The organism is Calidithermus roseus, assembly GCF_003574095.1.
GTDB classification, from domain to species: domain Bacteria; phylum Deinococcota; class Deinococci; order Deinococcales; family Thermaceae; genus Calidithermus; species Calidithermus roseus.
Genome location: NZ_QWLA01000002.1, coordinates 110,463 through 150,904, shown reverse-complemented (window position 1 = coordinate 150,904; position 40,442 = coordinate 110,463). Strand labels below are relative to the sequence as shown.

The following is a 40,442-nucleotide window of genomic DNA, read 5'->3' as shown; positions in this document are numbered from 1 at the left end:
GCTGAATAGTCTGGGCTGAGATATTCCCGGCGCTGCCCACGTAGAAGGAGGGTGTCCACAAATGACCGCCGCCCTTGCCCCGCCGTAGCCTTGGGAACTCTTGCAGGATGCGCCGGGCCGACACGCCCTTCAGTATCTTCGCCACGGCCGAGGGTGCCCACTTGGGCGGTACAGAAAGGAAAAGGTGCACGTGGTCGGGCATGACCTCCATGCCTAGCACTGCCCAGTCCCTCATCAAGCAGGCCTCCCGGAATACCTGCATCAGCCTTTCGCGCACCTAAGCGACCCCAAGCTCTACCTCCACCTTGCGCAGCAAGGGCAAAGGGTTTGGCAATGGGGGTTCGAGGTATAGTTCCAGGGCCTCCCGCAGATTTTGTAGGGCCTCTTCCTCGTTGGTTCCCTGGCTGGCCACGTCCACCTCGAGGCACTGGGCTACCCACAGGTTATCCTCACGCCACAGATGAGCCGTGAACTGCTGTTTCATGACTTTATCGTATCACCCATCAGTTACTGCGTTGGTCCCGATCTTTACCAATTCTTTACCCCAGGCCCCCATACTGGTTTCAAAGGCGATGGAGCTCGCCATAACCGCCCCCAGGGCTGATAGCTCCTACTCCAAAAGGGGTAGGGGTTTCTCTTACCTGCCCCGACCACAGGGAGGACAGGCATGGAGAATATCTGGTTTTCGGCGGCGCTCTGGTTGGGGCTGGCCCTTCTGGCTACCCTGCTTTCCATCTGGTTAGGTTTGTCGGTGGCCCTGACCGAGATTGTGGTAGGGGTGGCGGCGCAGCTCGGGGTGGGGGCAGCCCTGGGGCCCAAGGTGCTGGGGGCTGAGCAGGGCTGGATTGTTTTTCTGGCCGGGGTGGGGAGCATCGTGCTGACCTTTCTGGCCGGGGCCGAGCTCGAGCCCGAAGCCTTCCGCAAAAGCTGGAAGGAGGCCACCGTGCTGGGTCTGGCCGCTTTTCTGGCCCCCTTCCTGGGGGTGGCGGCCATTGCCCACTACCTCCTGGGGTGGGCCGCACAGCCGGCCTGGCTGGCCGGGGTGGCCCTCTCCACTACCAGCGTGGCGGTGGTGTATGCGGTCATGCTCGAGCTGGGCCTCAACAAAACCGCCTACGGCAAACTCATCCTGGCGGCCTGCTTTGTGAACGACCTAGCAACGGTGGTGGCCCTGGGGCTGCTCTTTGCGCCGTTTGGCCTGCGTACCCTGCTTTTTGCCCTGGGCCTGGCGGGGGGGCTGTTTGTACTTTTGAAGGTTACCGGGCCCTTCTTCCAAAAGTATGGGGGGCGTACCAGCGAGCTCGAGGCCAAGTTTCTGCTCTTTGCCCTGTTTGCGCTGGGGGGGCTGGCGGTCTGGAGTGGCTCCGAGGCGGTGCTACCGGCCTATCTGGTGGGCATGGTGCTGGCCGGCACGGTGGGCAAGGATCACGCCCTGGTGCGCCGCTTGCGCACCCTCACCTTCGGTTTCCTGACCCCCTTCTATTTCATCCGGGCTGGCTCGCTGGTGCAGATGCCGGTGCTGGTGAGCGGCTTTGGGGTTTTTGCGGCGCTGCTGTTGGGCAAGATGCTCACCAAGTTCGTGGGCGTTTTTCCGGTGACCCACCGCTACCGCTACCCGCAGGGGGAGTCCATGTACACCACCCTCTTGATGAGCACCGGGCTGACCTTCGGCACCATCAGCGCCCTGTATGGCCTGAGCCACGGCATCATCAGCGCGGCGCAGTACTCCTACCTGGTCGCGGCGGTAATCGCCAGCGCGGTGGTGCCTACCTGGCTGGCCAACCGCTTCTTCCTGCCGAGGCGGCACCTGGAGCAGGTGCCCAAATCCACCCAGGAGGTGGCGGCGTGAGGCTGACCGAGAACCACCGCCGGGTACTCTCGCTGGCCCTGGCCGAGTTGGAGGAGTACCTGCTCTTGCTCGAGCGTGCCCTGACCGAGGAGCCCCTGGTGGGGCACCTGTACCAGGAGACCAACGCCCTGCAAAGCCACGAGCGGGCGGAGAGCATCGTGAAGGTGGCGGAGGGGCTGCGGGGGCAGGTGGGCGAAGTGGCCCGCTTGCTGGCCCTGGAGCCGGTTCGGCACGACCGGTTTGATTTGATCTGGGCGGGTCTTTCGGCCCACTGGGCCAACCTGGAGGAGCTACGCCCGGCCCATCTGAGCAGTTACGGGCCGCTCAAACCGGAGGTGGCGGGCTTTTTGGAGGTTCGGTTGTCGTTGCTCGAGCGGGGTCTAGAGCGAATCGAGAACATTTTGACGGAGGTGGAGGATGTTCAGGCGAATCGTGGTGGGGTTTGACGGCTCGGAATCCTCGCGCAAGGCCCTGCTGGAGGCCCTCGAGCTGGCCCGGGCCTTTCAAGGGGAAGTGCATGCGGTGGCGGTGGTGCGGCCTCCGGAGTTTGCCGAGCTCGAGGGCGAGGTGGAAGGAGCCCTGAACCAGGCCCAGGCCGCCCTCAGCGAGGCCTTTAGCTGGGCCCGGGCCGCCGCCCACAAACATGGGGTGGCGCTACACCTGCACCGCCGGGTGGGGCATCCGGCTGAGGTGCTGATGCGCTACGCCGAGGAGCAAGGGGCCGATTTGATGGTGCTGGGACGGCGCGGGCTCACGCCGGTGCAGCGCTGGATGCTGGGCTCGGTCTCGGAACGGGTGCTGCGCTATGCGCCCTGCCCGGTGATGGTGGTGCAGTGAGGGCTGGGATGAGCTTCTGGCAGAGTTTTTTCTCCAACCGCTATCTGCTCATCTTTCTGGGGGGTGCGGTGGGCTCGGTGCTCCGCTATGGTCTGGGCAGCCTGATCCAGAGTGGCCTGGGCAGCGGTTTTCCCTGGAGCACCCTGACCGTCAACCTGCTCGGCAGCTTTTTGATTGGCCTGGTGCTGCGGCTCTCTGCCGAGGGCGCGGTTTCGCAGGAGGGCCGTTTTCTCCTGGCGATGGGCTTTTGTGGGGGCTTCACCACCTTTTCCACCCTGAGCTGGGAAGCCTTGGGGTTGTTGCAGGACCGACAGTGGGTTTCCTGGATGCTCTATACCCAACTGAGCCTGCTGCTGGGCCTCTTGCTGACCTGGTTGGGCTACAGCCTGGGAGGACGGATGGTGGCCTAGAGGGAGGTCTGCATGAAACTGCAAGGTGAAGCCAAGCTACTCCGAATATTCATCGGTGAGGCCGACCACTGGCACGGCAAGCCGCTGCACGAGGCGATTGTGATCGAAGCCCGGCGCTTCGGGCTGGCGGGGGTGAGCGTGTTCAAAGGTTTTGAAGGGTATGGGGCCCACTCGCGCATCCACAGCAGCAAAATTCTTCAGCTCGCTGAAGACCTGCCGGTGCTGGTGGAAATTGTAGACGCCGAGGAGAAAATCCGCGAGTTCCTGCTGGTGCTGGATCAGATGGTGCAGGAGGGGCTCATCACCATGGAAAAGGTAGAGGTAATCCGCTACCTGCCCAAGGAGCGGTCATGAGGCTCTTGTTGCTGAGCGATATCCACGCCAACCCCTGGGCCCTGGAGGCCATAGAGCGGAGGGTGGGGCCGGTGGACGCGGTACTGGTGGCCGGCGATGTGGTGAACTACGGGCCCGAGCCCGGCGCGGTGCTGGACTGGCTGACCAGCCGACGCGCGGTGGCGGTGCGGGGCAACCACGACCAGGCAGTGGCCTTTCGGCAAGACCCCAAAGCCGCCCCGGCCAAAGCCAGGCTGGCCCGGACGCTTGCCGAATGGACCCGCCAGCGACTCACCGCTTCCCAGATGGCCCTCCTGCGCAGTCTGCCGGTGCAGCTCACCTGGGAGCTGTCGGGCGTTCGGGTGGCCATGGTGCACGCCACCCCAAGCGACCCCCTCTACGATTATCGCCTGCGCCCCGACGCAGACAGGCCCTTGCTGGCCGCGCTTTGCGCCGGGGTGAAGGCCGATCTCTTGCTGGTCGGTCACACCCACCTGCCCCTGGTGCGCCGGGTAGGAGAGCTGGTGGTGATCAACCCTGGTTCGGTGGGGCAGCCCCTGGACGGCGATCCCCGTACTGCCTTTGCCCTCTGGGAGGACGGCGAGGTGCGCCTGTGTCGCCTGGAGTATGACCGCACCCCGTTGCTGGCCGCGCTGGAACGCCTGCCGCTGGAGGAGCATGTGTGCCACGAGCTGCGCCGGCTCTACCTCGAGGCCCGGCTCTAGGAGGAGAGGTATGCAAGCACAACTCAGGTTTCTGGCAGGTCCTGCCGACCTCTACCAGGTGGTGGCGTGGCTCTGCGAGGTGCGCGAGGCCCCGCTGGAGGAGGCCGCCCCGGTCTTGCGGGCGACCGTAGACCAGCCCCTGGAGACCCTCGAGCTGGCCGAGCGGCTGGGCCTGGTGGTCCAAAGCGGACTGGCCTTGATGCCCACCCCCTTGGGCTGCGCCTGGGCGGCGCGGCCCGAGGTGCGACCTCCGACCTTCGATGGTGTGCTGGGTGGGCTTCCCCTTGAAACGGTGCGGGCCCGCCTGCGGCGGGCCGGTGGGCGGCTCTCACTCGTGGCCCTGGCCGACTGGGGGGAGTGGCTTGGCTACTGGCAGCAGGATGCAGGCTGGCTATGGCTCCGGGAGGCTGCATGAAAACCAATACCCAGACAGCCTGGCGGCTGGTGGTGGGCCTGGGGCTGGTGAGCCTCTTTGCCGACTTCACCTACGAGGGCGGGCGCAGCATCAGTGGGCCCTTTCTGGCGGTGCTGGGGGCCGGGCCTTTGCTGGTGGGGGCGGTAGCTGGGGTGGGCGAGTTCCTGGGCTACCTGGTACGCCTGTTTGCCGGGCGCTGGGTGGATCAGAGCGGCCAGCCCTGGCGGCTTATGTACCTGGGCTATGCCCTGAACCTGCTCTCCATCCCGGCCCTGGCCCTGGCACCCTCCGCCTGGGGTGCGGCCCTGCTCTTGTTTCTCGAGCGCCTGGGCAAGGGCCTGCGCACCCCGGCGCGCGATGCGCTGCTCTCCCATGCGGGCGATCGTCTGGGCCAGGGCAAGGTCTTTGGCCTGCATGAGCTACTCGATCAATCGGGGGCGTTTCTAGGGCCCCTGCTGGTGGCCTTGCTGGTGAGCCTGGGGGGTTACCGCCTGGGGTTTGCCGGACTCCTCGTGCCGGCGCTGCTGGCCCTGGTCTTCCTGCTATCGGCCCGGCGGCTCGATGGGGTGGCCAGGCCGTCCGCGCAGCAGGACTGGGAAAGCCTTCCCCGTGCTTACTACGCCTATTTGCTCTTTGCCATGCTTACGGTGGCAGGGTTTGCGCACTTTCAGTTGGTGGCCTACCACCTGGAGGCAACCCGGGCCGTCCCGGCGGCCACCATCCCGCTCCTGTTCGCCCTGGCCATGGGGGTCGACGCCCTGGTGGCCTACGGGGTGGGGCACCTCTTTGACCGCCTGGGGCTCCGGCTGCTCTGGGGGGTGCCGGCGCTGAGTCTGGCGGCGGCCCCGTTGTTCGTCCTGGGGCAAGGCCTGGGTGTGCTGGTGCTGGCGGCGCTCCTCTGGGGCAGTGCGCTGGGCCTGCAAGAAAGCCTGATGCGTACGGCGGTGGCCGTCCTGAGCCCGCAGGCCCGCCGGGGCAGCGCCTACGGCCTCTTCGATACCGCGTTTGGGGGGGCCTGGATGCTGGGCAGCCTGGCCATGGGTTTCTTTTACAGTCTGGCCCCCCGGCATCTGGTAGCCTTTGCGGTGCTGCTGCAAATAGCTGCTGCGCTGTTTCTGTGGCGTTTTTACGCCACCTTGAAGGAGGTACGGGCGTGAAGCTCTTCCAAAGGCCGCCCCCACCCGACCTGGCCCGCCTGCAAAGTGAAAAAGCAGCCCTGGAGGCGCGGGTGGCCCAGCTCGAGCAGGACCTGGCCTTCTGCGAAAAACAAAACCACCGCCTGGCACAAGACGCGGGCCCGGCGCTTCGGGAGAACGCCGTGCTGCGTTACCAGCTTTACAAGTGCGAAAGCGACCGGCAGGTGCTGGAGTTTCATGTGCAGGGCAGCCGGGCCGAGGCGGGTGCGGCCCTCAACCTGCTCCACCGGCTGGCCCCTCCGGGCGCTGCCGAGCAGATGGAGCCGCTCGAGGCCACGCTGTTGTTCTTGTACCAGGCCCGCACGCTGGGGGTCTGGCGCGAGGCGCTGGAGCCGCTGGAAGAGCAGGCCCAAAGCCTGTGGCAGGCCGAGCACGGCGAACCCTGGCGCTTCGAGGGCGAACGTTGGCTGGCTCTGAGTGTGGCCGCCCTCCTGCGGCGGCTCGAGCAGGCCCGCAGCCAGAGTCTGGAAGGGGCCGCCCGCCCGGCCGATGGCCTCAGGGCCTTCGACCCGAACCTGGCCGCCCTGGCCGGCGGGCTCCAGCAGGCCCTGGTTGCCCTCGCCTCAGAGGAGGTCCCATGACGCCCAGCCTGCTCTGGCCCGAAGCCCCTGCTTCGCTGGTGATGGAGCCACCACCCTACTTCTTCGACCTAAACCTCGACCGGGTGGTGGAAAAGGCCGTGGGGGGCCTCGAGTTCGACCTGCGCCCACTCTACTACACCCCCCTGCGCGATCCGGAAGCCATCCGCTACCGCCAGGCGGTCTTTGCCGATCTGGCAGACCCCCTGCTCAGGGAGGCCCTACGAGCCTTTGTCCAGGCCCAGCAAGAGCTCAGGCGGCTGTTGAAACTGGCCCGGACCCTTAGCAACCCCTACCAGCAACAGGGCTATTTTCTGCAGGCGGCCCTGCTCTACGTGCGCTCGACGCAGGCGCTGGGCCAAGCCTTGGACAGCTCGAGCCTGGCCTCGGAGGGGCTGAAGCGGGTGCGGGCTTTCCTCGCGCAGTACCGGGCCTCGGCGGGTTTTGCGGCTCTGGCTCAGGAGGCCCAGGGTTTGCAGGCGGCCCTGGCGGCCATCCGCTATACGCTGCACATCCAGGGTGACCGGGTCACGGTGCGCGCCTGGGCCGGCGAGCCCGACTACCAGACCGAGCTCGAGGCCGCTTTCGCCCGCTTCCGCCAGGGCCACTCGAAGGACTACCGGGTAAGCTTTTCGGACTGGAACCAGCTCAACCACATCGAGGAGCGCATTCTGGAGGGGGTGGTGGGGCTCTTTCCCCAGGTCTTCGCCGAGCTGGCCGCCTTCACCCTGCGCCACCCAGGCTTTCCCGATCCTGTGCTCGCCACGCTTGATTGGGAGGTACAGTTCTTCCTGAGCTATCTGGACTACCTTCAGCCCTTGCAGACGGCGGGGCTCTCTTTTTGCCTTCCGGAGATTGCCCAAGACAAGTGGGAATCGCTTCGAGAGGGTTTTGAGCTGGCCCTGGCCCGCCAGCAGCTAGAAGCTGGCGGCAAGGTGGTACCTAACAGTTTTTACCTAGAGGATCCGGAGCGCATTCTGGTGGTGACCGGCCCCAACCAGGGCGGCAAGACCACCTTTGCCCGCATGGTCGGTCAGGTGCATCACCTGGCCCGGCTGGGCCTGCCGGTGCCCGGAACCGAGGCCCGCCTATTCCTCTGCGACCAGATTTTTACCCATTTTGAACGAGTCGAGGCCGCTGAAGCATTGCGCGGCAAGCTACAGGATGAGCTGCTGCGGGTGCGGCAGGCGCTCCTGCAGGCCACTTCTGAAAGCCTTTTCGTGTTTAACGAGATGTTCGCTTCAACCTCGCTCGAGGACGCGCGGTTTTTGAGCCGTGAGGTTTTGGAAAGCGTCCGGAGGCTCCAGGCTTTAGCGGTGGTGGTGACCTTTCTGGATGAGCTGGCCTCGCTAGGCCGGGACACCGTGAGCCTGGTGGCGGAGGTCAGCCCCGACGACCCCACCCTGCGTACCTTCCGGATCTTGCGCCGACCTGCCGATGGCAAGGCCTATGCCCTGGCCATTGCGTCGAAGTATGGGCTCACTTACGAGCGGCTGATGGCCCGCCTGGCCCGAACCGCCCCCACCCCCCTTGCCGGCGGAGGATCACCATGAAAGTGCACTTGCTCTATCCCGACCGGGACTTTACACCAACGCCTCTTTGGGCCGAACAGCAGGCCGACCTGACCCAGGACCTGGATCTGGATGTGCTCTGGTCGGCTATGGCCGAGGGGGACGTGGCGGTGCGCGAGGCGGTCGAGCGGGTCATGCTCGCCAGCCTGAGCGTGGCCCCAGAGGTGGTGGCCTACCGCCAGGCCGTTCTTCGGGACGCGCTCCAGAACCCCCCTGCCCTCGAGGCCCTCTACAAGCTGGTCGGCGAAGCCCTGCTGAGCGAGAAAAAAACTCGGCACTGGGCCTTTGGCCGGTCGCCTGGCTCGGTGCTACAGCGGGCCCTGGAGCTTTTGGGTCTCCTGCTCGAGCGGCTCCACCAACTGCGGGCCTGGGCAGCCTCAGCGGAGGGGCGCTTTCAGTCGGCGGCCTTCCGGCGGCTCATAGCCAGCGTGCAAGAAGACCTGCCCGAAGATTACCTGAAACAGGTGCAGGGCTATCTGCAAGACCTGCGCTTCCGTGAGGGTTTGCACCTGGGGGCGAGGCTGGGGCCGGGCAACAAAGGCGAGGACTACCGGCTGCTGAAAACCCCCACCTCCACCGAGCCCTGGTACAGGCGGCTTCTGGCCCGAAAACCCCCTGCCTTTACCTTTACCCTGCACCCCCGCGACGAGAGCGGGGCCCAGATTTTGCGCGAACTCCAGGACCGGGGCCTCAACACCACCGCCAACGCCCTGGCCCAGTCGGTGGACCACATCCTGGGCTTCTTCGCCCAGCTCCGCACCGAGCTGGCCTTCTACCTGGGAGCCCTGAACCTCCACCAGAAGCTACAGACCCTGGGCGTACCCCTTTGCTTCCCTGTGGTGGACCCCAGGCCAACCTGTGCCTTCGAAGGGCTTGGCGATGTCGCGTTGGCCCTGCGCTCAGGAGGGCCTGTGGTAGGCAACAACCTGCCAATGGGCTCCGGTTTGCTGGTCATCACCGGGGCCAACCAGGGCGGCAAGACCACCTTTTTGCGCAGCCTGGGTCAGGCCCAGCTAATGCTCCAGTCGGGGCTATTCGTGGGCGCCCGGGCCTTTACTTCGGGGCTTTGTGCGGGGGTTTTCACCCATTTCAAGCGCGAGGAGGATCCCACCCTCAAAAGCGGCAAGTTCGACGAGGAGTTATCGCGTATGAGCCGGATTGTGGATCATCTGCGTCCCGGCGGTTTGGTGCTTCTCAACGAGCCGTTTGCGGCAACCCACGAGCTCGAGGGGGCCGAAGTGGCCTACCAGGTGGTGCGGGCGCTGCGGGCCCAGGGGGTGCGGGTGTACCTGGTAAGCCACATGTACAGCCTTACGCGCAGGCTATTGGAGGAAGGCTTTCCCGATGCGGTGTTCCTGCGGGCCGAGCGAAAGCCCGATGGCAGCCGGAGCTACCGTATGCTGCCCGGCGAACCCCTGAGCACCAGCTTTGGCCCCGATGTCTATCAGCAGGTTTTCGAACCTGCGTCCGTCTAGCGACCTCCTGATCCCACGCCCTCAAGACAACGCATAAACCTGGGGTCAAAGCAATAACCCCCTCGAGGTTTCTCGAGGGGGGCGAGGAGGGCAAGATACAACGGGGAGGGCAAGATGCAATCAGGGCTTAGTTGCTGGCCAGGAGCTGCGGTGTGGCGGTGACGGTCAGGCTCTGGCCCTCGCGCCAGATTTTGAGCGTGACCGGCTGGCCTGCGGCACCTTCCAGCACCCCCCGCAGGTCGTTGATGTCCTGGATGGGGGTACCGTTTACCTCCTGGATAACGTCCCCGTTCAGGCCCAGCTGCTGTACCGTGCCATCCGGGGCCTGCACCTGAAGGAACTTGGTGGGTGCTTTCAACCCGGCCTTCTCGGCGGGAGAGCCTTTTTCAACGCTCTGCACCATCAGACCATCCTCGGGCAGGTTATTGGCCTTCAGGGTCTGGGGATTGTAGGCGGCCAGGGGTACCACCGATACCCCAAGGCGTGGGCGGGAGGCCAGAATCTCCTTGTCGCTGATGTTTTTGCCCTGCTCGAGCTGCTTGAGGTACTGTTTGGCCAGGTTGATGGGAATGGCAAAGCCCACCCCAGCGTTCTGGGCGTTGCCAAATTGCCCGGACGGCGAGATGATGGCGGTGTTGATGCCGATGACCTGGGCCCTCGAGTTGAGCAATGGCCCACCAGAGTTCCCTGGGTTGATGGCGGCGTCGGTCTGGATCAGGGTGGGCACCAGGGCATCCACTGCGCCGGGGTTGCGGCGCACTGCCGAGACGATACCGGTCGAAACGCTGTAGTCGAGGCCAAAGGGATTCCCGATGGCGATGGTTTTCTCGCCTACCCGTACCTGATCGGAGTCGCCCAGCGCTAGGGGCTTGAGCAGCTCTGCAGGGGCCTGTACCTGGATAACCGCCAGGTCGAGTGGCTGGGCCGTGCCTAGTACCTTAGCGGTGTAGCTCTTGGGGCTGTCCTTGAATCGCACGGTGATCTGACTGGCCCCCTGCACCACGTGGTAGTTGGTCAAGATGTGGCCTTGCTTGTCGAGCACAAACCCCGAGCCAGTGCCCTGCTGGGGCTGGGGTTGCAGGAAGGGGGCAAAGGGCTGGAGGTTATCGGGCAGGCTGGCTGCCGGGTTGCTGCGCACCGAGATGTAGACCACCCCTTCGCTGGCGGTCTGGGCGATCTCCACAGTGTTTCGTTCATCGGACAGCAGACCCTGGAGGCTGCTCGGGACTGGACTGGGGGCCGTGCTGGACTGACCATGGCTAAACGCGAACCACAAGGCCGACCCCGAAAGCACCGCCACCGCCAGCAGGCTGGAGGTTTTGAGTACTGTGCTCTTCATGGCTGTTTCTCCTTGGCTTGCCTGGCAAGCACAGTCTGAAGGGTAGTCGGTCGTGGTTTAAGTTCGGTAAAGGTCGGCCAAGTTGGAAGCGAAGCCTGAGGGGTAGCCTTCCAGTTCAACTCACCCGACGGGTGGCTTTTCTGGATTGCTTTGTCGGCTCTCGTTGGTCGGGTTGATTCGTTTTCGTTTGGCGATGAACCAACCCCAATCTGCTATTGGGAACTCCAGATCCGCTGCCGTCACCGCCAGATCAACACCTGCACCCAGCATCTGACCTTTGGCCTTCTGATCTACCTCTACCTGAAAAAGCTGAAACTGCAGACCTGTTCTGGTGTGTTTGTGCTCCGTCGCAATTTCTCGCAAGTTGACCCTGGACAGGAGTGACCTGTACACCTTCCTGGACACGGCTGTTTAAGTCTTGCGTAAGTTTGAGTAGGAAGGGCGGGTTGAGATACCAAGCCCAGCTTGCTCACCAGGTGAAACTGCTTTGCATGAAGGTGGCCTCGAGGTGCACCGGCCAAATCCGATCCAGGAACAGGGTGTGGTTGGTAACGGTTTCGCTGGAGATGGGCTTGGCCGCGAGAAGGGCGCTCAGGGCTTGGCTTCCGGCAAAGGCCGTGGCGTACAGCTGAACCCCCTGGCCTGACGCAGGCACCACCCCGGAGAAACCCGGGGCATTCTCCAGATCCACGTAGTAGGTGGAACTGCTCCCCAGGGCTCCCGGGCTCAAGTAGTGCCGCCAGTTGCGCACCCCCGGCTCTTCCAGGGAGAGGGCATAGCCCAGGAAGGAAAGGCCGGGGCTGAAACCTCCGGCGCTAAGATTGCTGAAGGTGGGAAGAGCCGTGGCGGTGTGGGTCTGGTTGCCCGAGAGGCTCAGGGGGGGCACGCCGAGGTTCAGCGTGGCCCCAGCGGCCACCGCCGGGTCCATGGCATTCATCCGCCAGAAGGCGTAACTAAACCCATGGTAGGTCCAGAACTGGAAAAAGTCTTTGGCCGAAAGGCTGGGGCGGCCCACCCCCTGGGTTCCTCCGGGCCAAGCAGCCAGGGGGAGCTGGACGGAGGTGGTGAGGATCAGGCCAGCCTCGGAGAGGAAACCGGGAGGGGCGGTGACGGTTAGGGTTGGGGTGACGGCCAGGGAGATGGGCCCTACCAGGGTTGTGCCCGGCCCTACGGAAATGGGGCCGGTGCGACCAAAGTACGGAGTTCCCCCGCTGTCTACCCCGAAGACCCCCACCTCGCGCCCGATACCTTGGGGTAGGGGCAGGCCAGAAAAGGCTGCCCCGCTCAGGGAAACCTGGCCCCGGGCGGAGGCCGCGGTGCCGCTTTGAAGGGCCTGGCTCAGACTGCCCCCAACCGTTACGGTAGGACTGGCATAGGCGCTGGGGCAGCGCACCACAAGGCTCGAGGAGAGCTCCGCCCGGCTCAGGTCCAGGCTGGCGTAGGACTGGGTGGAACCGCTGCTCGGACAGCGAAAGGCCACCTGGAAACGGGTTCCTGGGGGGATGGGTAGGTTCCAACTGGTCTGGGAAAGGGGTAAGGCGTTCCAAGGCAGGCCAGCGGTAGAGGGGGGAGGGCCCAGCCGCCAGGCCCCGGCGAGGGGCTGTAGGGGCTCCCCGAGCCCATCCACCAGGGTTACGTTCAGGGCCTGAGGCCCGCCGCCCGAGCAGGCGGTCAGGAGTGACAGAAGCAAGAGGAGAGGCCAAAAACGCTTCATAGATTCCCTTTATTGCCCGCTGTAGCTGGGATTTATCGTGCCTATCTTGATCTCATCAAGAGCGACCTCGCAGAAGAGGCCCGAGGGTTGGGTGTGCAAGGCCCCAAGCCAAAGCGGTAGGGTATTGTTGGTGACACCACTAGGCGCAGTGAAGGTACCCGCAGGGCTTCCGTTTACGTAGAAGGCTCCATTAGTACCATCTACCTTCACCGCTACCTTAGCCCAGGTGCCACTAGAAGGAGGATTGAAGTTAGCAGAGAAGGAGTTAGAAAAAAAGGTTTGATTCCCCAGCCTAAAAGCCGCCCGAACCACTCCTGAGCTCACTCCTTCCAGGTAAAGGGCGTATCCGTTCTGGGTGGCCTGATCCCATTTGTCCAGCACAGGATAGAAGGCTAAAGCCCCACACCCCACTGGGGCCACCCCGGCTTCCAGGTATAAGCTCCCGTAGGAGAGGTTAAGGTCTGGGGTAGAAGGTACCTCAACCCAAGTATTCCCGTTGCCAGGGAAGTAGAGGGCCCCTCCCACCTGCCCGCTGACCTGGGTCGGGCCGCTGAAACTAGGCCAGGCCGCCACGGGGCCGGGTTTGGGTGCGCCCTGGTTAAAAATTGGGTTTGCCACCACATCCGCCACACTGGTGGCTCCTGGGGCCTCGTTCAAAGGCCAATGGGCTACAAGGCAGATTGCGGTAGTACACGGGGCTGCTGGGCTGCACCCCGCCATCAGCCCGGCGAGTAAAAAACCCAAACCCATTGCCAAGATCACGTTCTTATGCTGCACGGGATTCCTCCTCTGGTGGTTTGTATGGCTGGTTATGTGGATCATTGCCGACTCAAGGAACCTGGCTCAGGTCGAGCATCCCCGCTCCCACCGCCTGGGCCGGGTAGGGCAGGGGTTTGGCGTGCTGCTGCAGGGTCTGCTGAAGCTGGGCCGGGGTTAGGGTGGGCTGGGCCTCGAGCCACAGGGCCATGGCCCCGGCTACCAGGGGCGTGGCAAAGGAGGTACCGGTGCAGCTGCCCGTTGCCCCTCCCGGCTGGACGCAGTCCAGGTCCGTGCCGGGCGCGGCCAGGTCTACGTACGAACCCTGGGTGCTGTAGGGGGCCGGCTGCCAGCCCGTCGGGGAGGCTTGCAGGGCCCCCACCGCCACCAGCCCTGGCAGGTCAAAGGCCGCCGGGTAGTGGGTCGGGCTGCCCTGGTTGCCCTGGTTGCCGGCTGCCGCAGCCACCGGGAGGCCCTGGCCTAAAGCCGCCTGCAAGGCCAGCTTCAGGGCTTCTACCGGGGTGTCACCCCCCAGGCTCAGGCTGAGCACGGTGGGGCCCTGGCGGTGCTGAACCACCCAGCACACCCCCCGTACCACCCGGCTGGCCCGGCAGACCCCGCCGGCGTCGCAGACCCGCAGCGGCAGGATTCCGGCCTCGGGGGCCACCTCCTTGACCAGCCCCGCCGCCCCGGTGCCGTGCCCGCCGGGGAAGGCATCCTGAGGGATGGCATCGTCTTCCACAAAGTCATACCCGGAAAGCTGGGGAACCGCGGGGTCTACCCCGGTATCCAGCACCGCAACCTGCACCCCCTGGCCCCGGTGGCCCCGGCTCTGGGCCAATGGGGCCCCCACCTCCAGGCCTCCCTGGGTTGCGCCCAGACTCCAGAGGCTCTCAGGGTCGGCTTTATAGCTGGGATCCTGGGCCTCGAGTTCGGCCAGGGCCCGGCCCAGGGTCTCGCCGCTGTAGCCCAGCTCGGCCAGGGCGAAGCCACAACCTTGCAGGCTGTCCAGCCGCACTAGGGTAAACCCGGTGGGGAGGCGGGGGGTCTGGCCCAGGGGCAGCCGCAGCAGCACCCGGCTGGGATCCACCGTGCCCAGCACCGAGAGCACCCCCCGGGCCTCCTGCCCTTCACTCACCACCCGCACCGGCTGGGGCCCCCCCGGCAGGCCCGGCACCCTGAAGCGCAGCTGCCCAGCCTCACGCCCGGTGACCAGGGCCTCTACCCCGCCCACGTAGACCCGCGTGCCCTGGCTGCTGAGGCCCACAAGCCGGGCCTCCACCTCCTCTCCAATGGCCGCGCGGGAGAGTGAGAGCGATACCGAGGGGCCCTGGGGCGCACATCCCACGCCCCAGAGCACCAGCCAGGCCAGCCAGAAGATCCGAAAACCCCTCTTCATCTCGTATTCCTTCGGTCAGGAGAAGGCTCTCGCCTCCCAGATCCAAGACCCAGATCGGCATGGCTAGGGGAGGCTCAGGTTGCTTCCCCCCACCGTGTAGGCGCCGGTGGCGATGGCCAGGGCGATATCGGTAGTGGCGGTGAAGGAGGCCGGATTGCTTTCATCCAGGCTCAGCACGGGGTTGGGCGAAAGCAGCGCGCTTACCGAAGCCTGAACGCTGCTGGCGTTGGCAAAGGGGGTATAGCTCAGCAGGCTGGCCAGGTTGGGGAAGGAGTAGGTGGTGTTGCTGCCCAGCCAGCCCTTGCCCAGGGTGACCTGGTAGATCAGGGTGGCGTCCTCCAGCTCGATCCGATAGGCTTTTAGATTGGCTCCGCCGTAGCTCAGCCCACTGACCGTGGGGTGGGCCAGCGCGCTCAGGCTGAGGCTGCCCGAAGCCCAGGGGTTGGGCAGGGTGAGGGCAAGGGCCCCGCCGGAGCTGCCCTTGTAGCGCTCCAGCACGTTGCCGCTATTCCCAGCCACGGCGAAGGCCACGTAGCGGTCCCCACTCCCGAACCCGCTGACCGGGCGGTAGCTGAAGCTGGCCGCTGCCATCCCGGTGGCATGCCCCACCTGGCCCAGGCCCCGGTTGTCACTGCTCAGATAGATCACCGCTGCGGTGCCATAGGTGGGGGTAAAGCCGCTCGGAACGCCGACCGAGAGGTTGGCCGGTGCGAGGGCATCGGCTGCGGCAAGAGAGGTACTGCTCGAGCCCCCATTGCTGATGTTCACATTTCGCAGCACCTTGGCGGCCTTGTAGTTGGTGGGGTTGCCTGAGGCGCTCACCGTCACCAGCAGGTCTTGGGTGCTTGCGGGGGCGGTCAGGTTTACCGCCACCGGATTGGCCGGGTTGAGCACGTTGCCCCCGGCGCCAAAGCCTTTTCCGCTGACCGTGACCGTGTCCCCTGCGACCACCCCCGGCACCCCCGAGACATCCACGTTGAGGGTGTAGGCCACCGTGCTAGGGTTAGGTTCGCTGCAGGTCACCTTGGGGTTGGATAACTCCGCGGCGGCGGCCTGAATCACCTGCACCTCGGTAGCCATGCCAGGAACCGGGGGGTTGCAGCGCACTGCTACGCCGTAAACGGTATTGCCGCTCAGGTTGAAGGTATAGGTGTTGCTGCTGTTTGGCGTAAAGGCCGTCCAGGCCCCGCTGCCCAGCTGGTAGCTGGCCGCATACCCCAGGTTCTGGTCATCCACCACGGTGAGGCTGATGCTGCTGGGGGGCGGGCTGCTGCCCCCACCGCAGGCCGCAAGCAAGAACCCGAAAACCAGGAGCAGAAGACGAGAGGTGTGTTTCATCGGTTCTACCTCCACGGGAAACCTTAGCAAACTCACCCTTAACGGGGTCTGAACGCCTCCAGCCGACCCCGGTAACGCTCGGCTAAAACGGCGTAGCGGGCCTCTTGCAGCAGGGCGATGGCCTCCTCGAGGCTCGCCGGGTCGCTCCTGAGCTCGGCCAGGTTGGCCAAGACTGCTGCGGTGAGCATCCACTCCCGCCCTTCTCGGGCCAGGGCCAGGGCCTTGCGGTAGGCGGCCTCGGCCTCCTCAGGCTTGCCTTGCCGGTGAAAAAGCGCCCCCAGATTGTTCCAGGCCCGGCCCTCCGCCTCCAGCACCCCGGCCTTTTGCGCGGCCTCGAGGGACTGCCGGTACAACTGCTGGGCTTCCTCGCTGCGCCCCTGACGCTCCCGCACCACCCCCAGATTGAGCAGGGCTCGAGCCTGCAGGAGAGGCACATCGCCAGCAGCCTTCAAGGCCTCGCCCAGCACCGCCTCGGCTTCCGGGCTGCCCTGCTCAAACAGCGCCACCGCCCGGTTGTTCAGGGCGTCTACCTGGCGGGCGGTCTCCGCCGCGGCCAGGAAGCGCACCGCCGCCCGGGCAAACAGATCTGCCGCCGAGCCAAACTCCCCCCGGCTGAAGGCCAGCAAGCCCTGGAGGTTGAGGGCCTCTCCCTGGGCCCAGCTGCTCCCTTGCAGGGCTTCTTGGATCTGGGCCTCGGCCCCTGGCTGGCCCAGGCGAAACAGGAGGTTTCCCCGCACGGCGGCGGCCTCGGCCCCCTGCAAACCCGACTCCTCCAGCGCTTCCAAAGCCTCCTGATACCGGCCCAGCCGCTCCAGCGCCCGGGCTCGCAGGAGCTGTACCTGGGGCTCCAGGGCCAACCCTTGCAGCAGGCGCAGGCTCTCGGCAGGGTTCTCAGAAAGCATCCTCCGGGCCTCTGCTAGAAGGGCCTGTCCGGCTCGCTCCTGATCCTCTGCGCTCCATAATGCCCGCCCTATCTGGTAAAGAGGCAGAGCCCCTCGCAGGGGCAGCCGCCTGGCTAGGGTCAGGGCTACCTCCTGGGCCTCGATCGGTAGCCCGACTGAGGTACCGGGGGTCAGCCCCTCCAGGGGTCTAGCCTGTCCGGTTCCGTCCAGGAGCCGCTCTTCGTAGAGCCGCTCGAGGGCCTCGGGGTTCAGCGATAACACCTCGCCCGCCCGTCCGGGTAGCAGAAAGTAGGCCCAGTAGGCCATGCGCACCTCACGCGGCAGGGGCTCGAGGCTAGGCGGGGTGGGTTCGTGCGCTTCCAGGGCATGGCGCACCCCACCCAGTCCCAGCGCCTCACCCATGAGGGTCTGGCCCCTCTCGGGAAACCCCAGGGCAAACCAGGCCCTGGCCTGCGCCACATAGCCCCGGTACACCTCCAGCGCAATACGTTCACGGGTATCCCAGATCCACTCCTCTAGCTCCTCCCCCAAGGAGATCTCTACCCCTTCCAAAAAAGCCCCCCGGTAGAGCCCGCGAACCTCAGAAAGCCGCCCTTCGCATAGGGCCCGGTGCAGGGGCTCCAGATCGGTGGGGATCACTGCCCTCAGCGCCTCCTCCCCCTCAATGACTCTAAATGGGCGAAGCTGACTCAGGGCCACCGAAAGGTTATTCAAAGGATCCTGAGCTTCGGGCCAGAACATCTCTGCCAATCTACGGCGGGGCTGGCTTCCTTCAATGGCCAGATAGGCGACCAGCAGCAGCGGTTTGATCCGGCTAAACGTTTCTCCCTCAAGGTGTAGTCCGCCTAGCGTGCGGAGCATGCTTTTCAAGCTACCAAATGCTGCTCCCCTTTTGCGCCCAAATGAACTACGCAGCATGCTTTTATAGGAGGTTGATTCAGGGCCTTCTGAAAAAAAGCAGGTAGAGTGCTGCAAATGCCAGAACAATGCCGATGTTGACAGCCAGTCGAACCCAGAACCGGTCCCTCAAAAACAGGTAATCTACCGAAACTACCACGACAACCAGAGCCAGAACATAAAGTGCTATCTGCAAAGTTTTTGACATGAGTCAACCTCGATTAAGCTTCTATCCTACGCTCTGCGCGAGCAGATACAGGTTCAACCCGATGATCACCGCTGCTGTCAGCCAGCCCACCCCCTTGATGGGTCTGCTGATCACCAGGTCGCCCATGAGCCGGGGGTTGCCGACGAACAGGAGCAGGGGCACCAGGGCAAAGGGAATGGCGAAGGAGAGCACTACCTGCGAAATGACCAGCACCTGGGTGGGGTCGAAACCCAGGAGAATCACCGCAAACGAAGGAACCAGTGTCACCAGCCGCCGCACCCAGAGGGGAATGCTGAAACTCACAAAGCCCTGCATCACCACCTGGCCGGCCAGGGTGCCCACGGTGGTGGAGGACAGACCCGAGGCCAGCAGGGCTGCGGCAAAGACCCCTGCCGCCAGCGGCCCCAGCAGGGGAGAGAGGGTCTGGTAGGCAGTGGTGATGTCGGCAACGTCGGTGCGGCCCGTGTGGTGAAAGGTGGCAGCAGCCGCTACCAGCATGGCCATGTTCACAAAGCCCGCAATGGAGAGGGCCAGCACCACGTCCATGTTGCTATAGGACAGCAGTTTACGCTTTTGCACAACATCCAGGACGGGAATGCGCTGCTGCGAGAGGGCCGAGTGCAGGTAGATCACGTGGGGCATCACGGTGGCGCCCAGGATGCCCACTGCCAGCAGTATGCTCTCGCTGCCCTTGAACTGCGGTACAAAGCCGGTCACGAGCCTGGGGTCGGGGTGGGCGAAAAACAGCTCCAGCACATATGCGCTGGCGATCACCCCCACCAGTACGGCGATGGCCGCCTCGAGCGGGCGGAAGCCGTAGCGTTGCAAGCCCAGCAGCGCAAAGGTGGCCAGCGCCCCCAGCACGGCCCCCCAGACCAGGGGAATGCCCAGCAGCAGGTGGAATCCCAGGGCGGCCCCGATAAACTCGGCCAGGTCAGTGGCGATGGCCGCGAACTCGGCCTGGATCCAGTAAAGATAGCGTGCCCAGGGCCGGTACTCCTGCCGAACCACCTCGGGCAGGCTTTTCCCGGTGGCAACGCCCAGGCGGGCCGAGAGGCTTTGGATCAGCATGGCCATCAGGTTGGAGAGGAGCACCACCCACAACAGCAGGTAGCCGAACTGGGCCCCGGCCTGGATGTTGGTGGCGAAGTTGCCGGGATCCATATAGGCCACACTGGCTACGAAGGCCGGGCCCAAAAAGGGCAATATTCGGGCCAGACCACGTTTCTGGGAGTGGCGTTCCAGTACTCGCAGGGCCTCTTGCTGGGTTTGTTGGTCGCTCAGGGGGCCGTGGTTGAGCATCCGGCTACCTCGGCTTGGGGCCCTCGCGCCGGTAGGGAAGAGGTACGTACTGCACGCTGGGGCGGTTGCCCCTGGGCTGGGGGTAGAGCTCCATCAGGTTGTAGACCTCGGCGGGCATTTCGGTAGAAATGGGCAGGCCCATGCTTTTAGCTTCCTCGGCGCTGATGGGATAATCGTGGGTCCAGGTGCCCTGGGAAAGTTTGTGGGCCAGGGCCTCGGCCTGGGTTTCGTCCAGGTGTTTTTGTAACAGGTTTCTGGCGGTGGCTTTAACCTGTAGCAAGGCCTTTCGGGCCTGGTCGGCCATGATCAGGGTTTCGTCGTCAATTTTATCGATGGGCTTCTGCTCCAGCACCTTCAGAATGGAGACGGCGGGATACTGCCCAAGCTGGGGATCTACCGGGCCCAGCACTGCGTTGGCGTCCATGACAATTTCGTCGGCAGCCAGGGCAATCAGGGTACCCCCCGACATGGCGTAATGAGGCACAAAGACCGTGACTTTGGCCGGGTGGCGCAGGAGGGCCTCGGCGATCTGTTCGGCAGCCAGTACCAGGCCGCCTGGGGTGTGCAGCACCAGGTCGATGGGCACCTGGGGGTCGGTGAGTCGAATGGCCCGCAAGACCTGCTCGGAGTCGTCAATGTCAATGTAACGCGAGAGGGGCAGCCCCAGCAGGGCAATGGCCTCCTGGCGGTGAATCAGGGTGATGAGCCGGCTATTCCGGCGACGCTCCAAAGCCTGGAGGCTGCGGGCTCGAGCCAGCTCCAGCATCTGCCGCTGAAACAGGGGACTCAGGAACGAAAGCAGCAAAAATAGCCAGAAAAGGTTGTTCAGGATTTCCATGCGTAAACCTCCATTACATTGCGGGGTGGCCTGGACGGTATGTCGGGTCGCTACCTGACACCCTTATCTTGACGTAATGGCGGCCAGGGCCAGAAGTCCTCGAGCCAGAGCTTTAGGGCCGCGGTCAGCGGTACCGCCACCAACATCCCCAGCACCCCGGCCAGCCGTTCTCCAAGTAGCAGGGCCAGCAGCACCGTGACCGGGTGCAGCGAGGTGCTCTGCCCCACCAACAGAGGGGCCAGCAGGTGCCCCTCAAGCTGGGCCGCACCCAACAGCACCAACAAAGCCTTGAGCACCATCAGCCCCCCCAGCGGGAGGGCGGCAAACACCACCATCACCGCGCCCAGGGCCAGGCCCAGGTAGGGAATGAGCTCCAGAACCCCCACCAGCATGCCCAGCGGTAAAGCCAGCGGCACTCCCAGCAGGCCCAGGCCCAGCCCCACCAGCACCCCCAGGCTGAGGGCTACCAGCAGTTGTCCCCGGAAGTAGCCCATCACGGCCCGCTCGAGGTAACCCACCCTCCGCTCGGCCCAGGCCCGCCCGGACATCGGCAACCGCTGGAGCAGGCTCCGGCCCATGCGAGGGCCGTCGGCCAGCAGGTAGATAAAGAGCACCACAAAAGCCGCCAGCTTGACCGCCCCGCCAAACAGCAGGGTCAGGGCCGGAACCAGCCCGCTCTGGGCGAAACTGCCCAGCCGCGGGATTAGCTCGGCGGAGAGGCCCTGCAAGAGCTGCCCCAGGCTGCCATAGGCTTGCTCGAGGGCTCCCACCAGCCAGAGGGGCAGGCCAGAGGCGTGCAGCCATCCGGGTAAGCGGTTCCACCAGTCGGCCAGATGGCCTGCCGCGCCGGGCAGTGTGGCGGCGTACTGGGCCAGTTGCTCGGCGACCCGCACCAGCTCTACCCCCAGCAGACCAAGCCCCAGGCTCAGAAGCAGCAGAGTCACCCCCAGGGCAAGGCTACGGGGCAGCCGGAGGCCCTCGAGCCGGTCTACCAGCGGGCGCACCAGGGCCGCCAGCAACAAAGCCCCCAGCAGAATCCCCCACAGATCGGCAGTCAGGTACAGGAAACGGGCTGCCAGCAGGAGCAGCAATAGCCCGGTTAGCCCTCGCACGTAGGGGTTTTTCCACAAGACCACCAGACCCTCGAGCACACCTCAGGCTAGGGGCCATGGCTAAAGGTTTGGTAAAGAAACGGTAATGGCCGGGAAGTTGGGTTTAGCTCAAGAAGATGGGGTAGAGCGTGCTTGTCTGTACGTGAAACTGGCGGGTTTTCGAGCGCTCGAGCACGCCGCCCGTAGTGCGCTCTGGGTGGCTTTCATCCAACCCTCAGGCGCTGCAACCTTCCTGCAAGGTACGCAGGCTACCTTGGGCACGTCCGGGCAGGAGCCCGACAAGGAGGAAAAGATGAAACGGTACGGAAAAGCAATCTTGCTGGCGGCATCGGCCCTCTTGAGCCTGGCAGCATTTGCCCAACAGACCGGGCAGAGCGGCACCCAGCACCCCAGCTATACCGGCAGCCTGCGGGTTCAGGAGAACCTGAGCGCCCAGCAGTACCAGGCCATGGCCAAGGTCTCCATGCAGGATGCCATCAAGGCCGCCCAGGCGGCGCTGAACAGCACCGCTACCCCCACCAAGGTCAAGCTTGGAGTGGAAAACGGCTACCTGGTCTGGGAGGTGGTCATCGCCGGGCAGGAGGTCAAGGTAGACGCGGGCAACGGCAAGGTGCTGCACCAGGAGGCCGTTGGAGCCGAGGAGGATAACGACGGCGAAAGCGAGGGTGAAAACGACTAAACCCCCTCACCGCAACGGGTGGGCTGCTCGAGGGCGGCCCACCCGGCGGGCATTTACCAAAGCTTTACCCAAACTACCCAAGATGTCTGCGAGGTTTTCTATGCCTAAGGGGCTCGTTTGGCCAATAATCGGTGGATTGATATTTGCCCTCGGGCTGGTGGGGTGCCAATCGCGGCCTCAGGCAACGACCGCCACCCCGCCACAGCCGCAGCCCTCGAGCTCCCTCTCCAACCCATCCTCTGCCTTACGGACGGGCCTGCCAGGGATGCCTCCGTATGACCCCAACAACATCTATGCCTTTACCCAGGCCGGAATGCTGGCCCCAGCGGTAAGGGGTTTCCTCGAGCGGGTCTATGTGCCCGACGGGAAGGGCAACCGGCTCTACCTGATAGACCCCAAGATCTACCGGGTGGTGGACAGCTATCCGGTGGACGCTGTGCCCCAGCACGTGGTGCCGGCCTACGACTTCAAGACCCTCTACGTGGTGAACGACGTGGGCCAGACCATCATTCCCATAGATCCCCAGACCGGAAAGCCCGGGCCTCGCATCCGGATTCCCGACCCCTACAACCTCTACTTCACACCCGATGGAAAATACGCGCTGGTAGTGGCCGAGGTCAAGCAAAGGCTCGACTTCTACGATCCCCAGACCTGGCAGCGCAAAAGCTCGCTCAAGGTTCCCTGCAAAGGGATCAACCACATGGACTATAGTGCCGACGGACGCATACTGATCGCCGCGTGTGAGTTCAGTGGAGACCTGCTCAAGATTGACGCAGCGGCCCAAAAGGTGCTGGGTAAGCTGCACCTGGGAGGGATGCCCCAGGACGTCAAACTCTCGCCCGACGGGCGGATCTTCTACGTGGCCGATATGGACGCAGGGGGTGTGCACCTCATTGATGGGGAAAGGTTGGTGCGGCTAGGTTTCATCCCAACCGGAAAAGGCGCCCATGGGCTCTACCCCAGCCGCGATACCCACTATCTCTACATCTCCAACCGCGGGGAAGGCTCGGTGAGCGTGCTCGAGTTCGCTACCCGCAAGCTGGTGGTCAAGTGGTGGATTCCCGGCGGCGGCAGCCCGGATATGGGTGGGGTTACCGCCGATGGCAAGGAGCTCTGGCTTTCCGGGCGCTACCACGGCGAGGTCTATGTCTTCAACACCGACCCGGTCAAAGGCGGGCTGACCCACCGCATCAAGGTGGGGCAGGGGCCCCATGGGCTGGCGGTCTATCCTCAGCCGGGCCGGTACTCCCTGGGGCATACGGGGGTGACGCGGTGAGAGGGTGGGCGCTGGCGGTTTTGCTGTTGGGGCTGGGATGGGCCGCCCCAGCCCCAATCACCCACGGCCCCCGCCAGGCCCCACGGGTGGCCCTGACCTTCGATACCGATATGACCCATGGCATGTGGCAAAACCTCAAGACGGGCCGGGTCAAAAGCTACAATCCCACGGAGCTGTACCGGCTGCTCGAGCAAAACCAGGTCAAGACCACCTTTTTCTTGACGGGCCTGTGGATAGAGACCTACCCCGAGCAGGCCCGGAAGCTCGCTCAGAACCCCCTCTTCGAGCTGGCAAACCACAGCTACAGCCACCCGGGCTTTGCCCAGCCCTGCTATGGCCTTCCCAGCGTGGAACCTGCTAAGAAAGCCGAGGAGATACTGAAGACCCAGCGCTTGCTGGCGCAGCTTGGGGCCAGGAGCAGCTACTTTCGCTTTCCTGGAGGCTGCTACACCCCCGACGACCTGGCCCTGGCGGCGCGGCTGGGGCTGCGGGTGGTGCACTGGGACGCAGCAGGCGAAGATGGCGGGCAGACCAACCCCGACGTCATCGTACGCAACGTGCTAAGCCGGGTGCAAAACGGTTCCATCATAGTTTTGCACGGGCAGGGCGGGCCGCGCCTACCGGCGACAATACCGGCGCTGCAGAGGTTAATTCCCGCTCTGAAAGCTCGAGGGTTTGCATTTGTTACGGTGTCGGAGCTGCTTTCTTCCCAGGCTCGATAAACAGCGCGGAGTACAAGAACCCCGGGACCACACCCTGAACCCCAAAGGAGCATCCAGGATGACCCGACCCATTTATCACTTTTTCCGGCAAGGCCTTCGCCTGGCCCCGCTCTGGCTACTGGCCCTCCTGTTTCTGAGCCTTCTGGCCTTTGTGGGCCTGGCCGAGGATGTGTACGAGCGGGAGGGCTTTTTCTTCGATGCGCCCATCCTGGCCTTTTTTCATGCGCAGCAAAGCGATTTCTGGAACGGCCTGGCCCTGGCCTTTACCGGTTCGGCCTCGGCCCCGGTGGCGGGCGGACTAGCCTTGCTCGTTTTGCTGATGGCCTTTCGGAGGCGGTTGGACTGGCCCCTTTTTGCCCTGGGTTTCGGCGGGGCTATGCTCCTGAACCTGGGTTCCAAGCTCTTCTTTGCCCGTACCCGGCCCCAGCTCTTTCCGCAGCTCACCCCGGAGCATGACTACAGTTTTCCCTCTGGCCACACCATGGCCAGCCTGGCCCTGGTGCTGGCCCTGTATGCCCTGCTCGCGCCCGGCCATCCCCGCCTGGCCCGCTGGGTGCTGGGCCTGGGGCTGCCCTGGGCCTTGCTGGTGGGCCTTTCGCGGCTCTACCTGCAGGTGCACTACCCATCGGACGTGCTGGCGGGCTGGGCCCTGAGCTTCCTGTGGGTGGGGGGTGTGGCGCTCTGGTACCGCTGGGCCAAAAGGGCGCGGTAGGGGTGCTATGCGGATCCTCCTGGTCGAAGATGACCCCGAGGTGGGGGCGCTGGTCAAGGAGACCCTCGAGGCCGAGCCCTACGCGGTGGACTGGGCCCAGGATGGCGCGGAAGCCCAGGGGCTGCTGGAAGGCTTTCCCTACGACCTGGTGGTGCTGGACGTGGGCCTGCCCCGGCGGGACGGCTTCAGCCTGCTGGAGCACCTGCGGGGGCGCGGGGACGGGCTTCCGGTACTGATGCTGACCGCCCGCGACGGCCTGGACGACCGGGTGCGCGGCCTGGAGGCCGGGGCCGACGACTACCTGGTCAAGCCCTTTCACTTGCGCGAGCTGCGGGCGCGGGTGCGGGCCCTGCTGCGCCGCTCCAAGGGGGTGGCCCAGAACCGGGTCGAGGTGGGACGGCTCACCCTCGATCTCAAGGCCAAACAGGCCTGGTGGAACGGGGCGGCGCTCGAGCTCTCCGCCAAGGAGTGGCTGATCCTGGAGTTCCTGGCCCTGCACCCTGGGGAGTTCTATCCCCGCGAGCTGTTGCTGGAACACGTCTGGCCGGGCGAGGCCAGCATTGACCCGCGCAGCCTGGACCCCTACATCTCCCGCCTGCGCCAGAAGCTAGCTCCGGAGGCCATCGAGACCCAGCGCGGGCTGGGCTATAAATTGCTGGGATGAGCCTCCGCCTGCGCCTGACCCTCTTCTACACCCTGCTGGTGGCCGGGGTCTTGCTGCTAGCGGGGTTGGGGCTGCGCCTGGGCCTGGCCCGCATCCTGCAGGCCGAGCTAGATCAGCGTTTGCAGGAGGCGCTGGTGCTGGCCCAGCCCTGGGTCAACAGCGACAACGGGCGGCTCGGGTTCAGCCAGGAGGGCGAACTCCTGCCAAAGCTCCCGCCCGATATGGTCTTGCTGCTCTATGGCCCAAAGGGCCTGGCCGAGGGCCTGGGGCGCGCCCCCCACCCCCCACCTGCGCCACGGGTGGGGTGCTTTGCGGCAACCGGTTTTCGTTTCTGCGGAACGCGGGTAGACGGGGGGATGTTGCTGGCCGGGCGGCTCCTGGCGGGCCTCGAGGCCAGCCTGCGGGCCCTCGAGCGCGTGCTCTTCTGGGTGTTTCCCGCGGCCCTGGGACTGGCCCTGGCGCTGGGCTACTTCCTGGTGGGGCGGGCCCTCCGTCCGGTACGTACCCTGACCCTGGCGGCGCGGGAGCGGGCCCAGAGCCGGAGCTGGAACCGCCCCCTGCCGTTGCCCGTGGCCCGCGACGAACTCTTCACCCTGAGCCAGGCCTTCAACGCCCTGCTGGCCAGCCTGGGCCAGCTCATCGAAAACGAGCGCCGCTTCACCCAGGATGCCGCCCACGAGCTGCGCACCCCCCTGACGGTGCTCTTGGGGCGGCTCGAGCAGGCCCAGGAGAAAAACCACGACCCCCAGGTGGCGCAGGCCCTGGACTCGGCCTACCGCTCCACCCAGCGCCTGCTGGCCCTGGTGGAAAAGCTGCTGCAACTGGTTCGGGCCGAGGCCGGGCAGGGGCTGGCGCGGGAAAGGGTAGCCCTGAACGAGTTGGCTGCCGAAGTGGCGGAAGACCTCCTCCCCCTGTTCGAGGCCAAGGGGCTTGCGCTCCGGGTCAGCCTGCCTGAAAGGCCGCTCCTGGCCACCGGGGATCGGCTGGCCCTGGGGCTGGCCCTGCGCAACCTGCTGGAAAATGCCCTCAAGTTCACCCCGGCGGGCGAGGTATGGGTGACCCTGCGCCAGCTGGGGGCCGAGGCGCTGGTGGAGGTGGAGGACACCGGCGGCGGCATCCCTGAGGCCGCGCTTCCGCACCTGTTTGAGCGCTTCTACCAGGCCCAGGTAGAACACCGCCGCAGCGGGAGCGGCCTGGGGCTGGCCCTGGTGGCGGCCATTGCCCGCTGGCACGGGGGCCGGGTCGAGGCGGCCAATGGGCCCAGGGGGGCGCGGTTTCGCCTGTGGCTACCCATGCAGGCCAGCACCACACACTGACCTTTACCCAATCTTTACCCTGTGCGCTTACACTGCCATTCTATGAGGTATCTATGCGCGTCCTGTTGGTAGAAGACGACCCGCGCCTGGCCGCGCTGATTGTGGAGGGCCTGAGCGACGATGGCTTGATGGTGGATCATGCGCCCAATGCGGCCATTGGACGGGGCATGGCCGAGCTCGAGCTCTACGACCTGCTAATTCTGGATGTCATGCTTCCCGAGGGGCCGCAGGCGGGCTTCGAACTGGCCCGGGTGTTACGAAGCCAGCGTGACAAGACCCCCATCCTCTTCCTGACCGCCCGGGGGGATATGGACTCCAAACTGGTGGGCCTCGAGACCGGAGGGGACGACTACCTGACCAAGCCCTTCGACTTTCGCGAGCTCCGGGCCCGCATCCGTGCCCTGGTGCGGCGGGCCCGGGGCGAGGCTGCCAACCTGATTCCCCTGCCGGGGGGCTTCACCCTCGACCTGGCGGGTCGCCAGGTGCTCAAAGATAACCAGCCCGTTCCCCTCACCCCCCGCGAGTATGCCCTGGTGGAGTGCCTGGGGCTGAACCCAGGCCGCGCCTACTCCCGCAACAGCCTGATTGAGCGGGTCTGGCCGGGGGAGAGCGAGGTGGATACCAAGGTGGTGGATGTTTACGTCTCCAGCCTGCGGCGCAAGCTGGGCGAGGCGTTCGTGGAAACGGTGCGGGGCCTGGGCTACCGCCTGGGCCGTATGGAGGGTGTGCCTTGAGCCTGCGCCTGCGACTGACCCTCTACTACGGGTTGGTGCTGGTTGCGGTTCTAGTCGCTAGCGGATTTCTGCTTTACGCGGTCTTTCATACGGCGCTGCACCAGACCCTGGATCAGTCGCTACAGGAGACCGCTACCATCACGGCGGCGGAATTTCGGATTCATACCACCTCACCTGAGGATTCCAGCGCCCTGCAGAGCCGTTTTCCAGGAGCCACCGTACTCACCGTGTATGACGCCGAGGGGAACCCCCTCTTTCGTCTGGGGAGGCCCTGGGTACAGGTCGAACTCAAAAGCGGCTTCATGACCGTCCAGCAGACCCGGATTTACAACCACCCGCTTTCCAATGGCGGCATTGTGCAGGTGATGCGATCCCAGGAAGAGGCCCTGCAAACCCTGGATCGCGCCCATCAGGCGCTGCTCTGGGGTTTGCCCGTGCTGCTGATGGTGGCGCTGGGAGTGGGGTATGTATTAGCCGATCGCTCGCTGCGCCCGGTGGATCAGGTCACCCGGCTGGCCGCGCAGATTGCGGCCTCTGGGCGGTATGGAAGGCGGGTTCCCGAGAGCCCGGGCACGGATGAGATGGCCCGCCTGACCCAGACCTTTAATGCCATGCTCTCGCGCCTCGAGCGCTCCATCGAGCGCGAGAAGGCGTTTGCCCTGGCCGCAGCCCACGAGCTTCGCACACCGCTGAGCCTGCTACAGGGCCGGGCCAGCCTGAGCCTGGAGAAGCCCCGCACCCCCGAACAGTACCGCGAGGCCCTGGCCCAGATCGGGCGCACCGCCGAAGACCTGGCCCAGGTGATCGAGGCCCTGCTGCTCCTGGCCCGTACCCACCAGCCCGCAGAGCGGCAGCCAGTGGATCTCGACTTGCTAGCCCTGGAGGCCCAGGAGTCGCTGGAGCCACTGGCCAAAGAAAAGCAGGCCCGGGTGCTGCTGGAGCTCGAGCCCACCCCCTACCAGGGCCAGCCCCTGACCCTGCGCACCGCCATCGCCAACCTGCTCTCCAATGCCCTGAAGTATGGCCCCGTGGGTGGGCGGGTCTGGCTGCGTACCCGCCAGGAGGGCCCTCTGGCCGTGGTGGAGGTGGTCGATGAGGGGCCCGGCATCCCACCGGAGCAGCTCGAGCGCCTCATGCAGCCCTTTCAGCGGGGTACTGCCACCCAGGGGGTGAGGGGGGCCGGACTGGGCCTAACCCTGGTAGCAGCCATTGCCGAGCAGCACGGGGGCCGGCTGGTGCTGCAAAAAGCCCGCGAGGGCGGGCTGCTGGCCCGGCTCGAGCTCCCCGCTGGAGAGGCTTTGTAATCCAGGTGTTTCCCGTTACACGGACCCTGTGCACAGCCAGCGATGCAAATCAATCCCGCACTTCGACACACAGACCCGATTCAATCCTGATTGAAGTGTGACAGGCTTGAACCTGCCAGGAGGAGGTACCTGATGCCAAAAACCCATATAGAACAGCATTTTTCTGGTTCCGAGACAGTGCGGGATGTGGTGATTGGGATGTCCGATGGGCTCACGGTGCCGTTTGCGCTGGCAGCGGGTCTGGCAGGGGCCGTGGACTCCAACTTTGTGGTGTTGGTGGCCGGGCTGGCCGAGGTGGTGGCGGGCTCCATTGCCATGGGCCTGGGGGGTTATCTGGCGGCCCGCACCGAGGCCGACCACTACCGGGCCGAACTCTTGCGGGAAGAACGCGAGGTACGTGAGCTGCCTCAGGCCGAGACCGAGGAGGTGCGGGCGGTCTTTCGGCAGTACGGCCTGGAGGGCGCGGCCCTCGAGCAGGCCACCGAGGCGGTGACCCGAAGCCCTCAAGTCTGGGTTCGCTTCATGATGAAGGAAGAGCTGGGCCTGGAGGCGCCTGACCCCAGGCGCGCCTTGCGAAGCGCCCTAACCATCGGCGGCTCCTACGTGGCCGGTGGGGCCATTCCTTTGCTGCCCTACCTGCTTCCTCTTTCCATCGAACAGTCCTTGCTGGTAAGTGCGGGCGTGACCCTGCTGGCCCTGGCGCTCTTTGGCACCTTTAAGGCCCGCTTTACCGGCCTGCCCTGGCTCAAGGGGGCCTGGCAGACCGTGCTGGTTGGGGGGCTGGCGGCGGGTGCGGCCTACGGGCTGGCCCGGTTGGTCAGCGGTTTTGGCCACTAGGGGCCCTGGCGTGCTTCGGATTCGTCCCGTTCAGCCCGGCGACTACCCAGTGCTGGCCGATATTGCCTATGCCACCGGGTTTTTCGGCGGCTCGGCGGAGGTTTACTTTCCGGCCAGGGCGCTCTTTAGCGAGCTCTGGGTGGGGCCCTATCTGGGGCCTGCGGGTGCGTGCGGCCTGGTCGCCGAGGCAGAGGGTAAAGTCCTGGGCTACATCCTGGGGAGCATGGATCCCTGGCGGTACCGGCTTTACTACCTCCAAAGGCTGCCGCGCTGGCTGGCCTGGGCCGCGCTGGGCCGGTATCCGGGGCTGGGGGGTAGCCTGCGCTATCTGCTGCGAGCGGTGCGGTATCCCTCGAGGGCGGCCCCCTGAACCTGTACCCGGCCCACCTGCACCTGAACCTGTTGCCGGAGGCGCGGGGCAGGGGACTGGGGGAGCAGCTCTTGCGGGCGCACTTAGGGTGTTTGCGGGCTCGAGGGGTTTCCGGGGTTCAGCTCTCCACCACCGAGGAAAACACCACCGCCCTCGCCCTGTACCGCAAAATCGGCTTCCAGGAGTACGCCCGCTGGGAAAGCCCTCTCTGGACGCCCTGGCTGGGGCGGCCTGTGGTGCACCTGACCCTGGCGTTTCTTCTGAATGGTAAAGATTTGCAAAGGAATAGTTTTGCTTGACAATAGTTTCATTTGAAAGTATCTTAAGCCGAGTATGACCTGGGGCATCCTGACCCACATGTGGAAGCTGACCCGCGAACTGCGCGAGGAAGCCCTGCCTCACCTCGAGCGCCTGGGTCTGGCCCCCACCGACCCCTGGCTCCTGGCCGAGATCGAACGGCACCGCTACCCCACCGAGGCCGTGCGGGCCATGCAGATGCCCGCCCCCACGGTGAGCCAGATGCTCCGGCGGCTGGAGCAGGCCGGACTGGTGGTGCGCTCGCTCGACTCCGCCGACCTGCGCCGTTACCGCTTCGAGCTGACCGACCAGGGGCGGGCTTTGCTCGAGGAGAGTCGCCAGCATATCCAGCGCGCCATGGAGCGTCGGCTGGAGCGGCTTTCCCCCAAAGAGTGCCAGCAGTTTGCCCGGTGGCTCGAGGTGCTGGTCAGCGAAGAAGTCCCCAAGGAGCAGCCATGAACGATTTTGTTCAACCCACCGACCCCCGAGCGCCGCAAGCCCAGACCACCCCCCGGGAGACCCGCCTGACCCTGATCGGCATTCTGCTGGGGTTGTTTCTGGCTGCCCTCGACCAGACCATTGTCTCCACCGCCTTGCCCCGCATCATTGCCGACCTCAAGGGCACCGAGCTCTACGCCTGGGTGACCACCGCCTACTTGCTCACGGCCACCTTCTCGGCGCCCATCTTTGGCCGCCTGACCGAACTGTTCAGCCGCAAGGCCATTTTGCTGGTGGCCATCGGTATCTTTCTGGCCGGGTCGGCCCTGAGCGGGCTGGCCCAGAACATGCCCGAGCTGATCTTCTTCCGGGGTATCCAGGGCATTGGGGGAGGGGCGCTTTTTGCCCTGGCCCTCACCACCATTGCAGTGCTCTTTCCCCCGCGTGAGCGGGGCAAGGTGGGTGGCCTGTTTGGGGCCATCTTCGGGGTGAGCAGCGCTTTGGGGCCGTGGCTGGGGGGCCTGTTGACCGACCACCTCTCCTGGCACTGGGTCTTCTACATCAATATGCCGGTGGGGGCCGTGGCCCTGTGGTTCATCCTGCGCTTCATGCCGCGGCTTTCACCCGAGCGGCGCGAACGGTTCGACTTTCTGGGCGCTGGCCTGCTCATTCTCTGGACAGTGCCGCTGATGCTGGCCTTCTCCTGGGGGGGCAGCACCTACCCCTGGCTGAGCGCCCCCATTCTGGGCCTCTTTGCGCTCAGCGCACTGGCCCTGGCCCTGTGGGTCTGGTCGCAGAACCGCGAGCCGCACCCTCTGTTTGACCTTTCCGTTCTGCGCATACGAAGCTTTAGCCTGGCCTCGGCGGCCACCTTCTTCTACGGCCCGGCCTTTCTGGGGGCGGTGGCCTTTCTGCCCCTCTATTTGCAGGTGGTGAAGGGCGTCTCGGCCTCGGCCTCGGGCGTGACGGTGCTGCCCCTGACCCTGGGGGTGGTGCTGGGGGCCAGCGGGAGTGGGGTGCTGTCGGGGCGGCTGGGCCGGTTCAAGCCGCTGCTGCTGGCGGGCACCCTCTGGCTGCTCCTTATCTTTACCGTTCTGCACTTTGTGTTGAGCGTGGATACCCCGCTCTGGCAGGCGGTGCTCTTCTTCTTCCTCCTGGGGCTGGGGTTAGGCCCGGCCCAGTCGTTGCTGCAGATAGCCGCCCAGAACAACGTTCCCCCAGAGCGCATCGGCTCGGCCACGGCTTTCACCCAGCTCATGCGGCAGATTGGCTCCACCATTGGCATTGCCGTGCTGGGCACAGTACTCTCCCATAACCTGACCGCCGAGACCTGCAAGGTTTTCCCCCAGGACGCCGCCTGCAAGCTGGGGGTGGTGGCCTCGAGGTCAAACGAAGGGGGCACGGGCCTGAACCTGGATGAGCAGTTTGCTCGGCTCGAGGCCCAGGTCGTGGCCGCCCTCAAGGGCGATACCCAGGCCTACCAGGCTTTGCTACAAGACCCCCAGGTGCCCCAGGAGGCCAAAAACGGCCTGATCGAGGGCGGCATTCCAGCCCAGTTCAGGCAGCTAGAAGCCCGCCTGGTGGCGGCCCTGCAGGGCGATGAGAAAGCCTACGCGGCCCTGATGGCCGACCCCAATCTGCCCGCAGAGTTCAGGGCCCGGCTGGTCAAAGGCGGCATCCCGGCCCAGTTTCAGGAGCTGGAAAGCCAGCTCGAGGCGGCCCTCAAGGGCAGCATGCCGGCCTATAACGCCCTGATCCGAAACCCTCAGGTGCCCGCCGAGCTCAAGGCCCGGCTGACGCCGGGGGGCATTCCCGCTCAGTTCCGGGCGCTCGAGGCCCAGTTTGCGGCGGCCCTGGAGGGGGATGTGAAGGCTTACACGGCCCTGATCAACAACCCGCAGCTACCTGAGGCGTTCAAGGCCCGCCTGACCAAGGGGGGCATTCCGGCCCTGTTTCAGGAGATCAGGGCCCAGCTTCTGGCGGCCTTGAAGGGCGATGCGCAGGCCTACCAGGCCGTCCAGCAGAACCCCCTGATGCCCGCTGAGTTCAAAGCCCGCATACCCAAAGAGGGGGTGGCCACCCAGGTACAGCCCCAGCTCGAGCAGACCCTGGGCCTGCTGCAAGCGGCTCTGCAGGGAGATGCCCGGGCCGCCCAGGCCCTGCGGCGCACACCCAACCTGGATCCGCGTATCCAGAACCTGCTGGATAACCCACCCCCCGCTAAGGCCCTGCCCGCTGTGCTGGCCCAGGTTAGGGTGGGCCTGGAAGCCCAGTCGCCAAAGATTATCGCTGCGGTCACGCAGCAGGCCAGCGCACAGATTGAGGCGGGCTTGCAGCAAGCCCAGCAACAAGCCTTAGCCCAGGCGCTGGCCGGGGTCAAGGCCGGGCTGGCCCAGGCCCAGCTACAGGCCGAGGCCGCTGCTGTGGCGGCGGTGCGCGAGAACCTGCAAAAGGCCCAGGCCAACGCTCTGGAGAAGGCCCTGCAGGCCACCCGTGACAACCTTGTTGTGGCTGAACAAAAGGCCTTGCAGGAAGTGCCCAAACAGGTGGTGGCTAAGCTCGAGGAGATCAAAAACAAACTTCACGAGGCCCTCAACAACGGCATTACCCGGGCGGAAAAGGAGATTTTCCTATACGCCGCTTTCTTTGTGCTAATCTCCCTGCTTTTCATCCTGCCCCTGCCCAACGAGGAGCTGCGGGGGAGGGGCGGGATGGCCGGAGCGTGAGGTGAGTTTGTCTGCCGAAATGATTTGAGGTGACCAGCCTGGTTCAACAACGGGGCCTTCATGGGAGCGGCCATGTTCGTGACTTGGCAAACCAAAGAGGTCTAAAGCGCCGTATGTTAACTCAAGTTGCCACCTATCCCAACCACGAAGAACAATAAAGGCCACTATGAACTGGACGGTTCTAGTGGCCTATTGCATTGTAGACGATCTGGTGAAGGTTCTGGGACACCGCGATGACCCGCAGAGCAAGACCCCGGCGAGTGTGGTGCTGACGATATGGATACTGGCTGCGCTCGAACACGGGGGGCGGCAGAACAAGGCTCTACAACGATGTCAGGAGCTGGGGTTGTTCAGCTTCGTCCCCTCCCGCAGCCGCTTCAACCGCAGGCTCCATGCGGTGAGCTACCTCATCCCCCTCCTGCTGCCGCTGTTCAAAACCCTGTGGCAGCGGCTGGGTGACATCGAGCACTCCATCCTGGACACCCTGCCCTTGCCGGTGTGCGAGAACATCCGCGCCCCGCGCTGCCGTCTGGCTAAGGGCCTCTGCTACCGCGGCTACACCGCGAGTAAACGGCTCTACTTCCACGGCAGGCTCTTATCATATACACCCCTACCCCGATAACCACCGATACAGGGGCATAGGATTGACGGCGAAGCGACGGAGGTTGCGCAACACAGGGGTGTCGGAAGGAAGCCCAGGAGCAGGTTGCGCAGGGCAGCCAGAGCCTGGGCGCCTTTACGGGTACGACAGGCATCCTCTCCAAGCGCCACATCCCGCTTGTGGTGCAGTCGGTTCTCGATGGCCCAGTGGCCCCGGCTGAGGCGGGCCAGGGTAGCGGCATTGGCCTGCTCTGGCGACAGACTGGTGAGGTAGAGGTCGGTCTCCTGGGAAACAGCACCGCTACGTTTATGCATCTTTAGTCCCGGGAAGGACACTTCCTCCTCCGGCGGCAACTGGGTGGTCCACGGCTACGGGGGGTGCTGTCGGTTATTCCTACCGCCGCGCTGGTGCTCATGGCTGGTGGGGTGGGAGATCTGCTGCGAAAACCGCTACCGCCCCTTCAGAAAGGGGCCTGGCTTTCCACGATATAGGCCTTGTCATTCCGGTATTTTGCTGTCAGAATGACAAGCCGGAGGCAGAAGCGCTCTCTAAGTAAGGGGTGCGCAGAAACTCCGTCCTGCACCGGGGCGTAGCGCAGTCTGGTAGCGCACCTGCTTTGGGAGCAGGGGGTCGCTGGTTCGAATCCAGTCGCCCCGACCACAAGCGCCGCCAAAGCGGTGCGCAGAGTGCCGAGCGCAGGGAGCATCGTTGCCCTCAGCCCTTTGTTCTCCGTCGTGCCGCAGGCGCAATGCGGGAGTAGCTCAGTTGGCAGAGCGTCAGCCTTCCAAGCTGAATGTCGCGGGTTCGAATCCCGTCTCCCGCTCCACCAAACCCCGCCTCGGCGGGGTTTTTCCTCTGGCGAGAGTCTGCTAGACTATCGCGCGGATGCGCCCGTAGCTCAGCCGGATAGAGCAGCCGCCTTCTAAGCGGTAGGTCGGGGGTTCGAGTCCTCCCGGGCGCGCCAGGAACGAGGGCCCTTCCCGCACAGGAAGGGCCTGGCTTTACTTCCACTCACGGATGGGCACCAGTTCGCCCCCCTCGACCACCTTGCGGGTGGGCTTGTAGGCCCGGTTGAACCAGATCTCCAGCGTGGCCCGCTCGAGGCTCTTCGGCCCGATAATGTGCTTGCGCACGTAGTAACCCCCGCCCTCGTCGGCGGAGATTTCGCCACCTTTGGTCAGGCGCAGTTCCACGATCTCCCCGCTCTTGAGCAGCCGCACCCGCACCCACAGCACCCGGTCACCCTCGGGTTTGACGTGCTCGTCCCGTTTGAAAAAGCCGAACATGAACCTAATTTACCGCCATCACGCGGCCACCGGTCAGGGCTACGAGTTGCTGCGGGCTCAGTGCGAAGACGGCGTTGGGGGTGCCCGCCGCGGCCCACACCTGCTCGTATTGCAGCAGGTCGGGGTCGATGAGGGCCTCGAGGGGGGTGGCGTGACCCACCGGGGGCACCCCGCCGATGGCGAAGCCGGTGACCTCGCGCACCCACTCGGGTCTGGCCCGCTCGAGCCGCTCCCCCAGCCTCTCCCCCACCCTGGCCTCGTCGACGCGGTTGGAGCCGCTGACCAAGAGCAGGTAGGGCCGGCCCGACTCCGCCCCGCGGAAGATGAGGGACTTGACAATCTGGCCCACACTACAGCCCACCGCCTCGGCGGCTTCCTGGGCGGTGCGGGTAGAGGCGGGCATCTCGACGACCCGGAGTTCACCAAAACCCCGCTCGTGCAGGGCGTCCTGGACCTTCTGGGCGCTCGAGCTGAGCATGTGAGCTCCTCAGCGGGCTGCCAGGTCGGCCAGCAGGCCCGACAGCAGCGCGATACGGCGGGGGATCTCGGGGATGACGACGTGCTCGGTGAGCTGGTGGGCATCCGCGCCAAAAAGGCCCAGGCCGTCAAGGGTGGGCACACCTAATGCGGCAGTGAAGTTGCCGTCGGAGCCGCCCCCCACGCGGCCCGCGCCTAGCTCGAGGCCCAGCGAGGCCCCGATGCGCCTGGCCCGCTCGAAGAGCTCCATCGAGGCCGGGCTCGGCTCCATGGGCGGGCGGTTGAGGCCACCGCTCAAGCTCAGCCGCGCACCGGGCAGGACGGGCTCGAGGGCTTTGAAGGCGACCTCGAGGCGCTCGTACTCGGCCATAGTCCACACCCGGAAGTCCACCGTCACCGAGGCCTCGGCGGCCACCACGTTGACGGCAGTGCCGCCTCGAAGCTTGTTGGGGCCAAGGGTAGTACCCTTTTCCCACTCCTGCAGAGCTACGATCTTGAGAATCTGGTGGGCCAGCTCCACTACCGCGTTGACGCCTTTCTCGGGTTCGACGCCCTGATGGGCGGGCTTGCCGTGGGCGGTGAGGGTGTACATGCCCGTGCCCTTACGCGCGACTTTGAGATCGCCGTTGCCCATGGGGGCCTCGAGCACCAGCACCAGCTCGTTGCGCCGGGCCGCCGCCTCGATGGCCTCGCGCGAAGCCAGCGAGCCCACTTCCTCGTCGGGGGTGAAGAGCAGCTCGAGCCGCGGCAGCCCCAGGCCCATCTCGTCGTTGGCACGCATAGCCCACAGAAGCTGGACGATGTTGCCCTTCATGTCGTAGACGCCGGGACCATAGGCCCGCTCGCCCTCCACCTTCCAAGCGAAGGCTCCACGCGGGTGCACGGTGTCGTAGTGGCAAAGGACGAGCACCCTGGGGCCACCGTGGCCAAACTTCAAGCTCAGGATGGGACCGTTCTTGGTGTCCTCGCGGGTCAGCTCACCGAAGCGACCAAAGCGTGCGTTGAGCCAGGCGGCTACCGCCTCGAGCCCCGGAAGGTCGTGGGAGGGGGATTCGAGGCAGACGATGGCCTCGAGGTCGGCGAGGATGCTGGGCAGGTGGGATTCGAAGTAGGCAAGAGGGGTCACGCAACACATACTAGCGCTCTCGAGGTGCTGAACGCCTAACGCGGGGCGCTGGGCGCGGGTCGTACGTCGTACGCCAAACGCAAAACGCCCTAGACCCCCGGCTACCTACCTACACCCCCACCTTCCACTTTGGCCCCTCCCGTGTGTCCTCCACGGTGAGGCCGAGTTCCGTGAGGCGGTTGCGGATCTGGTCGGAGAGGGCGAAATTGCGCTCGCGGCGGGCTTCCTCGCGGATCTCGAGCAGCAGTTTGATGAGGCCGTCGAGCAATTCGCCACCCAGGCTGGCCTCGAGCACCCGCTTGGGGAACAGGCCCAGCACCCCTTCGCCCAGCCTGCCAAAGACCTCCTCGGCCCGCGCCAGCGTGTCCCGGCCCGGCTTGTCCGGCATGGCCCGGTTGAACTCGGTGACGAACTCGAAGAGCGCGGCGAGGGCCTGGGCAGTGTTGAGGTCGTCGTCAAGGGCGGCGGCGAAGCGGGATTCGAGCGCGTCGATGGCCGCCTCGAGGCCCGCGTGCGTCCCGGCGGGGGCTTCGGCGACCTGGCGGCGGATCTCGCGGTAGGCGTTCAGCAGGCGCATGTAGCCCTGCTTGGCGGCCTCGAGGCCCTCCCAGGTGAAGTCCATCACGCTGCGGTAGTGGCTGCTCAGCAGGTAGAAGCGCACCGTGATGGGCTCGTGTCGGTTGAGCAGGTCGCGCAGCACCACGAAGTTGCCGGTGCTCTTGGCCATCTTCTCGCCGCCCAGCAGCACGTGGTTGTGGTGCATCCAGTAGCGGGCGAAGCGGTAACCGGCTGCCTCGGCCTGGGCGATCTCGGCCTCGTGGTGGGGGAATTGCAAGTCGATGCCGCCGGAGTGGATGTCGAAACCCTCGCCCAGGTACTTCAGGCTCATGGCGCTGCACTCGATGTGCCAGCCGGGGTAGCCCTCGCCCCACGGGCTCTTCCAGCGCATGATGTGCTCGGGGTCGGCGCTTTTCCACAGGGCGAAGTCGCGGGGGTCCTCCTTCTCCTCGCGCACTTCAACCCGCGCTCCGGCCTCCTGCTCCTCGAGCTGGCGGTTGGCGAGCTTGCCGAAGCTGGGCCAGGCCCTCACCCGGAAGTAGACCGAACCGCCCCGCACGTAGGCATAGCCGCGCTCGAGCAGCCGCTGTACGAGGTCGATCTGCTCGGGGATGTGCCCGGCGGCGCGGGGGGCGATGTCGGGGCGGCGCACGTTGAGGTCCTTCATGTCGTCGAAGTAGGCCCACATGTACTTCTCGGCGACCTCCATCGGCTCCAGCCGCTCGAGCTTAGCCCGCTTCTGCACCTTGTCCTCGCCCTCGTCGGCGTCGTCTACGAGGTGCCCTACGTCGGTGATGTTGGAGACGAAACGCACCTTGTAGCCGCTATGCTCCAGCCAACGCCTGAGCACGTCGTAGGTGATGGGGCCGCGGGCGTGGCCCAGGTGGGGGTCGCCGTAGACCGTAGGGCCGCAGAAGTAAATGCCCACGTAGCCGGGCGTGCCGGGCACGAAGAGCTCTTTCTGGCGGGTGAGGGTGTTGTAAATCTGTAGAGGCATTCGATCTCCTTAAATTTTGGCTCGAGCTGGCTGTGGTGGGGATTGAAAACGCCGGGCCTGGGCACGACAGCACCAGACACCCGGCGGCGGGCTCAGCTCAACATCGCACGGCGAAGATCATGGGATGAGTATACCTCGAGCCTGCTCTGCCTCAGGCCATAGCCCGCTCCTTGAGCCCAGCCAGCAGCCCGTCGCAGTTTTCCTTCATCAGCTTGAGCACGAGCTTTTGCAGCAGGCCGCCGAAGATGGGAATGTTGAGCTCGTACTCGAGCTCGAGCCTGACCCTCGTGCCCCCATCGGCCTCCTCGAAGACCCAGGTCCCCTCGTACTTGTCGAAGTCGCCCTCGGGGCTCGTGAAGCGGTTGCGCAGCTCGGCGTCGAACCACTCCTCCTCCTCGATCCAGTGCACCTTCTTGCCCATCGCCACCGCCACCCACTCGCTTTTGGAGCGGTTGCCGTGGTCCTCGAGCACCTGCAAGCTCTGAACGTCCTTGAGGTAGGGCTTGAGCCCCACGAGGTCCTTGGCGCAGGCATAGACGTAGGCGGGCGGCTTGGGGATGAAGATTTCGGATTGGACGTGTGGCATACTGGTTCAGTCTAACGCTAACACCAATGGTCGATAGCCGATAGAAAGGCTTAGAGCTTTTGGCCTGTAGAGCGGGAAAAAGCTTTGAGCACGCTCCACAGGCCCTTCCCAGCTGACGGCTTCTGAGGCCTTCAGGAGGTTCCAGCCATCTACTGGTTGGAAAGGGTGTTGATGATCTGGAACAGCGGCAGGAACATCCCCGCCACGATCAGGCCCACCACGCCGCCCAAGAACACGATCATGATGGGCTCGATGGCGGCGGTGAGGCTGCTTACGGCCTCGTCCACCTCGCGCTCGTAGAAGTCGCCGATCTTCTGCAGCATCACGTCGAGCGCGCCGGTCTCCTCGCCGATGGCGATCATCGAGCCCACCATGGGGGGGAAGACCTGGGGGTAGGCCTGGATCGTCGCATAAACGGGTTCACCGGCCTGAATGGTGGTCTTGGTCTCCTCGAGGATGTCCTCGATGATGGCGTTGCCCGCCGTGCCCTTGGTGATGTCGAGCGATTCGACGATGTTGACGCCGCTGGTGATGAGCAGGCCGAAAGTGCGCGAGAAGCGGGCTAGGGCGCTCTTCTTGTTGAGGTTGCCGAACACCGGCATCCGCAACTTGATGCGGTCGATCACCCGGCGTCCTTGCTCGGTACGGTAGTAAGAGCGGTAGGCGAAAAAGCCCACGATGGCCAGGAGGACGATAAACGGCGTACCCGCGCGCAGGGCATCGGAGATGGCAATCAGGAGGCGCGTCAGCAGGGGCAGTTCCGAACCGAGGCCGGTCAGAATCCCGGCGAACTGGGGAACCACCCCGGTCAGCAGGAAGTAAGTCACGCCGACGGCAAAGACGAAGACGATGGTGGGGTAGGTCAGGGCCGAGCGGATCTTGCCCCGCAGCTCGAGGTCTTTCTCCAGGAAGGTCGCCAGCCGGTCCAGGATCGCGTCGAGGGTGCCCGAGGTCTCCCCGGCCTTGACCAGGTTGACGTACAAGCGCGAGAAGAGCTTGTGCTTGGAAAGCGCGTCGCTGAAGGTGGTCCCGCCTTCTACCTCGGTGCGGATCTCCTTGATGATCTCGCGGAACTTCTTGTTCTCGGTCTGCTTCTCGAGGATGGCCAACGACTGCACGATGGGCAGCCCCGCCGAGAGCATGGTGGCGAGCTGGCGGCTGAAGACCGCGAGGTCCTTGAGGCTGGGACCGCGATCGAGCCCAGGGAGCTTGATCTCCGCCTGCAAACCCCGGCCCTGCTCCTTGATCTCGGCGACGAAAAAGCCCTTGTCACGAAGGGAGCGGGCAGCCGTGCGGATGTCCTCGGCTTCGATCACCGCGGCGATCAGACGTCCCTCACGATCACGAGCTTTGTAGTTGAAGCTAGGCATACTGGTAGTATAGCCAGGGTCGGTGGAAGGAGATGTCCGTTTTCCACCTGGCTCAAGACACCATGAACGCAGCGCAGGCACAGTTACTGGCGGTGCTCTTCGCCGCAGGGCGTCCGGTGGGCCTAGCCGAGCTCTCCTCCCTCGCGCCGGAGGAAAGCATCCTGCGGGAGTT

At 65.0% G+C, this 40,442-nt stretch carries 42 protein-coding genes, 3 tRNA genes, 2 pseudogenes and 1 riboswitch (1 of these 48 only partly in view); of the genes and pseudogenes, 29 read left to right on the top strand and 18 right to left on the bottom strand.

What is annotated here, in order from left to right:
* Both tnpA and Mrose_RS01475 read right to left on the bottom strand, forming a co-directional pair.
* Positions 1–277: pseudogene (tnpA, locus tag Mrose_RS01480) on the bottom strand (IS200/IS605 family transposase); the annotation flags it as partial.
* A complete protein-coding gene (locus Mrose_RS01475) occupies positions 278–484 on the bottom strand; it encodes a type II toxin-antitoxin system HicB family antitoxin (RefSeq protein WP_119275653.1) in 207 nt (68 codons plus the stop codon).
* A gap of 75 nt (positions 485–559) precedes the next feature.
* A riboswitch (Fluoride riboswitch) is annotated at positions 560–620 on the top strand.
* Positions 621–667: 47 nt separating this feature from the next.
* Between Mrose_RS01475 and Mrose_RS01470 the strand changes: the two genes are divergently transcribed.
* The 11 genes from Mrose_RS01470 to Mrose_RS01420 are packed head-to-tail and all read left to right on the top strand — an operon-like array spanning position 668 to position 9,389.
* The gene (locus tag Mrose_RS01470) at positions 668–1,849 is read left to right on the top strand and encodes a cation:proton antiporter (protein ID WP_119275652.1); all 1,182 of its coding nucleotides are present in this window, start codon (positions 668–670) and stop codon (positions 1,847–1,849) included.
* Positions 1,846–2,295, top strand: coding sequence for a hypothetical protein (locus Mrose_RS01465; RefSeq protein WP_119275651.1), 450 nt, complete (start codon positions 1,846–1,848; stop codon positions 2,293–2,295). The genes Mrose_RS01470 and Mrose_RS01465 overlap by 4 nt, the downstream gene beginning before the upstream one ends.
* On the top strand, positions 2,267–2,686 hold the full coding sequence (locus tag Mrose_RS01460; protein ID WP_119275650.1) for a universal stress protein: 420 nt from the start codon (positions 2,267–2,269) through the stop codon (positions 2,684–2,686). The genes Mrose_RS01465 and Mrose_RS01460 overlap by 29 nt, the downstream gene beginning before the upstream one ends.
* 8 nt (positions 2,687–2,694) lie before the next feature.
* Positions 2,695–3,096, top strand: coding sequence for a fluoride efflux transporter CrcB (gene crcB, locus Mrose_RS01455; protein ID WP_119275649.1), 402 nt, complete (start codon positions 2,695–2,697; stop codon positions 3,094–3,096).
* Between the two features lie 12 nt (positions 3,097–3,108).
* Entirely contained in the window at positions 3,109–3,450 is a 342-nt protein-coding gene (locus Mrose_RS01450; protein WP_119275648.1) for a DUF190 domain-containing protein, read from the top strand.
* Positions 3,447–4,154 carry a metallophosphoesterase family protein gene (locus tag Mrose_RS01445; RefSeq protein ID WP_119275647.1) on the top strand — a complete coding sequence of 236 codons (708 nt, stop codon included), beginning with the start codon at positions 3,447–3,449 and terminating at the stop codon, positions 4,152–4,154. The genes Mrose_RS01450 and Mrose_RS01445 overlap by 4 nt, the downstream gene beginning before the upstream one ends.
* A 10-nt stretch (positions 4,155–4,164) precedes the next feature.
* Complete coding sequence (locus Mrose_RS01440; protein WP_119275646.1) at positions 4,165–4,569, top strand: hypothetical protein; 405 nt, start codon at positions 4,165–4,167, stop codon at positions 4,567–4,569.
* Positions 4,566–5,726: an MFS transporter gene (locus Mrose_RS01435; RefSeq protein ID WP_119275645.1), complete on the top strand. Its 1,161-nt coding sequence runs from the start codon at positions 4,566–4,568 to the stop codon at positions 5,724–5,726. Before Mrose_RS01440 ends, Mrose_RS01435 begins: the two co-directional genes overlap by 4 nt.
* Entirely contained in the window at positions 5,723–6,346 is a 624-nt protein-coding gene (locus Mrose_RS01430) for a hypothetical protein (protein WP_119275644.1), read from the top strand. The genes Mrose_RS01435 and Mrose_RS01430 overlap by 4 nt, the downstream gene beginning before the upstream one ends.
* Complete coding sequence (locus tag Mrose_RS01425; RefSeq protein ID WP_119275643.1) at positions 6,343–7,896, top strand: MutS-related protein; 1,554 nt, start codon at positions 6,343–6,345, stop codon at positions 7,894–7,896. Before Mrose_RS01430 ends, Mrose_RS01425 begins: the two co-directional genes overlap by 4 nt.
* Positions 7,893–9,389 (top strand): MutS-related protein, encoded by a 1,497-nt coding sequence (locus tag Mrose_RS01420; RefSeq protein WP_119275642.1) that lies wholly within the window; start codon positions 7,893–7,895, stop codon positions 9,387–9,389. The genes Mrose_RS01425 and Mrose_RS01420 overlap by 4 nt, the downstream gene beginning before the upstream one ends.
* A gap of 127 nt (positions 9,390–9,516) precedes the next feature.
* On the opposite strand, the gene Mrose_RS01415 is transcribed toward Mrose_RS01420, so the two are convergent.
* From Mrose_RS01415 to Mrose_RS01375, 10 genes are all read right to left on the bottom strand, one after another.
* Positions 9,517–10,728: a S1C family serine protease gene (locus tag Mrose_RS01415; protein ID WP_119275641.1), complete on the bottom strand. Its 1,212-nt coding sequence runs from the start codon at positions 10,726–10,728 to the stop codon at positions 9,517–9,519.
* Between the two features lie 120 nt (positions 10,729–10,848).
* Positions 10,849–11,133 carry a hypothetical protein gene (locus Mrose_RS18530; RefSeq protein WP_147371545.1) on the bottom strand — a complete coding sequence of 95 codons (285 nt, stop codon included), beginning with the start codon at positions 11,131–11,133 and terminating at the stop codon, positions 10,849–10,851.
* Positions 11,134–11,197: 64 nt separating this feature from the next.
* The gene (locus Mrose_RS01410; protein ID WP_119275640.1) at positions 11,198–12,442 is read right to left on the bottom strand and encodes an ArsR family transcriptional regulator; all 1,245 of its coding nucleotides are present in this window, start codon (positions 12,440–12,442) and stop codon (positions 11,198–11,200) included.
* Between the two features lie 9 nt (positions 12,443–12,451).
* Positions 12,452–13,162, bottom strand: coding sequence for a LamG-like jellyroll fold domain-containing protein (locus tag Mrose_RS01405; RefSeq protein WP_243455210.1), 711 nt, complete (start codon positions 13,160–13,162; stop codon positions 12,452–12,454).
* A gap of 109 nt (positions 13,163–13,271) precedes the next feature.
* Positions 13,272–14,597, bottom strand: coding sequence for a S8 family peptidase (locus tag Mrose_RS01400; RefSeq protein WP_119275639.1), 1,326 nt, complete (start codon positions 14,595–14,597; stop codon positions 13,272–13,274).
* A gap of 63 nt (positions 14,598–14,660) precedes the next feature.
* Positions 14,661–15,935 (bottom strand): peptidase S8 and S53 subtilisin kexin sedolisin, encoded by a 1,275-nt coding sequence (locus Mrose_RS01395; RefSeq protein WP_119275638.1) that lies wholly within the window; start codon positions 15,933–15,935, stop codon positions 14,661–14,663.
* A 38-nt stretch (positions 15,936–15,973) separates the two neighbouring features.
* A complete protein-coding gene (locus Mrose_RS01390) occupies positions 15,974–17,698 on the bottom strand; it encodes a tetratricopeptide repeat protein (RefSeq protein ID WP_119275637.1) in 1,725 nt (574 codons plus the stop codon).
* Positions 17,699–17,963: 265 nt separating this feature from the next.
* Positions 17,964–19,244: an Nramp family divalent metal transporter gene (locus Mrose_RS01385; RefSeq protein ID WP_119275636.1), complete on the bottom strand. Its 1,281-nt coding sequence runs from the start codon at positions 19,242–19,244 to the stop codon at positions 17,964–17,966.
* 4 nt (positions 19,245–19,248) lie between these two features.
* Complete coding sequence (locus Mrose_RS01380) at positions 19,249–20,082, bottom strand: SDH family Clp fold serine proteinase (RefSeq protein ID WP_119275635.1); 834 nt, start codon at positions 20,080–20,082, stop codon at positions 19,249–19,251.
* Between the two features lie 50 nt (positions 20,083–20,132).
* Positions 20,133–21,233: an AI-2E family transporter gene (locus tag Mrose_RS01375; RefSeq protein WP_119275634.1), complete on the bottom strand. Its 1,101-nt coding sequence runs from the start codon at positions 21,231–21,233 to the stop codon at positions 20,133–20,135.
* A 253-nt stretch (positions 21,234–21,486) separates the two neighbouring features.
* Between Mrose_RS01375 and Mrose_RS01370 the strand changes: the two genes are divergently transcribed.
* The 17 genes and pseudogenes from Mrose_RS01370 to Mrose_RS01290 all read left to right on the top strand — a co-directional run bounded on the left by Mrose_RS01370 (position 21,487) and on the right by Mrose_RS01290 (position 34,834).
* Positions 21,487–21,873: a PepSY domain-containing protein gene (locus Mrose_RS01370; RefSeq protein ID WP_119275662.1), complete on the top strand. Its 387-nt coding sequence runs from the start codon at positions 21,487–21,489 to the stop codon at positions 21,871–21,873.
* A 265-nt stretch (positions 21,874–22,138) separates the two neighbouring features.
* Entirely contained in the window at positions 22,139–23,149 is a 1,011-nt protein-coding gene (locus Mrose_RS01365; RefSeq protein WP_208015348.1) for a YncE family protein, read from the top strand.
* On the top strand, positions 23,146–23,871 hold the full coding sequence (locus tag Mrose_RS01360) for a polysaccharide deacetylase family protein (RefSeq protein ID WP_119275632.1): 726 nt from the start codon (positions 23,146–23,148) through the stop codon (positions 23,869–23,871). The genes Mrose_RS01365 and Mrose_RS01360 overlap by 4 nt, the downstream gene beginning before the upstream one ends.
* Before the next feature lie 58 nt (positions 23,872–23,929).
* Positions 23,930–24,583: a phosphatase PAP2 family protein gene (locus Mrose_RS01355; RefSeq protein WP_119275631.1), complete on the top strand. Its 654-nt coding sequence runs from the start codon at positions 23,930–23,932 to the stop codon at positions 24,581–24,583.
* Between the two features lie 7 nt (positions 24,584–24,590).
* Positions 24,591–25,247 carry a response regulator transcription factor gene (locus Mrose_RS01350; RefSeq protein WP_119275630.1) on the top strand — a complete coding sequence of 219 codons (657 nt, stop codon included), beginning with the start codon at positions 24,591–24,593 and terminating at the stop codon, positions 25,245–25,247.
* Positions 25,244–26,563: a sensor histidine kinase gene (locus tag Mrose_RS01345; protein WP_119275629.1), complete on the top strand. Its 1,320-nt coding sequence runs from the start codon at positions 25,244–25,246 to the stop codon at positions 26,561–26,563. The genes Mrose_RS01350 and Mrose_RS01345 overlap by 4 nt, the downstream gene beginning before the upstream one ends.
* Positions 26,564–26,616: 53 nt before the next feature.
* A complete protein-coding gene (locus Mrose_RS01340; RefSeq protein WP_119275628.1) occupies positions 26,617–27,297 on the top strand; it encodes a response regulator transcription factor in 681 nt (226 codons plus the stop codon).
* Positions 27,294–28,601, top strand: coding sequence for a sensor histidine kinase (locus Mrose_RS01335; RefSeq protein ID WP_119275627.1), 1,308 nt, complete (start codon positions 27,294–27,296; stop codon positions 28,599–28,601). The genes Mrose_RS01340 and Mrose_RS01335 overlap by 4 nt, the downstream gene beginning before the upstream one ends.
* Before the next feature lie 132 nt (positions 28,602–28,733).
* Positions 28,734–29,438, top strand: coding sequence for a VIT1/CCC1 transporter family protein (locus tag Mrose_RS01330; protein WP_119275626.1), 705 nt, complete (start codon positions 28,734–28,736; stop codon positions 29,436–29,438).
* A 10-nt stretch (positions 29,439–29,448) separates the two neighbouring features.
* Positions 29,449–29,808: a GNAT family N-acetyltransferase gene (locus Mrose_RS19275; protein WP_245969398.1), complete on the top strand. Its 360-nt coding sequence runs from the start codon at positions 29,449–29,451 to the stop codon at positions 29,806–29,808.
* Positions 29,809–29,879: 71 nt separating this feature from the next.
* Positions 29,880–30,107, top strand: a complete 228-nt coding sequence (locus Mrose_RS19270; RefSeq protein WP_245969397.1) for a GNAT family N-acetyltransferase — start codon at positions 29,880–29,882, stop codon at positions 30,105–30,107.
* A 34-nt stretch (positions 30,108–30,141) separates the two neighbouring features.
* Positions 30,142–30,564 carry a MarR family winged helix-turn-helix transcriptional regulator gene (locus Mrose_RS01320; RefSeq protein WP_119275625.1) on the top strand — a complete coding sequence of 141 codons (423 nt, stop codon included), beginning with the start codon at positions 30,142–30,144 and terminating at the stop codon, positions 30,562–30,564.
* Positions 30,561–33,269 carry an MDR family MFS transporter gene (locus Mrose_RS01315; protein ID WP_119275624.1) on the top strand — a complete coding sequence of 903 codons (2,709 nt, stop codon included), beginning with the start codon at positions 30,561–30,563 and terminating at the stop codon, positions 33,267–33,269. The genes Mrose_RS01320 and Mrose_RS01315 overlap by 4 nt, the downstream gene beginning before the upstream one ends.
* Before the next feature lie 166 nt (positions 33,270–33,435).
* A pseudogene (locus Mrose_RS01310) lies at positions 33,436–33,858 on the top strand (transposase family protein); the annotation flags it as partial.
* 595 nt (positions 33,859–34,453) lie between these two features.
* Positions 34,454–34,530: transfer RNA gene (locus tag Mrose_RS01300), tRNA-Pro, on the top strand.
* Between the two features lie 90 nt (positions 34,531–34,620).
* Positions 34,621–34,696: transfer RNA gene (locus Mrose_RS01295), tRNA-Gly, on the top strand.
* A gap of 61 nt (positions 34,697–34,757) precedes the next feature.
* Positions 34,758–34,834, top strand: a tRNA-Arg gene (locus tag Mrose_RS01290).
* Positions 34,835–34,871: 37 nt separating this feature from the next.
* Here the strand turns inward: Mrose_RS01290 and Mrose_RS01285 are convergent.
* The 6 genes from Mrose_RS01285 to pilC all read right to left on the bottom strand — a co-directional run bounded on the left by Mrose_RS01285 (position 34,872) and on the right by pilC (position 40,270).
* Entirely contained in the window at positions 34,872–35,156 is a 285-nt protein-coding gene (locus Mrose_RS01285) for a hypothetical protein (RefSeq protein ID WP_119275622.1), read from the bottom strand.
* 4 nt (positions 35,157–35,160) lie between these two features.
* Positions 35,161–35,634, bottom strand: a complete 474-nt coding sequence (locus Mrose_RS01280) for a YbaK/EbsC family protein (protein ID WP_119275621.1) — start codon at positions 35,632–35,634, stop codon at positions 35,161–35,163.
* 9 nt (positions 35,635–35,643) lie between these two features.
* On the bottom strand, positions 35,644–36,759 hold the full coding sequence (locus Mrose_RS01275) for a M20 family metallopeptidase (RefSeq protein WP_119275620.1): 1,116 nt from the start codon (positions 36,757–36,759) through the stop codon (positions 35,644–35,646).
* Between the two features lie 109 nt (positions 36,760–36,868).
* Positions 36,869–38,314 carry a cysteine--tRNA ligase gene (cysS, locus tag Mrose_RS01270; RefSeq protein ID WP_119275619.1) on the bottom strand — a complete coding sequence of 482 codons (1,446 nt, stop codon included), beginning with the start codon at positions 38,312–38,314 and terminating at the stop codon, positions 36,869–36,871.
* Between the two features lie 151 nt (positions 38,315–38,465).
* Positions 38,466–38,900: a type II toxin-antitoxin system RatA family toxin gene (locus Mrose_RS01265; protein WP_119275618.1), complete on the bottom strand. Its 435-nt coding sequence runs from the start codon at positions 38,898–38,900 to the stop codon at positions 38,466–38,468.
* Positions 38,901–39,049: 149 nt separating this feature from the next.
* A complete protein-coding gene (gene pilC, locus Mrose_RS01260; protein ID WP_119275617.1) occupies positions 39,050–40,270 on the bottom strand; it encodes a type IV pilus assembly protein PilC in 1,221 nt (406 codons plus the stop codon).
* 62 nt (positions 40,271–40,332) lie between these two features.
* Here pilC and scpB point away from each other — a divergent pair, with 62 nt between their 5' ends.
* On the top strand, positions 40,333–40,442 hold the 5' end (the start) of the coding sequence (scpB, locus tag Mrose_RS01255; protein ID WP_119275661.1) for an SMC-Scp complex subunit ScpB. 409 nt of this gene lie beyond the right edge of the window; 110 of the gene's 519 nt are visible here — the first part of the coding sequence; it begins with the start codon at positions 40,333–40,335; the stop codon falls past the right edge of the window.

Bases quoted from the DNA above. Each gene is read 5' to 3' on its own strand.
- Mrose_RS01400 (WP_119275639.1), bottom strand. From the start codon at position 14,597: ATGAAGAGGGGTTTTCGGATCTTCTGGCTGGCCTGGCTGGTGCTCTGG.
- Mrose_RS01440 (WP_119275646.1), top strand. From the start codon at position 4,165: ATGCAAGCACAACTCAGGTTTCTGGCAGGTCCTGCCGACCTCTACCAG.
- Mrose_RS01415 (WP_119275641.1), bottom strand. From the start codon at position 10,728: ATGAAGAGCACAGTACTCAAAACCTCCAGCCTGCTGGCGGTGGCGGTG.
- Mrose_RS01345 (WP_119275629.1), top strand. From the start codon at position 25,244: ATGAGCCTCCGCCTGCGCCTGACCCTCTTCTACACCCTGCTGGTGGCC.
- Mrose_RS01315 (WP_119275624.1), top strand. From the start codon at position 30,561: ATGAACGATTTTGTTCAACCCACCGACCCCCGAGCGCCGCAAGCCCAG.
- Mrose_RS01475 (WP_119275653.1), bottom strand. From the start codon at position 484: ATGAAACAGCAGTTCACGGCTCATCTGTGGCGTGAGGATAACCTGTGG.
- crcB (WP_119275649.1), top strand. From the start codon at position 2,695: ATGAGCTTCTGGCAGAGTTTTTTCTCCAACCGCTATCTGCTCATCTTT.
- Mrose_RS01320 (WP_119275625.1), top strand. From the start codon at position 30,142: ATGACCTGGGGCATCCTGACCCACATGTGGAAGCTGACCCGCGAACTG.
- Mrose_RS01365 (WP_208015348.1), top strand. From the start codon at position 22,139: ATGCCTCCGTATGACCCCAACAACATCTATGCCTTTACCCAGGCCGGA.
- cysS (WP_119275619.1), bottom strand. From the start codon at position 38,314: ATGCCTCTACAGATTTACAACACCCTCACCCGCCAGAAAGAGCTCTTC.
- Mrose_RS01470 (WP_119275652.1), top strand. From the start codon at position 668: ATGGAGAATATCTGGTTTTCGGCGGCGCTCTGGTTGGGGCTGGCCCTT.
- Mrose_RS01355 (WP_119275631.1), top strand. From the start codon at position 23,930: ATGACCCGACCCATTTATCACTTTTTCCGGCAAGGCCTTCGCCTGGCC.
- Mrose_RS01450 (WP_119275648.1), top strand. From the start codon at position 3,109: ATGAAACTGCAAGGTGAAGCCAAGCTACTCCGAATATTCATCGGTGAG.
- Mrose_RS01340 (WP_119275628.1), top strand. From the start codon at position 26,617: ATGCGCGTCCTGTTGGTAGAAGACGACCCGCGCCTGGCCGCGCTGATT.
- Mrose_RS01385 (WP_119275636.1), bottom strand. From the start codon at position 19,244: ATGCTCAACCACGGCCCCCTGAGCGACCAACAAACCCAGCAAGAGGCC.
- Mrose_RS01460 (WP_119275650.1), top strand. From the start codon at position 2,267: ATGTTCAGGCGAATCGTGGTGGGGTTTGACGGCTCGGAATCCTCGCGC.
- Mrose_RS01395 (WP_119275638.1), bottom strand. From the start codon at position 15,935: ATGAAACACACCTCTCGTCTTCTGCTCCTGGTTTTCGGGTTCTTGCTT.
- Mrose_RS01445 (WP_119275647.1), top strand. From the start codon at position 3,447: ATGAGGCTCTTGTTGCTGAGCGATATCCACGCCAACCCCTGGGCCCTG.
- Mrose_RS01410 (WP_119275640.1), bottom strand. From the start codon at position 12,442: ATGAAGCGTTTTTGGCCTCTCCTCTTGCTTCTGTCACTCCTGACCGCC.
- Mrose_RS01435 (WP_119275645.1), top strand. From the start codon at position 4,566: ATGAAAACCAATACCCAGACAGCCTGGCGGCTGGTGGTGGGCCTGGGG.
- Mrose_RS01420 (WP_119275642.1), top strand. From the start codon at position 7,893: ATGAAAGTGCACTTGCTCTATCCCGACCGGGACTTTACACCAACGCCT.
- Mrose_RS01265 (WP_119275618.1), bottom strand. From the start codon at position 38,900: ATGCCACACGTCCAATCCGAAATCTTCATCCCCAAGCCGCCCGCCTAC.
- Mrose_RS01330 (WP_119275626.1), top strand. From the start codon at position 28,734: ATGCCAAAAACCCATATAGAACAGCATTTTTCTGGTTCCGAGACAGTG.
- Mrose_RS01370 (WP_119275662.1), top strand. From the start codon at position 21,487: ATGAAACGGTACGGAAAAGCAATCTTGCTGGCGGCATCGGCCCTCTTG.
- Mrose_RS01425 (WP_119275643.1), top strand. From the start codon at position 6,343: ATGACGCCCAGCCTGCTCTGGCCCGAAGCCCCTGCTTCGCTGGTGATG.
- Mrose_RS01280 (WP_119275621.1), bottom strand. From the start codon at position 35,634: ATGCTCAGCTCGAGCGCCCAGAAGGTCCAGGACGCCCTGCACGAGCGG.
- pilC (WP_119275617.1), bottom strand. From the start codon at position 40,270: ATGCCTAGCTTCAACTACAAAGCTCGTGATCGTGAGGGACGTCTGATC.
- Mrose_RS01380 (WP_119275635.1), bottom strand. From the start codon at position 20,082: ATGGAAATCCTGAACAACCTTTTCTGGCTATTTTTGCTGCTTTCGTTC.
- Mrose_RS01405 (WP_243455210.1), bottom strand. From the start codon at position 13,162: ATGGCGGGGTGCAGCCCAGCAGCCCCGTGTACTACCGCAATCTGCCTT.
- Mrose_RS01285 (WP_119275622.1), bottom strand. From the start codon at position 35,156: ATGTTCGGCTTTTTCAAACGGGACGAGCACGTCAAACCCGAGGGTGAC.
- Mrose_RS01390 (WP_119275637.1), bottom strand. From the start codon at position 17,698: ATGCTCCGCACGCTAGGCGGACTACACCTTGAGGGAGAAACGTTTAGC.
- Mrose_RS01350 (WP_119275630.1), top strand. From the start codon at position 24,591: ATGCGGATCCTCCTGGTCGAAGATGACCCCGAGGTGGGGGCGCTGGTC.